Consider the following 55941-nt stretch of genomic DNA (forward strand, 5'->3'; position numbering starts at 1 on the left):
GCCCGGGTCGACAGGCGCGCTCGACCGATGCCCGGCACTGGCGGCAGCACGACGCACGCCCGGCCAAAGAACAGTCACTCCTCCCCGGACATCGTCGCGAACAGGTGCCGCACCTTCTCCGCCGCGCCGTCCGACAGGAACAGTTCCAGGTTGTCGGCCGACATCTGCGCCGCCGGTTCAGCGCGCTCGAACATCGCCTGCTCGAACTTCCGCACGTCGCCGCCTTCAGCGAGGACCAGGGCGAGGTCCGCGCCGTCGCGCATCGCGAGGTTCGCGCCCTGTCCGGCGAACGGCGACATCAGATGCGCCGCGTCCCCGATCAACGTCACGCCCGGCGTCGGGTCCCAGCGCAACCCGATCGGCAACGCGGTCAACGGGTACACCGAGATCGGCCCAGACGTGGCGTCCAGCAACGCCAGGAACTCCGCCGGCCACCCGGCGTACAGCTCCTTCAGGGCGGCACGGGCACGGTCCGGGTCGTCGAACGGAATCCCCGACGTCTCCGGCCAGTCTTCGCCGCACCGCAGTGCCAGGTGGACCCGGATCGTGCCGTCTCCGTTGCGCTGCGCGGAAAGCGTGCGCTGCTCCCCGAGCGCGGAGAAGCTGCCTCGGCCGACGAGCGCCGACGCCGCCGGGTGCGCCCGGTCCGCGTCGTGGATGACCAGGCCCATTCCGTGCACGCCGCAGTACGCCGGTTCCGCGTCGGTGAGCAACGGGCGGATCCTCGACCGGGCACCGTCCGCGCCGATCAGGAAGTCGCACTCCAGGATGTCGCCGCCGGACAGGTGAACGCGGTGGCGTCCGTCGCCGAGCGGCTCCGCGCGAGTCACCGTGCGTCCCCAATGGACAGTGTCCTCGGGGAGCGCGTCGAGCAGCAGTTTCCGCAGCGCCGGCCGGTCCGCCTCGGGACGGCCCCAGCGTGCTTCGCCCTCCTCCGGAGCGATTTCCCGCCGCAGCAGGGTTCCCGCGGAGTCGTAGAGGACCATGTCCTGGCCTTCGGGACGGGCGATCGCGCGGTAACCGGCCTCCAGACCGGCCTCGCGCAGCGCCCACTGCCCCTGGTCGACCGTCAGGTCCAGCGTGCCGCCCTGGACTCGCGCGTCCTGGCTGGCGTCGCGTTCGCAGACCACGGCGTCGATGCCGTGCGCCTTCAGCACCCGCGCACAGGTCAGCCCGCCGAGCCCGCCCCCGGCGATCACGATTCGCATGATGACATCCCCTCGATACACTGTATTGGCAAAATACACCGTATCGGAGGCGTCCCGGTACTGTCACCCGAAAAAGGAGCGAGCATGGACGAAGTGGTGTGGGAGCGGCCCGAACCGCTGGCGCGCGCGGCGCCGACGCCGTTGAGCCGCGCCCGCATCGTGGAGACCGCCTGCGCGCTCGCCGACGAAGGCGGTCTCGAAGCGGTGTCGCTGCGCAAAGTCGCGGCCGCCCTCGGCGCCGGGCCGATGCGGCTGTACGGCTACCTCGACACCAAAGAAGAACTGCTCGACCTGATGACCGACGCCGTCTACGGCGAGATCCCGCTGCCGGATCCGGACACCGAAGGCGTGGCCGCCCTCCGCGCGCTCGCCCACGGCTGCCGCGCGGCCGTCCAACGGCACGAATGGTTCGCGGACCTGATCGGCGGACGCCCCGGGCTCGGCCCGAACGCGCTCGCGTACCTGGAGGCGTCGCTGGCCGCCGCGGCCGGCCCGGGCCCGATCGAGGACGCCATGATCACGGTGTTCACCGTGCACTCCTACGTGACCGGCGCCGTGCGCAGCGAAATCCGCGAGCGCCGGCTCATCAGCGACACCGGCCTCGACGAGGAGGGCTGGCAGCGCGCCGCCGGGCCCTACCTGCAACGGATGTTCGACACCGGCCGCTACCCCACCCTCCTGCGTACCGCCCGCGACGCCGTGCACCCCGACGGCGACGCCGTCTTCGCCGCCGGCCTCGAACGAGTGCTCTCCGGACTCTCCCTCAGCTAGTTACCGCTTAAGCGGCAAGATGGGCCCATGGAGACCGCCGCGCTGGGTCCGACCACCCGCGTCATGCACGCGATGGAACAGCTCTGGGCCGAAATCCGGCGGCGGCACGCGGACGTCCCCGACGCGATCCTCGTGCTCGCCTCCGGAACGATGGGCACCACCACCGAGATCCACGGCCACTTCGCGCGGTCCCGCTGGCACGTCGGCGAAGGCGTCGAACCGCGCGCCGAGTTCTTCCTCGGCGCCGAAGGCCTGCGGCGCAGTGCGGCCGAGATCCTCTCCACCACCCTGCACGAGGCCGCGCACGGACTCGCCGCCACCCGCGACATCGTCGACGTCAGCGACGGCCGCTACCACAACAAACGCTTCGCCGCGCTCGCCGCCGAACTCGGCCTGCGCGCCGAACAGGCGGACCGGATCGGCTGGTCCTCGACCACCGCGCTCCCCGCGACCATTGAGGCGTACCAAGAAGAACTCTCCCGGCTCGAAGCCGCGCTGACCGTGTGGCGGCACACCGAACAGGAGGTCGCCCGACGCGCCGTCGCGGCCCCGCCGGACGACCCGGAAACGCCGGGCGAGGTGGCCGAACCGCTCGCCCCGCCGGTGGTGATCGCGCCGGTCGACGGCCGAGGCGCGCACCGCGGCGGGCCGAACTACGTCGCGGCGATCTGCCGGTGCGAACCCCCGCGCCGGATCCGCGCGGCCCGGTCGATCCTGGAGTTGGGGCCGATTACCTGCACGTTGTGCACGGAGCCGTTCATCGAGGCTTGACCGCTATTGCGGCAATCAGCGTGCCGAGCCAGCAAGCAGGTTCAGGATCCTGGCGATCGCTCATTCGGCCGCTACCGTCGCCTGCCATGCGCCCGGGGGCATGCCTGTCGCCTTGCGGAAGAACACCGAGAAGTTGGACGTGTCAGGGAAACCGAGCGCGGTGGCGCAGGCGGCCGCGGTGAGGCGGTCGTGGGCGAGGAGCCGTTTGGCCTCCAGGACGATCCGATCGACGAGGTACGCCTTCGCGCTGCGACCGGTGGCCCGCTGCACCGCTCGGGTGAGAGTGCGGGGCGCGTATCCCAGTGTCCGGGCGTAGTAGCCGGCGTCGTGATGTTCCCGGAAGTGCGCGTCGACGCTGGCCTGGAACAGCCGGAACACCGGATTGACCGACGGCGCTTCGGCGTGGCGGGGGCGAAGCCGGGCGATGAGCGCGGAGAGCAGGATCTCAGGCACCTCAGCCGAGACATCTCCGGGCGGAGCGGATGCTTCGAGGAGGAGATGGCTGCGCGCGGCGTCGACGAACGGCCAGTCGGCGTCGGGAATCCTCCAGCGCACTTCCCGGGCCGGGGACGCGACGAGCTCCCGGGTGGCGCTGGTGACCGGCGCGGTCGGCACGAACAACACGACCTGCCCGGCCACGTCGGCGATGTCCTCCCATCGGTGCACCGCTCCCGGAGCGATCCACACCGCAGACCGCTTCTGGAGCGGGTGTCGGAGGAAGTCCACGGTGACGGATCCGTGCCCGGCATCGACGACGGCGAGGACGTGGAAGTCGGCACGCTGCGTCCCGCCGTCGTTCAGCTCGCGAAGGCGGTCGAACGTCATGGTTTCGACAGCGGCGGCACCGCGCCCGACGGGCTCGTAAGTCATCTGCCGGATCACGGTCATCTGTCCATTTTTCACCATCAGCCGACCAGTCCTGCCGATGCCTCGGGATAGCGGAAGACATTGAATGAACACACAGAACAACGTCCCTCAGAACACCGATCGAGAGAGTCACGATGACGACGACGCAGCAGTCGCTCCTGCCCGTTTACGACCACCGGCCGGGAACCGGCCCGACCCTGGTGTTCCTGCACTACTGGGGCGGATCCGCCCGCACCTGGGACCTCGTCGTCGGCCGCCTCGCGGGACGCGACACGCTCACTGTCGACTTCCGCGGGTGGAGCCGTTCGAGCACCCTGGCGGGCCCCTACGCCCTCCGCCAATTCGCCGACGACACGCTCGCCATCATCGCCGACGCGGGCGTCGCCGACTACGTCCTCGTCGGACATTCCATGGGCGGCAAGGTCGCGCAGCTCGTCGCGGCGACCCGGCCCGCTGGCCTCCGCGGGATCGTCCTCGTCGGTTCCGCTCCGGCGAAGCCCGCCTCAGGGATCACGCCCGAGTACCGGGAGGGCCTTTCCCACGCCTACGACTCCGACGAGTCCGTTGCTGGCGCACGGGATCACATCCTCACCGCGACCGAACTGCCCGAGCAGATCAAGTCGCGGATCACGACCGATTCCCGCGCCTGCACCGACGCCGCCCGCACGGAGTGGCCGCTGCGCGGCATCGCGGAGGACATCCGCGAGCACACCCGGATGATCAGCGTCCCCGCGCTCGTCGTCGCCGGAGAGAACGACCAGGTCGAGCCCGCCGACGTACTCGTCGACCACCTCATGCCCTATCTCGCCGAAGCCGAGTTCACGGTGATTCCGAAGACAGGTCACCTGATCCCGCTGGAAGCTCCGGCCGCCCTTGCCGACGCGATCACGGCCTTCGCACCCGCTGCCTGAACGCGCTCGACCGCCTCGTCGCCAGAGGACGACATCGCGGAATGGCCACGTGACCTCTGCCCTGGTCGTCGCGACACCAGCCACGACCAGGGCGAGCAGTTCTCCTGTTCCTCGCAGCAGAGCCGTGACCAGCGACTGTCAGCCGAGCCAGCCGCGATGCAACGCCGGTGCCAGTTCGTGCGCGGCCGAGTCCCGGATGGCGTTCTCGTCGTGGAGATAGCCCTCGGTGGTCGACAGCGCGGCGTGCCCGAGGTCGCGCTGCACCTGCCGCGGCGGGACCCCTCGCTCGATCGCGTGCGTCGCGTAGGAGTGGCGCGCCGAGTGCGGGTGGATGGTGTCGCACAGCGGCTGCAGATGCGTAGCGACGAACCGGGCCTCGGCGGTGTCCAGCAATTCCCGCAGCCGCGCGGTTTTGGGTGGCTGGCAGAACGTCGCGCACAACCTGCGCAGCAACGCAGTCACGTGCGAAACGTGCACGCGCGCGCCGGTGCTGGTGACGAACAACGGCTCGGCCCGATTCGCACCGACCTGTCCGCGCAGTGCCGGGACCTGCGGCGTCGCCCGGTCCGCGAGGTAAGCGTCGAGAGCGTCCGCCACCGGGGCGGCCAGCGCGACCTCGCGGTCCTTGGATCCCTTGCCGTGCACCCGAAGCACGCCGAAGCCGCCCGCGGTCGGCCGCCGGTAGTCGCCCAGGTCCACGCCCACGAGTTCCTCCGCGCGCACGCCGGTGCCGATCAGGATCTCGACCATCGCCCGGTCGCGCAGGCCGTTCCGGCTGTGGTCGACCAGCAGCCACGCCGCGAGCAGCAACGCCCGGCACGCGTCGAACGACCAGCGCGCGGTCTGCGACGGGACGCCGGAAGGCCGGTTGAGATGCTGCGCGCGCCGGTCCACCAGCGCCGCGGGATTGTGCCCGGCCAAACCTTCCCGCAACAGGTACTTGCGGTAGAAAGCGGACACCGCCGACAGCATCCGGCCGCGCGTCGCGTCGCGGTACCCGGCCTGCGCCAGTTCGTCCAGCCACTGTTCGACGTGCTCCACCCGGACGTCGGCGAACGACGTGAACCCGTTGCGCAGACACCAAGGCAGCCACGCCAGCGCGTCCGGATCGGTCCGCCGCGCACGGCCGCGGCGGCGTCCCGGGTCAGGTGGCTGATAGCCGGGCACCCAGTCGAGCGGGATGCCGAGATCGGTCGCGTACGCGATGCGGGTGTTGAGCGACGCGTACACGCGCAGGAATTCTCCGAACCGTTCCCGCGCGTCCTTGCCCGCTCCCCCGGCATCGGTGAGCGCGAGGGTCATGCGCGCCCGCCCGGATACAGCGCGGCGACGCCGGCGAGCACGAGATCGATCCCGGCGAGGAACTGCTCGCGGTCGTTGTGCTCGCGCATCTGGCTCGCCATCAAGCGGGTCGTCTCGTATTCCTCGGGATCGAGCGCTTCCCACGCTTGCGCCGTGGCGGCGAGGAATTCGGCCCGGTCCGCGTCCGGTTCGGCGACCTGGCTGTTCGCCGCGTTCTGCCCGGCCGCGCCCAGCACGTAGTGCATCAGCACCGACGTCGCGGTGAACCAGTGCTCCTCGGGCACGCCCAGCGCGCGGACCCGGCGGCCGAGGCTTTCGAGGATCCGCGGCGTCACCGGTCCGCCCGGGCTGCGGGACAGCTGGAGCAGCAGCTGCGCGGCGAGCCACGGATGCGCGTCGATCGCGGAGAACAGCCCGAGCGCCACTGCGTGCACTTCCTCTCGCGGCGAGCCGGTCGACCTCGCCGCCAGGGCGTCCGCCACCACCGCGTCGGTCGCGGCGACCAGCAGCTCGCGCTTGTTCGCGACATGCCAGTAGATCGCCCCGGGCCCCGTCGCGAGCCGCTCGGTGAGCACCCGGAACGTCAGGCCGCTCTCGCCGGCCGCGTCCAGCAGTTCCACCGCCGCCTCGACGATGCGCTCCCGAGAGAGTGCCTCCGTGCGCCGCTGTGCCCGGCGCGTCCCCGTAGCCATGCGCCCATCTTGACATATCTGGAGCGCCGTTCCAACATGGAATGACGTACCAGAACCTTTCGAAGGAGCCTTGTCATGACCACCTCCGTCACGATCGTCGGCGCCGGGCTCGGCGGACTCACGCTCGCCCGCGTCCTGCACGTCCACGGAATCCCGGCCGCCGTCTACGAGGCCGAGCCGTCCCCGGCCTCGCGCGCCCAGGGCGGCCTGCTCGACATCCACGACTACAACGGCCAGCTCGCCGTCGAAGCCGCCGGGCTGACAGCCGAATTCCGCAGCCTGGTCCTGGAAGGAAGACAAGAGCTGCGGCTGCTGGCCCGGGACGGCACAGTGCTGTTCAAACAACCGGATGACGGCAACGGCGGCCGTCCCGAAGTCCACCGCGGCGAGTTGCGGCAGATGCTGATCGACTCGCTGCCGGAGGGCACTGTCCACTGGGGACACAAGGTCAGCGGCGTGCGCGCCCTGGGCGGGGGCTACGAGGTCGCCTTCGCCAACGGAAGCAAGGTCACCGCGGACCTGCTGGTCGGCGCGGACGGTGCCTGGTCGAAGGTCCGGCCGCTGCTGTCCTCGGCGAAGCCGGAGTACACCGGCACCGGGTTTGTCGAGACCTTCCTTTACGACTCGGATCGCCGGTTCCCCGCCGCCGCCGAAGCAGTCGGCGGCGGAATGCTGCTGGCGCTCGCGCCCGGCCACGGCATCACGGCCCATCGCGAGCGGAATGGAACCCTGCACGCCTACGTCGGGCTGGTCCGGCCGCTGGAGTGGTTCGACAGCATCGATTTCGGCGATCCGGCCGCCGCGACCGCCCGGATCGCCGCGGAGTACGAGGGCTGGTCGACCGCATTGACCGCGTTGATCACCGAAAGCGACACCGCGCCGGTCTTCCGGCCGCACTACGGCTTGCCGATCGGACATCAGTGGGAGCGGGTGCCCGGCGTGACGCTGGTCGGCGACGCCGCGCACCTCGCCCCGCCGAACGGCGAAGGCGCGAACCTGGCCATGCTCGACGGGGCCGAACTCGGGAACGCGCTCGCCGCCCATCCGGACGACGTGGAGGCCGCGCTCGCCGAGTACGAGCAGGCGATGTTCCCGCGCGGCGCGGAAACCGCGGCCGAGGGCGCGCACCTGCAACAGCAGATGTTCGGCCCCGACGCACCGCAGGGCCTGGTCGCCGAGTTCGTCGCCGGGACGTAGGAACGCCCCGGGTGCGGGCGGGTCCCGCACCCGGGCCCCAGATCAGGCCACCGCCTCCCGCAGCGACGCGGACAGCGCGCGGGCCTCGTGCTCGGTCATCCGGCCGGTCTCGTACGGCACGCCGTTGACCCACCGCTGCGTCAGCCGGGCGATCCGCTCTCCGTAGCGCTGAGCGGTGACCCGGTCGCCGTGCGATCCGGCGTCTTCTGGGCCGAGGTCGGCGTGGCTCTGGCTCATCAGCCCGAGCCACGAGCCGAGCCGGTTGACGTCGTCGCGGGTCCCGCCGCTCCAGTTGTTGCCCGGCATGTCGCCCACGCCGATCCACTGCATGCCCAGCTGCGCCGCGAACACCGACAGCTGCTGCAGCACCGCGAGCTTGTCGCCGCTCTGCGACGCGGACATGGTGAACCCGCCCGCCAGTTTGTCCTTCCACGCCTGTGTCGTGAACGGCGTGAACGCGGCCTCCATGAACGCCTTGAACACTGCGGAGACGCTGCCCATCAGCGTCGGGCAGCCGAGAACGATCGCGTCGGAACGGTCCAGCAGCGCCATGACCTCGCTGTCGTGCCAGCGGCCCGCGGTGACGTGCTCGGCCCGGATGTCGACGAGGTGCACCTGCACGCCCGGCACCTGCCGCGCCCCTTCGGCGAGATGCTCGGCCAGCAGGCGGGTGTGCCCGTGCACCGAATGGCAGACCACGGTCACGGTGGCTTCGGGGGTGCGGTCAACGGCATTGGCTGTCATGCGAAAACTTCTTCCGGTCGTGGGGAAATCCCCTGCTTGCTCCCCTATCCCATCCCGATCGCCGGACGTCATCAACGCCGTTCTCGCGCACCCAGCGATCGGTGACACCGATCGATCCGGCTAGCCTGATCCGGTGGACAGGATCGAGCTGGAAGCGTTCGTCACGGTCGCGGAGGAACTGCACTTCGGCCGCGCCGCCGAACGCCTGCACCGCGGACAGGCGACCGTCAGCGACGCCGTCCGCCGCCTCGAGAAAACCTTGGGCGGCAAGCTTTTCCACCGCACCAGCCGCCGGGTCTCGCTGACCGACCTCGGCGAAGCCCTCCTGCCCGACGCCCACGCCGCCCTCGCCCAGCTGCGCCGCTTCCAGCACCGCGGCCGCGCCCTGGCCGGCGGAGACCGGACGCGCACCACGCTCGTCGTCGCCCACGCCGAGTACACCGCGCACCAGGTGCTGCTGCGCTGCCTGCCGCAGCTGCGCGAGCGGTTCCCGGACGTCACGATCGTGCCGGAGCCGATGCCGACCACCGCGCAGCTCGCCGCCCTGCGCGCGGAAACCGTCGGGCTCGGCATCGGATGGGCGACCGGCGGGATCAACGGCGTGCGGGCGCGAGTGCTGTCCGCCGAACGGTTCGTCGCCCTCGTGCCCGCGGCGCATTCCCTTGCCGGGCATACGGAACTGAGCGCGGCCGAACTGTCCTCGACCGCGCTGCTGACCTGGCCGCACCAGATCAACAGCGGGCTCTGCGACCGGCTGCTGTCCGCGTTCCAGATCAGCGGGGCGGACCTGCGGATCATCCGCACCGCCGACAGCGTGCAGGCCATCGCCGCCCACGTCGCCGCCGGAACGGGAATCGGGATCACCGTCGAGTCGGCACTGGACCACCAGCCGCCCGGGCTCCGGATCATCCCGCTGACTGGTCCTTCGACGACCGCTGACCAGGTGGTTCTCTTGCCGGAGAATCCGTCGGAGGTCGCGCTCGCGCTGCGGGATTTGCTGCTGAAGGCGGCTGTGCCGAGTTAAGAGAGGATGCGGCAGCGCGGTTCTGCCTGCCGTGCTCCAGTTCGCTGGCCAGTTCGTTGCGGAGACGACAGCTCAGCTCGTGCTGTGCCGACTGCGGTAGGCCGCGACGCTGGCCCGGTGCGCGCAGGTTCGGGTGCAGTACTGCTTCGAGCCGTTGCGCGAGAGGTCCACGTAGGTGGCCCGGCACCGGGGTCCGGCGCATACGCCGAGACGAGTCGGACCGAGCGTGGCGATCACACGAGCCAGCGCGCTGAGCGTGGTCGCGGCCAGGTGCGCCGCGCAGCGGTCGGTGTCGGAGGTGACCTCGGTCCACCAGCGGCCGTCCTCGTGGCGCAGCACCGGAGTGGCATGGCTGCGGCGCAGACCGTCGTTGATCAGGGCCGCAGCCGCGACCGCGTCGATACTGGATTCTTCGAGCACGCGGCGCACGGTCTCGCGCAGTGCGCGGACCTCCGTCAGGTCGGCGCGGGTGAGACGCCGCGAGGCACAGGTCCTCGAGCCCCCTCCGACAGACGGATGGTCGGCGAGGAACTCTTGGAGTTGTTCCACGGTCTCCAGCGTGTCCTCGCCCTTGACGGGTTTCCAGGTGTTGGCGAGATCGACGGCCGCCTCCACCCCGGATGAGATGTGACACGCTTCCAGCATTTGACGTATCTCCTCACGGGTTCGTCCGGTGACATCCGTACAGCCTTTTACGTGTCACAGCTTAGCTGGGTGCTCCGGCGGCGCAGCCGGAAGCTCACGCCACCTTTCACCGGCACGTCCTGCCAGAACGGGAGCCAGCTATGGCCGCCGAGCCCTTCAAGGTCAGCGTCAGCGAAGCCGAGATCGCGGATCTGCGCGACCGGTTGCGCCGGACGCGGTGGCCCGAGCCCGAGCCGGTGCCGGACTGGTCGCAGGGAGTGCCGCTCGCCTACGCGCAGGAGCTGTGCCGCAGCTGGGCCGAGGACTACGACTTCGGGTTCGCCGACCGCGTCAACGCCTTCCCCCAGTACCGCGACACGATCGACGGCCTCGGCATCCACTTCCTGCACATCCGCTCGCCCGAGCCAGACGCGTTCCCGCTCGTGCTCACCCACGGCTGGCCGGGCTCGGTACTCGAGTTCCTGCAGATCCTCGGTCCGCTCACCGACCCCCGCGCCCACGGCGGCGACCCCGCGGACGCCTTCCACATCGTCGCGCCGTCGCTGCCCGGCTACGGCTGGAGCGACAAGCCGACGACCACCGGATGGGGCGTCACCCGCACTGCCCGCGCCTGGGACACCCTCATGACCTCCCTCGGATACCAGCGATACGGCGCCCAAGGCGGAGACTGGGGCTCCGCGGTCTCCGGCGCACTCGGCGAAGTCGCACCCGAACGGGTCGCTGGCGTGCACCTGAACCTCGGATCCGTGGCGGCGGGCGCGTTCGACGACCCCACACCCGCCGAGCTGGCCAACCTCGAGGCCGAGAAAGAGATGCAGCGCACCGGCCGGGGATACTCGGCCATCCAGGCGACCCGGCCGCAGACCCTCGGCTACGGCCTCACCGACTCCCCGGCCGGGCAGGCCGCCTGGATCGCCGAGAAATTCTGGGCCTGGACCGACAACCACGGCCACCCCGAAGACGCCGTGCCACGCCAGGCGATCCTCGACGAGATCTCGGTCTACTGGTTCACCGCCTCGGCCACCTCGTCGGCACGCCTGTACTGGGAAAGCTTCGCCCACTTCCGGGACAAGGTGACGGCGCCGTCCGGACTGGCGGTCTACCCTCGCGACATCACTCGCCCCTCGCGGCGGGAGGCCGAACTGCGCTTCACCGACCTGCGCTGGTACCAGCAACTGCCCCGAGGCGGCCACTTCGCCGCACTGGAACAGCCCGAGTCGCTGGTCGAACAAGTACGTGGGTTCTTCCGCCTCGTCCGCTGACCAGGCATCGACCACGCGACGGCCGGTCCCCCGGCGTGCCAGCTCGCTCTCGATCGCGCCGAAGAGGCTGATGCTCACGCGGTGCGCGCAAGGGGCATGTCCGCCAGGCCCCTCGGAGCCGCCTGCGGCATGACTATATCAATAATCTCAGTTATCCATATAGTCGATTACCGGCAGATCTGGTCGACTGTTCGAGTTTTCTATCTGATACCTCGGGTTTAAGTATTGAAACTCTAACTGTAGAGTGTGCTCCACCAGCGGAAAGGGGTGCTGATGGAGACGGTGGGGCCGCCGATCCGGCGCGGGAGCCGGGAGGAGCGCCGGGAAGCGACCGTGCGCGCGTTGGCCGCCGGGGACGAGGCGGGGTGTGCGTACTGCGGCCAGCCGCTGCCGCCCATCCCCCGGCAGGGCGGGCGGCCGACTCCCTACTGCCCGGCCGATCCGGAGCGGTACGGGAGGTGGGGCGCGAAGGTCATCACGTGCGCGATGCTCGACGAGCAGCGCGAGATCTGGGTGACCGTCTACGGCCCCGACCAGCCGATGACCCAGCTCGACACCCGGGCGCTCGACGAGCAGCTCGGCTCGGCGCTGTCGGCGTTGGAACCGCTGCACGCGGAGCTGTCCGCGCTGCGCACGCACGTCGCCGACCAGACCGCAGCTGCCCTGAAAGCGCGGGAAGAGGCCGAGGCTGCTCGCGACGAGGCGCTGGAGCAGGCCCGGGCGGCGAATGCGGAACGCGCGCACGCCGTAGCCGCCGCGGAGGAGGCTCGCGCGGCCGAGGAGGCGGCCAAGCACCAGTCCGAAGTGGACCGAGCCGAGCGTGACGCTGCGCTCGAGAACGCTTCTGCGGCAAGGAAAGCGCAGGAAGCCGCATTGGCGGTCCGTGATGAAGCCGAGAACAACCGGCAGCGTGCGCTTGAGCAGGCGGCGTCCGCGCACGACCGGGTCACGGCGTTGCAGCGCGAGATTTCCGCATTGCGCGCGACGGCGGTCGAGGACCTCGAACAGGCCCGCCGCACGGCAGCGGAAGCCCAGCAGGAACTTCGCGCGTCGTTGACCGCCGAGCACGAAAGCCGGATGCGCGAGCAACAACAGCGGTTGCGTGAGCAGGCGGCGGAGGCGGACGACCGGGTGCGCAGCGTCCAGGTGGCGGCCGATCAGCGGGTCGCGGAGGCCGCAGCGCAGTTGAGCCAGGCGACCAAGACGTATGCCGAAACGCTGGCTCCGTTGCACGCTGAGCTGGGAGAACTGCGTGCTCGCGTCAGTGCACAGGAGGCGGAGCTTGAGGAGTTGCACCGGCTTCGCGAGGCTGAGAAGGCGGAGAAGGCGGAACAACCGGAAGAAGCCGAGTGACCGGGCGTGGTGGCTGCAGATGCGAGCAGCCACCACGCCCGGCAGGGTTGTGGTTCAATACCTTCAGTCGCCGGGTTTCCCGGCGGACAGTCATCGCCCGCGGTGCTTTTCCTGGCCCGCGTAGGCGCGCTCCCCACGGTGAGCACTTCAGAGATCCCGGCCTCGTCAGGCCCTCCCCGTCGTGCGGACGACCCGTCCGCGAACCAGTCCTGCCCGAGAACGGAGTGGAACCATGCCCACCGAACGCCTCACCAACGGCACCGAACGAGAGCTTCTCGAGAACACGCTCGACCGCAACCGCGAAGCCCTGGCCGAGACCCTCCGCGGCCTGTCCGAGGCTGACGCCCGACGGCGGCTCGTCGCGTCGCTGTCGACGCCGATTTCCGTGGTCAAGCACGCCGCCGCCGCGGAACGGATCTGGTTCCAACGGTTCTGGGCGGGTCTCGACGAGTCCGAATGCGACGGATACTCGAAGCGGGACGTCGGCACCTTCGCCGTCTCCGACGACGAGACCGTGGCCGACGTGATCGCCGAGTACGAGCGCGCCAGTCAGCGGTCGCGGGAGATCGCGGCGCGCTTCGAACTCGACGACACCAAGGAGTTCCCCGGCGAGGGAACCGTCAGCATGCGCTGGACTTTGCTCGCGATGATCCAGGAATTCGCCCGGCACGCGGGCCACGGCGACATCCTGCGCGAGCAGATCGACCAGCCCCTGTCCTGACCCCCTGGCCTCGGCGGCCTACTGGTGCTTGGCGAGGAACGGCAGGACCGCGTCGGCCATTTCGTCGGGCACTTCCTCGGCGAGGTCGTGCCCGGCGTCGAAAACGAGTCCGGTGACGTCGTGGGCCATGATCCGCATCTGGGATTCGGCGCGTTCGCCGATGAACGCCGACCCGCCGAGCGCCAGGACAGGCAGGTCCAGTTTCCGTTGCGCCGCTTGCCGATTCTGTTCGGCGTCGACGAGCATCGCCCGGTAGATCGCGAGCATCGCGCGGATGCCGCCGGGCATCGAGTAGCAGCGCACGTACTCCTCGATCGCGTCCGGCGTCGCGCTGTCCGGGCGGCTGCGCTCGAACTTGATCAGGTACGTGATGAGCTCGCGTTCGTGGCCGGCGATCAGCATCTCGGGAACGTCCGGCTGGAAGTAGAAGCCCAGATGCCACAGATGCATGCCGCTGGCGACGTTCTCGGCGGTGAGCGCGGTGTGGTCCTCGAAGCCGAAGCCGGGGAACAACGCCTCGGCGAACACCAAGGACGTCACTCGGTCGCGATGCCGGGCGGCGAGCTGGTAGCCGATCACCGCTCCCCAGTCCTCGCCCACGACGGCGTAAGTCTCGTGGCCGAGGCCGGCCATCAGTTCGGCGACGTCCTCGCTCATCGTCGCGGAGTCGTAGCCGTCCGTGGGGCGGGCGGAATCGCCGAGACCGCGCAGGTCCGGGACGACGACCGTGTACTGCGGTGTGAGCTTCGGGACGAGGTGCCGCCAGTGGTAACCGGTCTTCGGCACACCGTGGAGCAGCACCACGGCGGGGCCGGATCCGGCGGTCCGGTAGTGCAGGCTCGTTCCGTTGACCGCGGCACGGCCGGTGCGGACTGGAGTTTCGTCGTGGTCGAACATCGTTCCCTTTCTTGATCGGACGTTCCAGTTTGAGGGCACCACGAATCAGTCGAGGGCAGCCAGGGCTACCTCCACGAGGGGTTCGAGGGCGCGGGCGTCCGGGGTGATCTTCGCGGAGACCAGCAGCCCGTTGAGGAAGGTGACCAGGAAGGCGGCCAGCGTAGGCGGATCGTGCCGCGCCGCGATCTCGCCGCGCTCCGCCGCGACGCACAGCACCTCGGCGATCGCTTCCTGGCTGGCGTCTTGCATGTCCCGCACCGTGCGCCGGGTCGCGGCGTCCCCCGGCAGGCGTTCGCAGACGGCGTTGACCGCCAGGCAGCCTCGGCCGTCGTCGGCCGCGGCGATCCGGACCCGCTCGACCAGGAGCGTCCGGATCGCCGAGCGGGCGTCGGCGCCGTTTTTCAGGCTCTCGAGCGCGGTCGCCGCGAGCGTCGCGCGGTAGTGCTCGAGCGCGGCGCGGTACAGGCCGTCCTTGTCGCCGAAGGCGGCATACAGCGAGCCCTGCCCGAGACCCAGGTGCTGGGTCAGATCGCGCACCGAGGTCGCCTCGTAGCCGCGCGACCAGAACAGTTCCATCGCACGGCTCACGGCCGCTTCGGTGTCGAACTCGCGGGTGCGGACCATGGCCGCCACCCTACGCCATTATGGATCGTTCGATAAAGAAAGGGAGCTGCAGCCATCCAGGCTGACGGGTCGGTGCTCGATCGGCACCGTCCCCGTTGGTACCGCTGACTTCCCGGGCGTCGTGGTCGTCGCGGGCAGGTGAGCGGCGACTACGCTGGACCGGTTCGCCCGCCTTCGCTGGAGAGACCTTGCCCGACCGCCGCACCCTGACCGCCGACTGCACGAGCTGTTTCGCGCTTTGCTGCGTGGCGCTCACCTTCACCAAGTCAGCCGACTTCGCCATCGACAAGCGGGCCGGCGACCCGTGCCCGAATCTGCGGCCCGATTACCGCTGCGGCATCCACGATCGGTTGCGCCCCAAGGGTTTCTCGGGCTGCACCGCGTACGACTGCTTCGGTGCCGGACAGCAAGTGTCGCAGGTGACCTTCGGTGGCCGGAGCTGGCGCGAGGCTCCGGAAACCCGCGACCGTATGTTCGCCGCGCTCCCGGTGATGCGGCACCTGCACGAACTGCTCTGGTATCTCACCGAGGCGCGCTCGCTCGCCGTGACCCACGAGATCCATGCGGATCTGGACGCCGAGATCGCCGACATCGAACAGGCGACTGCCGGAGACGCGGACGCAGTGCTGGCGATCGACGTCGACGCTCGTCGCGCCCAGGTCAACCCGTTGCTGGTGCGCACCAGCGAGCTGGTCCGTGCCGGGGCCGGGCGCAAGAAGGACCGTCGCGGTGCCGACCTGATCGGCGCGAAACTCGCCGGCGCGGACCTGCGCAGCACGAACCTCCGCGGCGCCTACCTGATCGCGGCGAACCTTCGAGGCGCGGACCTGCGCCGCGCTGACCTGATCGGCGCGGATCTGCGCGACGCCGACATCCGCGGCGCCGACTTCACCGACAGCATTTTCCTTACCCAGTCCCAGGTGAACGCCGCCCGCGGCGACGCGGAGACCAAGCTGCCTCCTCGGCTGGCCCGCCCCGAACAGTGGTAGTCAGCGCGGCCGGGTGGACCCCACTACGACCCCGCCGAGCCGGGCGATCCAGCTGCCGCACACACAGCGCACGTACTCGGTCCGACTGCTCGCCGACGCGGGAACGACGGCGGAGGCAGGCAGTTCGGCCAGAGGCCAGCCACAGCGGGGGCAACGGTTTTCTTCCATGACCGCCATCGTGGAGTAATGGTTCAGTGCAGTTCAACCCTTACTGATTTCTGCACAGCGGAGCGTCGCGGAGACCCGCCCGGGAGTCGAACCCGGAAGCCCACGGCTTTGCGGGCCGTGCCACGACCGTCGTGAAACGGGCCAGTCGCGCGCCGTGGTGCCGATCCACGTTGGCGGGGCTTATGAGGCTCCGCTGGTTGCCGAACCGCGCGCGGGTGCTGCTGACGCAGCGGGACCGTCCGATGAGGACGGAAGTCAGGTCGTGCTGAGTTCGTCCGGGGGTCTGCCTCTCGCATAGCAGCGCGACACGAGTCGCTGGCCAGTTGTTCGACCAGCGATGATCGAGCTGCCCGGCGGCAGCTGACGACGATCGTGCCCCCGGCAGGAGTCGAACCTGCGTTCCCGGCTTCGGAGGCCGGCGTCGTGTCCGCTGGACCACGGGGGCGGAGTGGGCCGCCAGGGACTCGAACCCTGAACCCGCCGGGTAAAAGCCGGCTGCTCTGCGCGATTGAGCTAACGGCCCGCGTCAGTGCGGGATGGTGCTGCCCGTCGAGGGTTCGAACCTCGGTTTCCGCGTCCGGAGCGCGACGTCCTGCCAGGTGGACGAACGAGCATCGGCCTCGGATTCGGACCTGGGCCAGCGGATCCAAAATCCGCGCTGCTGCCGGTTACCCCAACCGGGAACGCGAGACGGGAAGTCGGATGCCCGCGGGTCGAACGCGGTGTCTCCTGGTCCCGAACCAGGCGGGGTCGCCAATGCCCCTCGCATCCGGACAAGGCGCCGGCGCCCCCTCGGCGCCGGGCCCCGTACCCCTGCCAGGACTCGAACCTGGCACCTCCGCATTCGTAGTGCGGCGCTCTTTCCCGCTGAGCTACAGGGGTGTGCGTCCGGCTCCCCGACGGCGCCGGACCGCGAACGGCCGGAGGGCATCGAACCCTCTTCTTCGGTTTGGAAGACCGACGTGTCCGCCGAGTTCACCACGACCGCAGGACGCGCCCTGACCAGGGCGCAGTGGTGAAGGAGGGAGTCGAACCCTCACTGCCCTCGAACGGGCTCCCGGTTTACCGCCGGGTGGGACCGCCGCCGTCCCGTCTCCACCGTGCGGGTCCGGCGGCGCGTGGCTGCCGGACCCCGCGCTCGTCCTGGCCGCGGGTGAGGCGACGGGGACGAGTCTCGGAAATGTCTTTTTGCTCCGCTGTGCAGTTGTCAAAGAACCGCGCTCATCGCGAAAATGGGCAGCAGGGAAATACCGTCGCGAAGAAAACGCGGCGGCGGGAATGAATTGCGTTCGGACGCCCTGACGAGAGAAGCCGCCCGGATCGGTTTCCCGACGGGCGGCTCCCTGTGCGCAACTGCTGCTGCGTCAGGTCAGGGAGCGGATACCGCCCGGGAGACCGCCTTTTCGGCCCATGCGGCACTGGTAGGCAAGCGAACGCCGGGCAGCGCGGAGGGCGGCCGGATACCGGCCTCGCATCTCCCGCTTCCGCATGTTCGTCATGACCGCTCCTTCATCCGCTGTAGTGCATTCATCTTCACCTACGGCGAAGCGATGCGTCAATCTTATTTTCCGGAGAACTGTTTTCGGCCGGGCTTTCGCCGGAAGACGGATCGTGTTGTAATGGTCGAGTGCACTTCAATCCTTACGGTGGCGCGGGCGCGCAAGTAGCCGCCGACCTGGCGACCCTTGCCCAGCGCGACGACGTCACGGCCGCCGAGGTGCGGGCCGTGGGGCAAGCGCACGACATGGTGCTGCCGCGCATCGCTGCGGACGAGGCGGCGCGGATCCTGGCGTGGGGGCGGCGGCTGCACCGGGTGTTCGTCGCGGAAACGACGGCGGAGCGGGTCGATCTCGTCAACGAGCTGCTCGCCGTTGCCGCGTGCCGGCCGAACATCGCCAGCCACGACGGGAAAGCGCCGCATCTGCACTACTCCAGCGAAGGCGCGGACGTAGTCGAGCGGTTCCACGCCTACACCGCCGGCGGGCTCGCGCATCTGGTGTGCGAGGAGCCGCACCGTCTCGGCGTCTGTGCGCGCGAGGGGTGCGGCGTCGCGTTCGTGGACACGTCGCGCAACGGACGGCGGCGGTTCTGTTCCACTCGCTGCGGCACGCGGGTCAATGTCGCCGACCATCGCGCGCGGCAGCTCGCGGGCTAGGCCGTCAGTCGAGAGCTTTGACGGCTTCGGCGAACGACTCCAGCTCCGGATACTTCGGGGCGATCGTGTCGCCGGAGGATTCGCCGCGCAGGCGCCGGCCGATCCACGGCAGCGCGTGTTCCCGTCCCCAGCGGAGGTTCGCCGTGCGCTGTTCCCGCGCGGACAGGCGGGGCCGCGGTCCCAGCGCGACGTGCGTGAGGCTGTGCTGCACGCCCAGCGCGTCGAGGACGGCGATGGCGATTTCGGTGTGCCCGGCGGCGTTGAGGTGCAGCCGGTCCGGGGACCACATTCGACGGTCGCGCAGCTGGCGCATCGACCACATGTCCACCAGCAGCGTCTCGTGCCGCGCCGCGATGCCGCGCACGTGCTCGTTGTAGATCGCGACCCGGCCGCGGATCTGCCGGAACAGCGCGTCTTCCACGCCGTCGACGCCGGTGAACAGCAGCACCTGCGCACCGGCCGCGCGGAACCGGGCCACGGCGCGCTCGTAGGAGTCGGCGAGGCTGTCGATGTCGACGCGCGGCCGCATCAGGTCGTTGCCGCCCGCGTAGAGCGTGACGAGGTCCGGCTTCATCGCCAATGCCGGTTCGACCTGTTCGTTCAGCACCTGGGGAAGGAGCTTCCCGCGCACCGCCAGATTGGCGTACCGGAACCCCGGCTCCCCGGCCGCGAGGACCTCGGCGACCCGGTCGGCCCAGCCGCGCACCCCGTTGCGCGCGGACGGATCGTCGTCCCCGACGCCTTCGGTGAACGAATCGCCAATACAGACTAAGCGGTTGGTCATTGCCTCAGTTTAGGCCCGGCTCCCCCGCGCTGGTCACGGCGCCCGGCCGCGGATGCTTCGCCGGTTCAGGGGCGGAGGCCGTCGAACAGGATCGCGATCGTGCGGTCCCGCAGTGCGCGATCGGAGCCGACGTGCTCGGCTGCCTTCGCGGTGCCGATGATCACCGGGATCAGCTCGGTCGTGGTGACGTCGCGCCGCACCGCGCCGCTGTCCTGGGCGCGGCGCAGCAGCACGCCGAGGGATTCGCGCAGCCGCTCCCCGATCACCGAACCCGTGCTGGGCACGCACACGCCGGCGGAGGTGAGCGCTTCGAAGTAGGCGTTTTTGGCGCTGGACATCTCGATCCAGCTGGTGAGGAAGGTGAAGAACGCGGCCCCGGCGTCCTCGGCGTTCTGCGCGACGACGGCGTCCGCCTCGTCGACGAACCGGTGCAGCCGCGCGTAGAGAACGGCTTCCAGCAACGCTTCTTTCGTGGGGAAGTGCCGGAACACCGTGCCGATGCCGACGCCGGCCTCGCGCGCGACCTCCTCGGTCGGCGCACCGGTGCCCTTGGCCGCGAACACCGTCTCGGCGGCATCGAGCACCTTCGCGCGGTTTCGCCGCGCGTCGGCGCGCAGCGGTTTGTCCTCCGTCACGGCTGCGATGGTAGTCGCGCGCCCTGGTCGCGCGGCGCCCGATCCAGGTCCGTGCGGCGTGCCGAAAGGGCGGAAACAACCCGTCCGGAGCAAGCGCCAGGAATCGTCAAACCTGGTCCGCTCGTCCACACTATAGTGTGACGACCGTCACGAGAGGTGCACGACCATGACTCTAGGCGACAACGAGGTCACCCAGTCAGTCCAAGCTTCCTCCGGCGACCGCCGGGTGCAGGTACGCCGGGCGGCTCTGGCCGGTTCGATCGGCACCACCATCGAGTGGTACGACTTCTTCCTTTACAACACCGCCGCGGCGTTGGTCTTTCCCCATCTGTTCTTCCCCGCGTCGTCCTCCTACGCCGGGGTCATGCAGTCGTTCGCCACCTACGCGGTCGGGTTCGCGGCCCGCCCGATCGGCGCGGCGATCTTCGGCCATTGGGGCGACCGGCTCGGGCGCAAGGCGACGCTGATCGTCACGCTCCTGCTGATGGGCTTGCCCTCGGCAGTGGTCGGCCTGCTGCCCGGTGCGGCGACCATCGGCGTCGCCGCACCGCTGATCCTCGTCCTGCTGCGCCTGGTGCAAGGCATCGCGATCGGCGGCGAGTGGAGCGGATCGGTGCTGCTGGCCATGGAATGGGGCGACCAGCGGCGGCGCGGCCTGCTGGCGAGTTTCGCGCAGGTCGGCGTCCCGGTCGGGCTCGTCCTCGGCACCGGCGGCATGACCTTGCTGTCCGCGACGCTGTCTCCGGACGCCTTTGCCTCGTGGGGCTGGCGAATCCCGTTCCTGCTGAGCCTGGTCCTGGTGGCGATCGGCCTCGTGATCCGGCTGCGGATCCTGGAAACTCCGATGTTCGCCGCCGCGGTGGCGGCCAAGCGCACCTCGAAAGCGCCGGTGAAAGACGTGGTCCGGCACCACTGGCGGGAGATCCTGCTGTCGGCCGGGTTGCGGTTCAGCGAGCAGATGCCGTTCTACCTGTTCACCAGCTACGTCCTGGTCTATGTCGTGCACCGGCCGGAATTCAGCAAGACGTTCGTGCTCAACGCGGTCCTCGTCGGGGCGGCCGCGGAACTGCTGCTGATTCCGCTGTTTTCCCAGCTGTCCGACCGGATCGGCCGCAAGCAGGTGTACCTGACCGGCGCGGTGCTGACCGGGATCATCGCGTTCCCGTACTTCACCGTGCTCACCCACAGCGGCCACGCGATGATCTTCCTCGCCGTCATCGTGTCGCTGGTCGCGCACTCGATGCAGTACGGCCCGCAGGCGGCGCTGATCGGCGAGAGTTTCCCGACGCATCTGCGCTACGGCGGCGCGGGCTTGGGATATCAACTGGCTTCGGTGTTCGCGGGCGGCCCCGCTCCCCTGCTGGCGACCTGGCTGCTGCACATCACCGGAACGCCGTACTCGATTTCGATCTACATCGTCGCCTCGGTCGTCGTGACCGTGCTGTGCGTGATCGCGCTGCCTGATCGCTCGAAAGCCAACATCGACGACGTCGGCGTATACGCCCGCTGACCGCACGAAAAAGGGGGCTGCCGCACCGAAAACCGGTGCGGCAGCCCCTGTCGGGAACGAATCAGCGCTGCGGCGGAGGCCCGCCCTGCGGCCCGCCGAACGGACCCTGCTGCGGGAACGGCCCGCTGCCCGGACCCTGCGGTCCGCCGAACTGCTGCGGCGGCGGCCCCTGGTACGGCCCGCCCTGCGGTCCGGCCGGAGGCTGCGGCTGCGGTAACGACTGCTGCTGCTGTGCGGGCGGCGGAGCGCTGGGCTGCGGCGGCTCCGGCGGCGCGGGCGGTTCCTCTTCCCGGACCGGCTCGGGGGCCTTCGGCTTGGCCGGGACCCCGCCGATCGCCCGCCGGGCGCCCTCGCTCGAAGCCCCCAGCGGGCCTTCGACCTCCTTGCGCGCCACGGCTTCCGCGGCCGCGACCGCTTCGGCGACCTTCGGGTCGCTGCTCGTGTCGAACCACCCGGCGACCTCTTCGTCGTCGAGGTCCGGCTTGGCCGGGGTGTCGTCCTTCGGCGGCTCGTACCGGAACACGCCGTCGTCGCCGGGAGCGCCCAGCGCGCGGGCGAAGCCTTCGAGGGCCTTGCCGTAGTCGCTCGGGATCATCCAGACCTTGTTCGCGTCGCCCTGCGCCATCTGCGGCAGCGTCTGCAGGTACTGGTAGGCGAGGACTTCCGGCGTCGGGCGGCCGGCCTTGATCGCCGCGAACACCTTCTCGATCGCCTTCGCCTGGCCCTGCGCCTGCAGGTAGCGGGCGGCTCGTTCACCCTGTGCGCGCAGGATCCGCGACTGCCGTTCCGCCTCCGCGGCGAGGATCGCGGCCTGCTTCTGGCCTTCGGCCGCGAGGATCTGGCTCTGCTTCTGGCCTTCCGCCGTCTTGATCGACGATTCCCGCTGGCCTTCGGCGGTGAGGATCATCGCGCGCTTCTCCCGGTCGGCGCGCATCTGCTTCTCCATCGAGTCCTGGATGGAGGCCGGCGGCTCGATCGCCTTCAGCTCGACGCGGGCGACGCGGATGCCCCAGCGGCCGGTCGCTTCGTCGAGCACGCCGCGCAGCTGGGTGTTGATCGAGTCGCGCGAGGTCAGCGTCTCCTCCAGGCTCATGCCGCCGACCACGTTGCGGAGCGTGGTGGTGGTGAGCTGCTCGACGCCGATGATGTAGTTCGAGATCTCGTAGACCGCCGCGCGCGAGTCGGTGACCTGGAAGTACACGACGGTGTCGATGTTCACCGTCAGGTTGTCCTCGGTGATCACCGGCTGCGGCGGGAACGAGACGACCTGCTCGCGCAGGTCGATCCGCGCGCGCACCTTGTCCAGGAACGGGACGAGGAAGGTCAGGCCGGGCGAAGCGACCGTGCGGAACCGGCCGAGCCGCTCGATCACCGCCGACTGGGCCTGTGGCACCACCATGATCGCCTTGACCACTGTGATGATGACGAACAGAGCCAGCAGTGCGACCACGACGATCGCTATTGTCGACAAGAGCGTTTCCCCTTACCTAGTACCGTTTTTCTCGGACGGCGCCTCACGCGACGATGTCCACCACGGCCGTGGCGCCGGAGATCTCGACGACCGTGACGCTGGTGCCCGGGGCGATCGGCGGCTGCGATTCGTGCACGGCGCGCGCCGACCACACCTCGCCGCCGATTTTCACCTGGCCGGCATCGTAGTCCACAGTGGACACCACGACGGCCCGGGCTCCGACCAGCGCGTCGATGCCCGTGGGGATGGCCGAACCGGACAGGAAACGGCGCTTGAGCGCCGGACGCGCCAGCGCGAGCAGCCCGACCGAGCTGAGCGCGAACACGGCGACGTCGATGTAGATGTTGCCGGTGAGCGCTTCCGAGCCGGCTCCGAGCAGCGCGCCGATGCCGAGCATGATCAGCACGAAGTCCCCGGAGATCACCTCCGCGATCATCAGGACGATGCCGATGATCAGCCAGATCAGAGCCGCTGCCATGCCTTCATGCTCTCAGATCGCGTCGTTTCGCACCGGGCAAGCTACCCGACGTGACCGACGCGTGACCTTGGATCTTCCCGGCATATCGGGCATCACGGAGCGTCGTCGCCCGGTTCGGTCACGAAGTCGATGAGCCGCTCGACCGCGCCGATCAGCGGCGTTTCGAGATCGCGGAAGCTGCGCACCCCGGCGAGCACGCGCTGCCACCCCTCGTACGGTTCGCCCCAGCCGAGCGCGTCGCAGACGCCGGTCTTCCATTCGATGCCGCGCGGGATCTCCGGCCAGGCGCGGATGCCGACCGACGCGGGTTTCACCGCCTGCCAGACGTCGATGTACGGGTGGCCGGTGACCAGCACCTGCTCGTCGCGGATCTGCCCGACCAGCCGGGATTCCTTGCTGCCCGCCACGAGGTGGTCGACGAGGACGCCGAGCCTGCGGCCCGGGCCGGTGCCGAACTCGGCGATCCGGTCGGCCAGGACGTCGACGCCGTCGAGCGGTTCCACGACGACGCCTTCGACGCGCAGGTCGTGTCCCCAGACGCGTTCGACCAGTTCGGCGTCGTGCTTGCCCTCGACCCAGATCCGGGAGTCGCGCGCGACGCGGGCCTGCAGGCCCTGCACGCGGACCGAACCGGACGCCGACACCTGCCGCGCGGGGGCGGCGGCCTTCTTCGCCGGCACGAGCGTGACCGGCTTGCCTTCCAGCAGGAACGCGGCGGGCGCGAGCGGGAACACCCGGTGGCGGCCCTTGGCGTCCTCGAGGACGACGTTGCCGTACTCGATTTTCACCACCGCGCCGCAATAGCCGCTGGCCGGGTCTTCGACCACGAGCCCTGGTTCGGCGGGGACCTCCGGCACCTTCCGCTTGCGGGGCCCGGACAGCACGTCGTGATAGCGCACGGTCGGGCACGTTATCGGCGTGGCGGCGGGCCGTCCCGCCGCCACGCCGGGGACGGGCGGACCGGCGCGGCCGGTTCTCCGGCTTGCCCTGGAGCGCGCTCCAGGTCCTAGCGTCGGCGGCGTTCGCCAGCCGTCGAGGTGCCGCCTGGTCCGCCGGGCAGAAGGAGTATCCGCGCATGATCACTCGAACCGCGCTCGGCTCGTCCGGTCTCACCGTCAGCGCCATGGGCCTGGGGTGCATGGGGATGAGCGAGAGCTACGGCGCCGCCGACTGGGACGGCGGCATGGCGACCATCGACCGGGCCCTGGAGCTGGGCGCCACGTTCCTGGACACCGCCGACGCCTACGGTGCCGGGCACAACGAGGTGTTGGTGGGCCGGGCCGTCCACGGCCGCCGGGACCAGGTGCAGCTGGCCACGAAGTTCGGCCTCGACCGCAGCGCCGGCGACGGGGCACGCCGCATCCGGGGCGCCCGGAACTACGTGCTCCGGTCCTGCGACGCGTCGTTGCTGCGGCTGGGCGTCGAGGTGATCGACTTGTACTACGCCCACCGCCCGCCCCAGGACGTGGAGATCGAGGAGACCGTCGGGGCGATGGCCGAACTGGTCGAGGCGGGCAAGGTCCGTCATCTGGGTTTGTCTGAGGTCGACGGCGAGCTGTTGCGCCGGGCGCACGCGGTGCACCCGATCGCCGCGGTGCAGAGCGAGTACTCGCTGTGGACCCGCGACGTCGAGGCGGTCACCCCGGTGATGGCCGAACTGGGGGTCGGGCTGGTGCCGTATTCGCCGCTGGGGCGGGGGTTCCTGACCGGCGCGCTGGACCGCTCCGCGCTGGGCGAGAAGGACTTCCGGCGCAGCAACCCCCGCTTCGCCGGAGAGGCGGGCGAGGCCAACGAGAAGATCGCGCGGACCGTGCGCGAGGTGGCCGACCGGCTGGGCGCGACCCCGGCCCAGATAGCACTGGCCTGGGTGTACGCCCAGGCCGAGCGGCTCGGGGTGGCAGTGGCGGCGATTCCGGGCACCCGCAGCCCGGTCCGGCTGGAACAGAACGCGGCCGCGCTGGATCTCGTCCTTGACGCCGAGGCGCTGGCCGCGCTGGAGCCGCTGAGCGACCAGGTCATGGGCGAGCGCTACCTTCCCGCGCACACCGCGGAGGTCGCTCGAGGTTAGCCACGGGCTCGGCGTCCCCGTTCCGTGGCGCTCCCGACTGCGATCTTCGGGCTTGGCGCCGTTTTTCGTTCCCGCGTCTGGTCCTGGCCGGGTCAGCGCGCCAGACGCAGCACCGCGTCGGTGAACGGCGTCGGGCCGCCGCGGCCGAGCGGGCCCATCGCGACCAGCGGGGCGAGCGCGACGCACCATGCGCGCACGCGGTCGCCGTCCAGGTGCGGCAGTTGGGCGATCCCGTCCTCGACCGTTCCGCCGTGGGCCATCGGCAGCACGGCCCAGTCGACCGCGTCGAAGGCCGGGTCGCCGACGCACGGGCGCGGGTCGATCGCGACCGCGCCGCGTTCCGGTCCGGCGTCGAGGACGTTGCCCGGGTGCAGGTCGCCGTGCACGAGGGCGATCGGGCCGCTGGCCGCTAATTTCTCGGACCGGGCGAGGCCGGTGCGCAGGGCTTCCAGCGGCAGATGCGCTTCGGCCGGGGATCCGGCGAGCCGTTGCTCGGCGAGGCCGAACATGAACCGGACGCGTTCGAGCTGGGTCGGGAACGGCCCGGCGGCGGGGACGCCGTGCACGTCGGCGAGCAGTTCGCCGATCTGGTCCCAGGGAACGTCGCTGCCGCGTCCGGTGAACGTGTCCCCGGGCTCGAGTCCTTCGAGCAGCACGGCGCCGTGGTCGAGGTCGGCGTCGAGGATCTGCACGACGCGCGACAGTCCGGCCCACGAGCCGAGCGCGGTGGCCTCCGCGGTCGCGATCGCGCGGTCCGGGCAGAGCTTGAGCACCTTCAGCACGCCCTCGCGGTCGCGGCAGAGCAGGGTGCGGCCGGTGTTGCCGGGCCGGGCCTCGGAGACGGTGAGGCCCCACTGGCGGCAGAGCCGGTCGACGAGCGCGGGCAGCGCGTCGCACCATGCTTCGGCCGCGGAGCCGAAGCGGTTGACGAGGCGGGCGCGGGCGGCGCTGTCGATGAGGTCGTTGTCCATGACGCCCGCCATCAGAACAGCGGCCAGGGGATCGCGCGCCAGTCGTCGCCGGGCTCGGGGAACACCGCCTCGGCGAGCAGGTAGTCGGTGCGCTGCGAGAGCGCCCGGATCTCGAAGGCGGTCAGGTGTTCGCCGAGTTCCGCGCCGAGGCGGCCGTCGAGGTCCGCGCGGAGCTTCCGCAGCTTCTCGACGGCGTCCTCGGGCAGCTCCTCGCCGATCCAGCCCCACAGCACGGTGCGCAGCTTCGGGTCGGTGTGCAGGCAGATGCCGTGGTCCACGCCGTAGACGCGGCCGTCCGTGCCCGCGAGCAGGTGGCCGCCCTTGCGGTCGGTGTTGTTGACGACGATGTCGAGGACCGCGAGTTCGCGCAGGTCCGGGTGGTCGGCGTGGACGAGCACCGCCGGTTCGCCGAGCCGGTCGTGCGCGTGCAGGACGGTGCGCCAGCCCTCGGGGACCTCGTCGGGCGCGCAGACGTCGACCACTTCGGCTTCCTCGTCGGTCTCGACCCACAGCTGGACCATGCCGGGCCCGAACGGGCCGTCGCGCAGCACGGTCGGCGGGATCATGCCGAGGCCGCAGGCGTCGGAGATCATCGCGGTGGCCACCTCGCGGCCGGCGAGGGTGCCGTCCGGGAAGTCCCACAGCGGCCGCTCCCCCGACACCGGCTTGTACACGACGCGGCCGGTGACGCCGTCGAGTTCGATCGCGCAGAACAGCGTCACGTTCGAGGCGTCGACCAGCCTGCCCTCGACGTCGATGCGGCCGCGGGAGACGAAATCGCGGGCGGCCGGGTCGGCTGGCCCTGGCGCGGTGTTCGCCACGGCCGCCCTCAGTCCTCGGTCACGTCGACGTCGCGCCGGTACCCGTTCTGCCGCGGGCAGATGTGCCCGGCCGGGTCGAGCGGTTCGCCGCACAGCGGGCACGGCTTGCGGCCGGCGTTCACGACGCGGTCGGCGCGTTCGGCGAAGGCGCGGGCGGCGACCGGGGTGAGGAACACGCGGACCGCGTCCGGGCCCTCCTCGGTGTCGTCGAGCACGACGGTCTCGTCGATTTCGCCCTCGGTGATCGCGAGCAGTTCCACGACGACCGCGCCGGAGTCGGCGTCCCAGCCGAGCCCCATCGTGCCGACCCGGAACTCCTCCTCGACGGGCACCGAGAGCGGGTCCACGTCGACCTCGTCGTCGGGGGCGTGGGCGGGCACGTCGGCCCCGAACCGGCTGGCGACCTCCTCCAGGAGCGACCCCAGCCGCTCCGCGAGGACGACGACCTGCTGTTTTTCGATCGTGACGCTGATCGTCCGCACGTCCTCCGTCGCCTGGAGGTAGAAGGTGCGGTCGCCGGGCTCGCCGACCGTGCCGGCCACGAACCGGTCGGGCTTGCGGAAGACGTGGATTACGCGTGACATAGCATCTTCGACCCTAGGCCACGGCCGCATGATCGGCATCCGCCGCCCCGGGTTCAGGGGAGTTCGCGCGCGAATCCTGCGCGGTGCGTGCGGATCCGGACACGCAGCGGATCCTCGTTAGGCTTTCCGGGTGCCTCGCATCTCTCCTCATGGAACCTGGACCTCTCCCGTCACAGCGGCCGACGCCGCGGCTGCCGGCGGCGGCGCGCAATGGCTCGCGGCGGTCGACGGCGCGCTCTGGTGGGCGGAGGCGCGGCCGGCCGAAGGCGGCCGCGTCGCGCTCGTGCGCGCGCTTCCCGGCGGCGGCGCCGAGGACGTGCTGCCCGCGCCGTGGAACGTCCGGAACCGGGTGCACGAGTACGGCGGGCGGCCCTGGATCGCGGTCGACGGCGTCGTGGTGTTCACGCATTGGGCAGACCAGCGGGTGTACGCGCTGAAGAACGGCGAGGTCGCCGCGCTGACGCCGGAACCGGCCACGCCGCAAGGCGTCCGGTACGGCGACCTCCGGCCCGGACGCGAGGGCGAGGTGTGGGCGGTCCGCGAGCGCAGCACCGGGCCGCGGCGGACGGACATCTCCCGCGAGCTGGTCGCGATCCCGCTGAACGGTTCCGCCGAACGGGTGCTGGCCGAGGGACACCGGTTCTTCACCGCGCCGCAGCTGTCGCCGGACGGCGCGCACGCCGCGTGGCTCGCGTGGGACCACCCGGCGATGCCGTGGGACGGGACCGAGCTGTTCGTCGCGCCGGTGGCGGCCGACGGTTCGTTCGGCGAGGCACGTGTGCTGGCGGGCGGGCCGGAGGTCGCGGTGTGCCAGGTCGCGTGGGAGACCGCGGACCGGCTGCTCGTGCTCGCCGACCCGGACGGCTGGTGGAACCTGCACCGGATCGGGCTCGACGGTTCGGCGGTCAATCTCGCACCGGTCGAACGGGAACTGGGCGGGCCGATGTGGAAGCTCGGCACCAGCTGGTTCGCCCCGCTGGGCAGCGGGAAGCACGCGGTCCTCGACTCGGGCAAGCTGGCGATCCTCGACGAGAGCGACGGGTCGGTCACACGCGTCGAGACTGAGCTGACCGTGTGGTCGTCGAGCGGGCTGGTCGCGACGCCGGACGGGATCGCCGGGATCGCGGGCGGGCCCCGGCACGAGAGCGCGGTCGTGGTGCTGGACCCGGACACCGGGAAGTGGCGCGCCCTCACCCCTCAGCCCGCCTCGCTGCCGCCCGCGGAGTACCTGCCGGTGCCGCAGGAGCGCGTGTTCACCGGACCGGACGGCGCGGAAATCCCCGCGTACGTGTTCCCGCCGACGAACCCGGACTTCGTCGCACCGGAAGGCGAACTGCCGCCGTATGTGGTGCACGTCCACGGCGGGCCGACCGGGCACAGCGACGAATCGCTCGACCTGGACTTCGCGTACTTCACCAGCCGCGGCATCGGCGTCGTCGCGGTCAACTACGGCGGTTCGACTGGATACGGGAGGGCGTTCCGCGAGCGGCTGCGTGAGCAGTGGGGCGTGGTGGACGTGCGTGACTGTGCCGCGGTCGCCGAAGCGCTTGTCGCGGAAGGAATCGCCGACCGGGCCCGGCTGGGCATCCGGGGCGGCAGCGCGGGCGGGTTCACTTCGGCCGCGTCGATCACGATGACCCGGACTTACGCGGCGGCGACGGTGAAGTTCCCGATCCTCGACTTCACCGGCTGGACCGGCGAGGGCGGCGAAACGCACGACTTCGAGTCGCAGTACCTGGTCAGCATGGTCGGCCCGTATCCAGAGGCCGCGGAGCGGTACCGGGAGCGCTCGCCGATGACGCACGTGGGCTCGCTGGCCGGTCCGGTGCTGTTCCTGCAGGGCCTCGAGGACGAGATCTGCCCGCCGGAGCAGGCGGACCGGTTCGTCTCCGAGATCGACGGCAGCGGGATCCCGCACGCGTACCTGCGCTTCGAAGGCGAGCAACACGGGTTCCGGAAGGCGGAGACCATCGTCGCCGCGCTGGAGGCGGAGCTTTCCTTCTACGGCCAGGTGTTCGGCTTCGAGACGCCGGACGTGCCGCGGCTGGAGCTGTCCCGATGAGGCCCGCGAGACTCTCCGCCGGGGACACGGTCGCGCTCGTCGCGCCGTCCGGGCCGGTGCCGCAGGATCTGCTGGACACCGCGTTGCCGGTGCTGCGCGAGTGGGGCGTGAAGGTGCGGATCGGCGCGGGAGTGCGGGCTTCGGGTCCGTCCTACCTGTCCCAGCCGGACAAGGCGCGCGCCGCGGAGTTCACCGAGGCGTGGCTGGACCCGGAAGTCCGGTGCGTGCTCGCAGCGCGCGGCGGCTACGGCGCGCAGCGGATGATCGATCTGCTGGACTGGACCGCGTTGCGCGCTGCCGGTCCGAAGGTGCTGGCCGGGTCGAGCGATGTGACCGCCCTGCACCGGGCCGTGCACACGCATCTGGACCTCGCGACGCTGCTGTCGCCGATGCCGGCGAGCGTGCTGTTCGACGAAGCCGCGGCGGAGCACCTGCGGCGGACGTTGTTCGAGCCGGACCACACGCGGGTGCTGCGCGCCCGGGAGCCGGACGTGGTGGCGCCCGGACGAGCGCTGGGCGTGCTGGTGGGCGGGAATCTGTCGCTGCTCGCGTCCGGTGTCGGCACCGCTGAGCAGGGGTCCGCGCGCGGCGGGATCGTGCTGCTGGAGGACGTGACCGAGAGCGCGTACCGGATCGACCGGATGGTGACGCAACTGCTGCGTTCGGGCTGGTTCGACGGCGTGCGCGGGATCGTGCTGGGTTCGTGGGCCGCGTGCGGCGACCCGGCGGAGGTCCGCGAGCTCCTGGCGGAACGGTTGTCGCCGCTCGGTGTTCCGGTGCTGAGCGGGTTCGGCTTCGGGCACGTCGCCGGGTCGCCGACGCTGCCGCTCGGGGTTTCGGCCTCGCTCGACACCGAACTGGGCACGCTGACCCTCGACTCCCCCGTGCTGGCCTGATCCCGCATGCGACTGTCCACTGTGGAAACCCGAGCTCGGTTCGCGGCGGCCCGGGTGGCCCGGCTGGCCACAGTGGACAGTCGAGGAGTCCCGCACCTGGTGCCGGTGACGTTCGCGGTGCGCGACGACACGGTCGTCTTCGCGGTCGACCACAAACCGAAGACCACGACGTCGCTGCGGCGGCTGGCGAATATCGCGGAGAACCCGGCGGTGTCGTTCCTGGTCGACGAGTACGACGAAGACTGGTCGCGGCTGTGGTGGGCCCGCGCGGACGGGGTGGCACGGGTGGTCGCGGATGCCTCGCGGGACCGGTATGTCGGATGGCTGACGGCGAAGTACCCGCAGTACGCGGAGCGACCGCCGGAGCATGCGGTGGTGGTGACCGAGGTGCGGACCTGGCGAGGCTGGGCGGGTTCGTAACGCAGAGCCGGGGACCTGCTCGTGCGGCAGCTGGCGGCCGAGTGTGAAGGCTACCTCGATCGCCGACCAGGCGCTGAGCTGCGGTGAGGCGGCGCGTGCTCGCCTCCGTCGCGGCGTTCGATCGGGACTGACGCGGCGAAACGGTGATGCTGAGGTGCGGATCTTGCGGGATTCGTAACGCTGGACCGGAGTCTGGCGATCTTTCTCCCGAAATGGGGAGGATCATGCGTTTTTCGCTTGTGGTGACCGGTCTTGTCCTGCTGGTCGCGGGGTGTGCGGCCGAGACTCCGGCGGCTGCTCCGGCGCCGAGTTCCGCGCCGCCGTCGAGTTCGCCGTCGCCGCTGTCCTCGGCACCGGAGGCTCCGGTCGCGAAGGATCTCACCAAGTATTTGCCCAGCGAGGATCAGCTCGAGTCGGCCGGCGCGCGGCGTCAGCAGGATCGCCTGCCGTATGTCGTCGGCCCGAACACGCCCTTGCACCTCGTGCGGGCGTGCGGCGCCGACCAGCCTTGGGATGCCGCCGCGCAGAGCGGCGCGCAGGCGATCTCGGTGACGGATCAGGTCGAGGTCCGGCAGGTGCTTGCCGAGTACCGGGGTTACTCCGGCGAGCAGGTCGTCACCGGTCTCGGCCAGGCGCTCGGCTGCGGGAAAGCCGTGATCGAGGACGAGGAACTCGCCGTCAAGACGCGGTTTTCGGTCCCCGGCGTCGCCGATCCGCAGCTCGGGTTCTGCGGCCAGTTCCGGTCGGTCCGGGTGGCCGCTTGCGTGCTGGTGCTCGCTCACGGCTACCGCGCCCTCGCCGTCACCTCCAGCGGCTGGCGGGCGAACGCGGCGGAACAGCAGGCCGAGCTGAAGCGGCTCGCTCCGACATTCGCCACCGCGTTCGACAAGGACTGACGGCGGCGAAACGGCGGTACGTGGCCCGCGGCGTGCCCGGCGGGTACCAGATCCGGGACAACCGTTCCCGTCGCTGGTGGGGCGATCACTTCCAGCTCTGCCCGGACGACCTGGTCGCCGCGCTCAACAGCGGCGCGGACCACGCGACCGTCACCGCGCTGATCAACCGATACCGGGCGCTCAAGCGTTGATCACTCCGCAATGCGCGGGATTGGAATGGGGAGAATCATGCGTATCGCGCTGGTGGCGATCGGTCTTGTCCTGCTGGTCGCGGGGTGTGCGGCCGAGACTCCGGCGGCTGCTCCGGCGCCGAGTTCCGCGCCGCCGTCGAGTTCGCCGTCGCCGTCGCCGGTCGCGAAGGACCTCACGAAGTATCTGCCGAGCCAAGACGAGCTGACGAAAGCCGGTCTCACCGCGGGGCGGGACCGCTGCCGTACGTTGTCGGCCCGAACACGCCGTTGTACATCGTGCGGGCGTGCGGGACCAACCAGCCTTGGGACTCTGCCGCGCGGAACGGCGCACAGGCGTATTCCACGACCGACACGCTGTGGATCCGGCAACGGCTCGCCGAGTACGAGGGTTACACCGGCCAGCAGGTCGTCGCCGGGCTTGACAAGGCGCTCGCCTGCGGAAAAACGGTGTCCGCGGACCACAACCTCGCCTTCGTGACCCGCTTCTCCAAGCACGGGAAGGGGTTGCCCGAGAACTCCGAGCTGACGGTGAAGACCCGGTTCTCGGTCCCCGGCACCACCGACCCGCAACTCGGGTTCTGCGGGCAGTTCGCGGAGGCCCGCACGACCGGCTGTGTCCTGGTCCTCGCCCGGGGCAACCACGTTCTCGCGGTCGCGACCACCGACTACCAAGCGGGCCAGGTGAGCATGGCGGCGCAACAGGCCGAGCTGACGCGGCTCGCTCCGACCTTCATCGCCGCGTTCGACCAGGACTGAAAGCGCGGAGAGCTCAGCGGGTCTGCGCGAGATCCCCGAAGTACCCGGTCCGCCACAGGATCCGGGTGCGGACTTCGGGGATGCGCCACCCGTCCGCGGTCAGGCGCAGGTCCGCGGTGACGACGCCGCCCGCGGTGAACGCGCGGTCTTCCATCCGCACGGTGACCGGGCGGTCTTTCCACAGGTGGATCGCGACGAGGTTCGCCCGCACCGCCGCGGTGGCGCCGTCCAGGTCGACGTCGTGGCCGGTGAGCAGGTGCTGGCTTGCTTCGAAGCGGGCGAAGCTGCGGGCGTGGCTGGCCGCGATGTCGGCCGGTCCGCAGGTCTCGGCTCCGTTCGGGCGCACGATCTTCCCGTCTGGCGCGAAGACCCGCCGGAACCGCGGGGCGTCGAACTGCTGCTCGTCGACGGCGCGGTAGTAGCTGTTGAAGGTGCGGACGATCCGGGCCGTGGCGAGCAAAGCGTCGAGGTCGTGCTGATCCGTTTCCTGCACCGGCTTCTCCCCTCGGGGTTCGCTCGGTTCATCGTCGTGCGCGCGGGCGGCGTGACAGCACGCTGCACACGGCGGGGTATCCCAATCAGGGGCAGGCGGTGGGTTCGGCGGCGCGCCAGGATGGCCGGGTGAGCAACGGAAGCAACGAACTCGGCGGCTTCCTGCGAAGCCGTCGCGAGCGGTTGACGCCAGAGGCCGCGGGCATCGCGCCCGGCGGGACCCGGCGGGCGGTTCACGGGCTGCGCCGGGAGGAATTGGCCGAACTGGCCGGGGTCAGCGTCAGCTACTACACGCGGCTCGAGCAGGGCGCCAGCAGCAGCGCCTCGGACGCGGTGATCGACGCGCTGGCCGCGGCCTTGCGGCTGGATCCGGTCGAGCACGAGCACTTGCGGAATCTCGCCGCGCCTCGGCGGGCGGCTCGTCCGCGGTCCCGAAGGACCAAGTTGCGGCCCGCGGTGCGGGATTTGCTCGCGGCGATGTCCGCGATGCCCGGGGTGGTGATCGACCACCGAGCCGATGTCCTGGCGTGGAACCGGCTCGGGCACGCGCTGCTGGCCGGGCACGTCGCGTTCGAGGCCCCGGAGGAGCGGATCCGTCCGAACATCGCGCGGATGCTGTTCCTCGATCCGCATCATCGCGGGCTGTACCGGGATTGGGCGGACAAGGCGTCGGTCACTGTCGCGGCGCTGCATCAGGCGGTCGCGCGGCATCGGGATGACCCGGTGCTGGAGCAGCTCGTCGGCCGGCTGGCGGTGGAGAGCCCGGAATTCGCGCGGATGTGGGCGAAGCGTCCGGTCCGGACCTGTTCGTACTACGTGCGCGAGCTTGATCATCCAGTGGTCGGACGTCTGACGCTCGCGAACGAGACGGTCACGCTCCCTGACGACGATCAGCAGCTCGGGTTGTTCTACGCGCTGCCCGGCACTCCGGGCGCCGACGCGCTCGCCTTGCTTACCCGCAGCTGTGCGGAAACCCTGGCGAAGGAGAACATGCGATGAGAATTCTCGTGGTCGGCGGTGCCGGGACGATCGGACGGCGGCTGGTGCCGGAGCTGCGGTCGCGCGGTCATGACGTGATCATGGCCGGGCGGACGTCCGGCCAGCTGCGCGTCGATCTGGCTGAGCCGGAGACGATCGCGGCGATGTACCGCGAGGCCGGAGCGGTGGACGCGGTCGTGAGTGTCGCCGCGCACGGCGCGCTGGACGAGTTCGCGAAGCTGACGTCGGCGCAGCTGCACGAGAACATGCGCGCCAAGTTCTACGGGCAGGTCGAACTGGTCCTTCAGGGACAGCATTACGCGGCGGACGGCGCGTCGTTCACGCTGACGTCCGGGATTTTCGCCGACGAGGCCTGGCCGCACGTCACCGGCGGCGGGGTGATCAGCGGCGCGCTGCACAGTTTCGTCCTGTCGGCGGCGATCGAGCTGCCGCGCAGGATGCGGGTCAACGTGGTCAGCCCGACGCTGGTCGGCGATTCGGAGGCCGAGTTCGGCGATCATTTCCCGGGGATGCGCCCGGTCCCGATGGACGAATTGGTGCAGCAGTACCTGAACTGCGTCGAAAGCGACATCACGGGGACGGTCGTCCGAGCCTACGCTTGACCGCGTTCGGAAAGACTCTTACCTTTGAGCACCAGACATCGGATGTACTGCGCCGCCGGCCGATGTGCCCCTTTCGTTCCTGTTCGGAAAGGACACTTTGTGATGCCGGAGCTCCCTGGTTTTCCGCGCCGTGCGGCGCTGCGCACGCTCGCCGGTGCGGCGCTCGCCCTTCCGGCGCTGGCCGGTCCGCTCGGCCAGTACGCCACTGCCGCGAGTCCGTTGTGGCATCCCGACCCGGTGAAGGACGGGCTGAAGGCGTTCGAGGGCGTCGAGGCTGATCGCGGCGGTTTGCATCCGGACCGGAAGTACGTGGTGGTGGAAGGGAATCACTACCGGTACAACATCTGGCGCGACGACCGGGACACCACCGGCGGCGGGGACCGGCAGCGGACCGAGACCAAGGGCATGGTGCAGAACGGTGCCGTGCTGAAGATGCACGACGGCGAGACGTGGACCCTGTCCTACGAGATGTACATCCCGGCGAGCCTGCACGGGACGAGCCGGTTCACGCACATCTTCCAGACGAAGACCCCGGCGACGAACGCGGGTCCGTGGGTGACGCTCGATCTGGTCCGGGACGGCGGTGTGGAGATGATTTCCGCTCGCGCGTACGCGAATCCGGGCTCGCCGTCGATCGCCGCGGCGAAGCTGGCTCCGTTGCGGGACAAGTGGATCACGATCGAATGGACGCTCACTCCGGGCGACGCGGGCGCGGCGGCGTGCGTGATCCGCAGCGGCGCCGGGGCGGGGGCGCCGATCGCCGCGCAAGGCCGCCGGACCGGGGTGAAGCTGCCGGATCAGGGCGACTACGTGCGGCCGAAGTGGGGCATCTACCGTTCGGTCGAGAGCGATCCGGCGGACATTCTCGACACGTATCTGCTGTTCCGGAATTACCGCGCGGATCGCGAGTAGACCCGGCGGGCGGTGGTCCCGGCGCGGAACCGGGACCACCGCTTCACGCGGACTTGGCGGGGTTTTCCGGGAGGAATTCCTCGTCCTTCGGCTTCTTCCGCCACGCGGCGACGAGGCCGAGCGGGTCGGGACGCAGCAGCGACGCGGCGGCGTAGAGGCTGACCACGACGACGATCGCGATGAACCACCAGTCGTAGAGCGCCTGCTCCCCCGTCGGGTAGTACACAAGCGTCACGAACACCGAGATGGCCACGATCGCCGACAGGTTGCGCCGTTCCCACGGGAACGCGGAGATCAGCACGAAGCCCCAGGTGAGGTACCAGGGCAGGGTCGGCGGCATGAGGATCGCGACGGCCAGCAGCGTGATCGCGGCGCGGTAGACGGCTTCCTTGCCGCCGCCGCGGGCGAGCCACCATTGCCGGATGCCGAACACGCCGAGGCCGATCATCGCGATGGTGCGGGCGACGGTGACGAACGGCGAGGGCTGGACGTTGGCGATGATGTGGACGAGGTTGTAGACGGCCTCGCCGATGCCGCTGGGGAAGTTCAGCCAGTTGGTGATGAGCTGCGGGGCCTTGAGGCCGGACCACCAGCCGAGGTTGAGCGAGCCGAGCGACACCCAGGTGCCGACGACGAACACCGGCAGGAACAGCGCCACCGACGCGGCCCCGGCCTTGAAGAAGTTCTTCGTCTTCGACGGACCGGCCATGTCCGCGGCCCACATCCACACCATGAACGGCAGCGCGACGGCGGCGGTCGGTTTGATCAGCATCCCGACGGTGACGAGCACGACCGCGATAACGTGCTTGCGTTCGAGCGCGGCGAGCATGCCGATGGTGAGGAAGCCGAGCATCATCAGGTCGTTGTGCGGGCCGCCGAAGAGGTGGATGACCATCATCGGGCTGGCGACCGCGACCCACAGCGCGACCGGTAGCTTCCCGCCGAGGTGCTTGACGAGCCGGGGCAGCGCCCACAGCGTCATGCCGAGCCCGACGAGCAGCACGAGCCGGGTGAGGATGACGCCGGCGATCATGTGGTCCTGGGTGATCGCGACGATGCCCTTGGAGATCAGCAGGAACAGCGGCCCGTACGGGGCGGGCGTGGTCTGCCACAGCGGGTGCACGTTCTGCACGACGTTCGGCAGCACCGGCAGCTCGGCGGGGCCGTTGGCGTACGGGTCGAGCCCGTAGAGCAGCTGCGCGCCCTGGCCGAGGTAGGAGAAGACGTCGCGGGTGAACAGCGGCGGCGACACGATCAGCGGCGCCATCCAGCACAGCGCGGCGATCAGGATCGGCTTGCTGCCGATGCGGCCGGCCAGCGCGTAGCGGCCGAGCCGGACCCACGCCCACACGACCAGGCCGAAGCCGCTGTAGAGCAGCGCGTTGGCGAGCGCCCGGCCGTGGCCGTAGCGGACCCAGGACAGCGGGCCGTGGCCGAGGACGGGGTCGCGGATGAGGATGCCGCCGGCGCCGAGCGCCGCCAGCATCAGAAGGGCGCTTCCGACCGTGCCCATCGCGATGGTCCGGTACGGGAAGCGCGCGGGTGCCAGGAACGGCCGGTCGAGAGTGCCGGCGTTCGGCTGCGCGTTGTCGGTAGTGGTGGCCATTTCGATCCAGGAGATTACCGGGTGCAGTCGGCTGGCCCCCGCACGGGCTCCGGGCGCGCGGTGTTCGTCGCGCGCCCGGAACGGGCCGCGGTCAGCGGTCGGCCGCGGTCCGCTGCGCGGTGCCCCCGGGGAGCGCCGCGAGCAGCGACTTCGTGTACTCGTGCTGCGGGTCGAGCAGGACTTGTTCGACGGTACCGGTCTCCACGAGTTCGCCGCGGTACATCACCGCGACCCGGTCGGCGATGTTCCAGGCCAGGCCGAGGTCGTGGGTGATGACGAGCGCGGAAAGACCCAGCTGGCGGCGCAGCCGGAGCAGCAGCGCGAGGATCTCGCCGCGCACCGACGCGTCCAGCGACGCCACCGGTTCGTCGGCGAGCAGCAGCGACGGTTCGAGCGCGAGGGCTCCGGCGATGACGACGCGCTGGCGCTGGCCGCCGGACAGTTCGTGCGGCAGCCGGTCGAGGTACTTCTCCGGCGGGCGCAGTTCGGCGGATTCGAGCGCTTTGAGCACGACGTCGCGTTCGCCGCGCAGGCCGTGGATCCGCGGGCCTTCGGCGACCGCCTCGTACACCGTGTGGGCCGGGTTCAGCGCGCTCGTCGGGTCCTGGAGCACGAGCTGGACTTCCCGCCGGTACGCGCGCAGCCCGGCCCCGGACGACGGCATCGGCTTGCCCGCGTAGCGGACCGCGCCGGAGTCGGCTTTCTGCAGGCCGAGCAGCGTGCGGGCGAGGGTGGTCTTGCCGGAGCCGGACTGTCCGACCAGCGCGACGATCTCGTCCCGCCGGACCTCCAGGTTCACCCCGTTGACGGCGTGGATCCGCTTGCCTTTGCGGTCGCGGAACGCGACGTGCAGGTTCTCGGCGGCGAGCAGCGGGGATTCGCCGGCGCCGGTGCGTTCCTCCGGTTCCGGCGGCAGCGGGGTGGCGGTGGCCGGGGCGTAGCGCGAGACCGGGTCGCCGACCGTCGGGAACGCCGCGGCGAGCGCCTTGCTGTGTTCGTGCCGCGGCGAGGACATCAGCTCGGCGCTCGGGCGTTCCTCGACGAGTTCGCCGTCGTACATCACCGCGATGCGTTCGCACGTGGCGGCGAGCACGGACAGGTCGTGGCTGATCATGATCAGCCCGATGCCGCGTTCGGCGACCAGTTTCGACAGCACGGACAGCACCTGGGCCTGCACGACGACGTCGAGCGCGGTGGTCGGTTCGTCGGCGATCACCAGCCGCGGTTCGCAGGCCAGCGCCATCGCGATCATCACGCGCTGTTTCTGCCCGCCGGACAGTTCGTGCGGGTACGCGCCGGCCCGCGAGCGCGGCAGGTCGACCTGCTCGAGCAGTTCCGTCACCCGTGCCTGCACCTGTGCTTCGGACGGCGCTTTGCCCTCGGGTGCGTGCAGCCGGATCGGTTCGGCGATCTGCTCGCCGACGCGGCGGACCGGGTTGAGCGCGTGCATCGCGCCCTGGAACACCACCGACGCCTCGGCCCAGCGGACCGCGCGCAGCCGTCCCCAGCGCATGTCGTTGACGTCCTCGCCGTCGAGCAGGATCTCGCCGGTGATCTTCGCGCTGCGCGGGAGGAGCCGGAGCACGCTCATCGCGACGGTGGATTTGCCGGAGCCGGACTCCCCCGCGACGCCGAGCGTGCCGCCCGCGTCGAGGCTCAGGCCGACGCCGCGGACCGCGGGGACGTCGCCGCCGCCGGTGCGGTAGGTGACGCCGAGGTTTTTCAGTTCGAGCAGCGCGGTCACGAGTGCCGTCCTTTGAGCCGCGGGTTCAGCACGGTTTCGAGGCCGCGTCCGACGAGGGTGAACATCAGCACGACGAGCACGATCGCGATGCCCGGCGGCAGCAGGTTCCACCAGGCGCCGCGGGTGACCGCGCCGTTGTTGAGCGCGGTTTCCAGCATCGCGCCCCAGGAGATCGAGGTGGGGTCGCCGACGCCGAGGAACGAGAGGGTCGCGTCGGCGATGACCGCGTTGCCGACCACGAGGGTGGTGTTGGCGAGCACGAGCGGGGCGACGCCGGGCAGCACGTGTTTCGCGACCACGTGCAGATGGCCGCCGCCGAGCGCGCGGGCGCGTTCGATGTAGGGGCGGCTTTCGATGGTGAGCGTCTGGGCGCGGACCAGCCGGGCGGTGCTCGGCCAGGCGGTGACGCCGATGGCGAGCACGATGGTCCAGATCCCTTGCGGCAGCACGGCCGACAGCGCGATCGCCAGCACCAGCGAGGGCAGCACGAGGAAGAAGTCGGTGAACCGCAACAGGATCGCCGACACCCAGCCGCCGAAGTGCGCGGCGGTGATGCCGATCAGGGTGCCGATGAACACGCTGAGCGCGGTCGCGCAGAACCCGACGAGCAGCGAGATCCGGGTGCCCCACACCGTCATCAGGAGAACCGAGCGGCCGTCGATGTCGGTGCCGAGCCAGAACTGGCTGTCCGGCGGGCTGAGCGGTTTCCCGGTGACGCGGGTGACGTCCAGGCCGCTCTGGTCGCTGATCAGCGGCAGCAGCAGAGCGAGCAGCACGGTGAGCACGAGCAGGAAAAGCCCGGCGAGTGCGGCTTTCTGGGTCGCGAACTCGTGCCAGGTGCGGGCGATTCCGGCGCGGCGGCGGCGCCACGCGATCGCGCGCGCGCTTTCGGCGGCGGCGGCCACAGAGGTTGTCATGCGGAACGCACCCTCGGGTCGAGCACGCGGTAGAGCAGCTCCGCGAACAGGTTCATCAGGACGACGGCACTGGCGAGGACGAGGAAAACCCCTTGCAGCACCGGCAGATCCGGGCCGTGCAGCGCGTCGTAGGTGAGCTGGCCGAGCCCTGGCCAGCTGAACACCGCTTCGACGGTGACCGCGCCGGCGACCACCGTGCCGAACTGCATGAAGATCAGCGTCACCGTGGGCAGCAGCGCGTTCGGGACCGCGTGCCGTCGCCGGACGAGGTCGTCGCGCAGGCCTTTCGCGCGGGCGGTGGTGAGGTAGTCGGCGTTCATCTCGCCGAGCAGCGACGAGCGCATCACCAGCATGTACTGCGCGTAGAACACCGCGAGCAGCGTCAGACACGGCAGGATCAGGTGGTGCAGCACGTCGAGGCTCTGGGCGAGGAAGCCGGGCCCGGCGTCGGGCGAGTGCATGCCGCGGCTGGGGAAGAGCCCGTTGGTGGCCACGAGCAGCAGCAGGCCGAGCCAGAACTGCGGGACCGACCAGAAGGTCAGCGCGATCCCGGTCTGCGCGCGGTCGAAGAAGCTGTCGCGCTTCCACGCCGCGCGGATGCCGAGCCACAGCCCGAGCGCGACGGCCAGGACGGTCGCGCTGCCGACGAGCAGCACGGTCGGCCAGAGCCGTTCGCCGATCATGTCCAGCACGGGGCGGCGTTCGATGTAGGACTCGCCGAAGTCGCCTTGGAACAGGCCGACGAAGTAGTTCCCGAACTGCGCCAGAACGGGCTTGTCGATGCCGAGCCGTTCGCGCAGCTCGGCGATCTGGCCGGGGTCGGTGGGCCGTTCGCGGGCCATGAACGCGACCGGGTCGCCGGGCAGCAGGCGGAACAGGAAGAACCCGAGGACGATCACCAGGAACACGCTGGCGACCGCCTCGGCGATCTTCGTGAGGACGAACCGGAGGGTCCCGGTCCCGCCTCGGCGCTCGTCGGGATCGGCGAGCACCGAGGCCTGGTCGGGGGCTAAAGCTTGGCTCACCCGCGACTCCCCTTCCGCTGGACGGACTCGCGCGCCGTGAAGGACTCCTTGAGGGACTTAGATTCCCTCAAGGGGCCCTTCACGGACCGCCGGGCCGGAGCAGGCGACTGGCGGAACATCGGATTCACTCCCGGTCGTCGGCGGACTTGCCGCGGCGGGACAGCGCGACGCCGCCGCCCACGAGCACGACGAGCACCACCGCGCCGACGATGATCCACACGGTCGGGCCGGACCCGCTGTCCGAGGAAGCGGCCGAAGCGTCGGCCGGGACCGCGCCGTACACGCCCCAGTAGCCGGTCTGCTCGAGGATCGAGCCTTCGGGCTGCGGCTGCTTGCCGAACGAGGAGAACTTGTCGGAGCGGTAGGCCTCGAGCGCGTTGTCGTAGTCGTAGACGACGTTCACGGCCTGGCTGTACAGCCGCGCCTGCGCCTGCTTCACGTAGCCGGCGCGGACGGCCGGGTCGGTTTCCGCGAGCTGCTTGGCGTAGAGCGCGTCGTACTGCGGGTCGCAGAAGAACGTGTCGGTGGTGCCGCCCTTGCCCTGGGCGTTCGGCCGCGCGGCGCAGGTGTGCAGGGCCAGCGAGTAGTCCGGGTCCGGGTTGTTCGCGTAGCCGGAGATGGCGAGGTCGTAGTTGCCCGCGTTGGTGCGGTCGTTCAGCTCGTCGTCGGAGACGAGTTCCTGTTTGACCGAGATGCCGATGTCGTGCAGCCAGCCGGTGATGTACTGGGCGAGGCGCTGGTCGGGCGCGCGGTTCGCGTGTCCGGTGAGGCGCAGTTCGAGCCGTGCGCCGCCGGGCGCGGTGCGGATGCCGTCCTGGCCCTTCGGGTAACCGGCTGCGTCGAGCGCGGCGTTCGCGGCGGCGAGGTCGAACTTGCGCGCCTCCCCCGGCGCCGGATCCCAGTGGTAGGCGGAGTAGATCGGCGGGATCACGCCGCCGCCGGGCTGGGCGTAGCCGCCGGCGACCTTGTCCACGATCGTCTTCGTGTCGATCGACTGCGCGATCGCCTGGCGCACCCGGATGTCCTTGAGCACCGGGTTGCCGTTGCCGATCGGCTTGTTCTCGGAGTTCTCGACGCCGAAGTTGAGGTTGAGCGCGTTGTAGCGGCGGCCGGGAGCCTTGTTCAGCTCGATGTTCGGCTGGCCTTTGAGCGCGTCGAACTGGGTCGGGGTGAGCCGGTTGATCACGTCGACCTCGCCCTGTTTGAGGGCGTTCACCGCGGCCTCGACGTCCTTGAACACCAGCAGCTGCAGCTCGTCGACCTTCGGCGCGCCGCGCCAGTAGTTCTTGTTGGCCTTGAACTTGACGTACTCGTTCTGCTTGTACTCGGTGATCTGGTATGGCCCGTCGTCGACGCCGACGACGGGGATCGTGTCGGTCTTCGGGTCGCTCAGGTCCTTGATCCGCGACCACACGTGCTCGGGCACGATCGGGACGTCGAGCAGGGTCATCGTCGACTGGACGGTCTTGGTCTTGATCACCAGCGTGGTGTCGTCCGGCGCGGCGACCGACTCGAAGCTCGCGACGTAGTTGCCGTTCGCGGTGCGCGCGGTGGAGTCGGTGAGCATCCGGTTGAAGGTGAACGCGGCGTCCTTCGCGGTGACCGGCTGCCCGTCGGACCACTTCGCGCCCTGGCGGATCTTGAACGTCCAGGTCAGCTTGTCCGGCGACGTCGTCCACGATTCGGCGAGCGCGGGGGCGGCCTCGGCCTTGTCCTCCGACGGGATCGTCAGGAATTCGTAGATGAACCGGCCGACCTGGGTCGACGCGGCGAGCCCGGCGGTGAACGGATTCAAGTGGTCGATACCAGTGGTCAGGGCGACTCGCAGCACCTTCGGCGGGCTCTGCTGTTGTGCCCGCTGTTCCGCCACCGCGGTGCCTGCCAACGGCAGAATCGCCAACGTTCCTGCCATCGCGACACCGAAAACGCGGCGCAATGCGCGCTGCGTGCGCTTATTTCGCACTTGAGAACCACCCCATCGTCCATCCCCGACCCCAGAGACGAAAAGTAACCACATACCGCGGGAAGTGCGCAATATGTGACGGCGCCGGTGCGTGTCCGATCGTTATGGTCGCGGAGCCGATCACTAGAGTGCTGCCTAATGTTTATGTCAAGCAGCGGTAGCCGTGGTGTGTCGGTAGTCGGCCTGGTAAGGCTGGCGGGTGCGCAGGAGCGCGTAGAGGACGTTGATGCGTCGTCGGGCCAGCGCGATCAGTGCCTGGTGATGGCGCTTCCCTTCGGCGCGTTTGCGCTGGTAGAAAGCTTTGCTGAGTGGGTCGGTGCGGATCGCGCAGAACGCGGACTGGTAGAAGATGAACTTCAGGTGTTTGCTGCCGGCGGTGGCTCGCCGCAGGTAGTTCATCTTCCCGGACTGCTGCAGGACCGGCGCGAGGCCGGCGGCCGAAGCGAGCTGATCGGCGCTGGTGAAGCGGTCCAGGTTTCCTGCCTCCGCGAGGAATTCCGCGGTCAGGGTGGCCCCCATCCCCGGCAGGCTTCGGACGAGGGCCGCGTCAGGGTGGCGGTCGAGCCCGTCGGCGATCTGGTTCTCCAGTTCGCCGATGCGGTGCCGGGCCGCGATCGCGTCGGTGGCGAACTCGCGGGCGAACTCGGCCATGCGCTTCTGCCCGGGAACGATCACATGCTGGGCCTGAGCGGCCGCAATCGCCTTGCCTGCCAAGGGTTCGGCATAGCTGCGGCGGACGCCCGCGGCCAGCATGTGATCGATCAGGCCGTCGCGTCCGGCTTCGCGGACCTCTTCCGGTGTGACGAAGCGGACCAGAAGCCGCAGGTCGCTGAGGTTGGTCACGTCCACGACGCGTTCCAGGCCGGGGAAGAACCCAGCCAGGGTTTCGCGCAGCCGGTTGAGGCGGCGGGTCTGATCGATGACGAGTTCACGGCGTCGGGAGACCAGCATCCGCAGGTCGAGGGTGATGTCGTCCTCGGCGGTGACGATGCGCCAGTCGTCGCGCAGGCGCAGCTGGTCGGCGATGGTGGCCGCGTCGCGGGGATCGGATTTGGCTTCGCCGCCCTTGCTGGCGCGGCGGGCTCGGTTGACCACCAGGCCCGGGACGTGGACCAGGCGGACACCTGCCTCCAGCAGCATGGCGGTCAGCAAGCTGGCCACTCCGCCCATCAGGTCGATCGCGGCGGTGAGCTCGCCGTGCTCGGCTTCGGCCTGGCGCAGCTGGGCGATCAGGGCGTCGATGCTGTCCGGGTCGTTGTCGACGCGCCGGGAGAGCAGGACTTTCCCGGTCTCGGCGGCGACGATCGCGACCCAGTGGAACTCCTTGGCGACATCGATGCCTGCTTTTACTGCCATCGAACCTCCGGTCGATCACACGGTGTGGTGCGTCCCGATTCCGCCGTCAACGCCCTACATAGCGATGGTTCGCAGTGCCTAATCAGCGGTCAGAACCAGGTGGTGGAGCGGGCGGCACAGCACTCTGAACCATCACCGGCAGCAGGCATGAAAGCCATACCCGCTCCACCTGCATCCGCCGATCCTCGCGGACCGCGGACATCCCTGAAAGGTAGGGCGGGCATGCGGATCCTGATCTCGGCCGACATGGAAGGCGCCACGGGGGTCACCTGGACCGACGACGTCGTGCCCGGGAGCCCGCAGTGGCAGCGGTTCCGGCGCATGTTCACCGGCGACGTCAACGCGGTGCTGGCCGGCCTGTACGCGGGGGGCGCGAGCGACGTGCTCGTCAACGAGGCGCATTCGTCGCAGCGCAACCTGCTGCTGGAAGACCTCGACGAACGCGCGCGGATGCTGACCGGGCGGCACAAGCCGCTGTCGATGATGCAGGGCATCGATTCCGGTGTGGACGGTGTGGTGTTCCTCGGCTACCACGCCGGGGCGGGGTTCGACGGCGTCCTTTCGCACACGTACCTGGAGAACCAGATCACCGGCGTGTGGCTGGACGACGTGCCGGCGAGCGAGGGCAGGCTGAACGCGGCGATGGCCGGCGAGTACGGCGTGCCGGTGCTGCTGGTCAGCGGCGACGACCAGACCTGCGAGGACGCGCGCGACTACGCGCCGCACGCGGAACTGGTGCAGGTCAAGGAATGCGTGAGCCGGTACGCGGCGATCTGCCTGCCGCCGGCGCGCACGGCACGGCTGCTGGAAAGCGGCGCGCGCGAGGCGATGGCGCGCGCCGGACGCGTCGAGCGGACGCCGGGACGGCACCGGATCGAGGTCGAGTTCGACGCGAGCCATCTGGCGCAGGCGACCGCGGTGATCCCGACCGTGGAGCAGACCGGGACGCGCCGGGTCGCGTTCGAGGCGCCGAGCATGACCGAGGCGATGAAGGCGTTCAAGGTGGTCACGGCCATCGCGGCGGGGGCGGTGCAGGGCATTTATGGCTGAGATCGACGTTGTTTCGCTGTGCGCGGACCTGATCCGGTTCGACACCACCAACTACGGCGGAGGCGAGGCCGCGGGCGAACGCCTCGCCGCCGAGTACGTTGCCGAATTCCTCGGCCAGTACGGGGTTTCGGCGCGGATTCTGGAGCCCGAACTCCAGCGTTCGAACGTGGTCGCGCGGATCCCGGGCACCGATCCGACGCTGCCCGCGCTGCTCGTGCAGGGGCATCTGGACGTGGTGCCCGCGGCCGCGGCCGATTGGTCTGTACCGCCGTTTTCCGGCGAGGTGCGAGACGGGTTCCTGTGGGGCCGCGGCGCGGTCGACATGAAGGATTTCTGCGCGATGGTGCTGGCCGCCGTCGCGTCCGGGCTGCGGCCGCGGCGGGATCTCGTGCTGGCGTTCGTGGCCGACGAGGAGGACCGCGGCGACTACGGCGCGCACTGGCTGGTCAAGGAGCACGCGGACCTGTTCGAGGGCTGCGCGGCGGCGATCAGCGAATCCGGCGGGTACAGCTACCACGTGTCCGCCTCCGACGGCCGGAAAGTGCGGCTGTACCCGGTCGCCACGGCTGAGCGCGGCACCGCGCACCTGCGGCTGACCGCGCGCGGACGGGCCGGGCACGGGTCGCGGCCGAACTCGGAGAACGCGATCGTGCGGCTGGTCGGGGCGTTGCGGCGGATCGCCGAGCATCGCTGGCCGGTGCAGCTGACGCCGACCGTGCGCGCGTTCCTGGAACGCACTGGTGCGGCGTTGGGCGTGCCGGTGGATCTTTCGTCGGGTGACGCGGTGGACGAAACCGTGGCGCGGCTGGGGACGGCCGGGTCGCTGGTGGTGCCGACGGTGCGCAACAGCACCACGCCGACGATGCTCGACGCCGGATACAAGGTGAACGTGATCCCATCGACCGCGACCGCGCAGGTCGACGTCCGGGTGTTGCCGGGGACCGAGGACGAGCTGTTCGCGGTGCTGGATTCGTTGCTGGGCGAGGGTGTCACACGGGAATTCGTGGCGCATCAGCCACCGGTGCAGGCTCCGGTCGATTCGCCGTGGTTCGACGCGATGGCCGGCGCGCTGCGGGCGGAGGACCCGGAGGCGGTCGTGGTGCCGTACTGCATGGGCGGCGGGACGGACGCGAAAGCGTTCACGCAGCTGGGGATGGCGTGCTACGGCTTCGCTCCCCTGGCGCTGCCGGAAGGCTTCCCGTACCGGGCGATGGCGCACGGCGTGGACGAGCGGGTTCCGGTCGACGGGCTGCGGTTCGGCACGCGGGTGCTGACGCGGTTCCTGGAGTCCTGCTGAGCGGTCAGGCGCTGACGCGCCGGATCGTCGCGAGCCAGGCGGGAAGCCCGTCCGGCGCGAATCGCGCGAGGATCCGGCTGTCGCGCATTGTCTCGATCTGCCAACCGGTTTCGCGGGTGAACGGCGCTTCGAACTCCGCGCGGGTGACGGGATGCGGCCCGGAGCCGGCGCCCGCGTCGCGGAAGCACAGGACGTGCAGCCTCGCGCCCGGTTCGGTGACGGACGCGAGGCTGGCGACGTAGGTCTCGCGTTCCCGGGCGTCGAGGGTGTGGAACAGGCCGCAGTCGAGGACGGTGTCGAAGGTCCGGTTCAACGCGGACAGCCGGAACGCGTCGCCGACCGCGAACTCGGCCGCGAGACCGCGGTCGCGGGCCTTCTCTTTCGCTTGCGCGACAGCGGTTTCCGCCACGTCGATGCCCACAATGGACAGTCCGGCCGCGGCGAGGTGCAGCGCGTTCTCGCCGGTGCCGCATCCGGCGTCGAGAACCGTGCCGCGGAACGCGCCCTCCTCGGCGGCGAGTTCCGCGATCGCCGGTTGCGGGCGGCCGAGGTCCCACGGCGGGCGACCGTCCTGATAGGACTCGTCCCACGGACGGCCGGCGTGGCGTTCGTGGCTCGTGGCGGGACGGTCCTCGGACATCAGCGGGTGAACTCCGCCCACCAGCGGCTGTCGTCGCGGACGCGCTCCAGCGAGGTCAGGGTGACGCCGTCGCGGGCGAAGGACTCGACCTCGGCCTTGCTGAGCGGCCACGGCGGCCCGGACCAGGTGGCGAGGTCGATGTTTTCCTCGGCGACCGCGCCGACGACGAGCGTTCCGCCCGGGGCGACGAACCCGGACACCGAGGCGATGGCCGGGTCGTGGGCGTCCTTCGGCATCGACTGGACGGTCATGATCTCCACGACCAGGTCGAAGGCGTAGTGGAATTCCGCGGGCGGGGTGAGCAGGTCCGCGGTGCGGTAGGAGACGACGGTGTCCGGGAAGCGGTTGAGCACGGCTTTGATCGCGCTGGGCGACACGTCGAAGGCGGACGTCTCGTATCCGGCGGCGGCGAGGAGCTCGGCGTCGTCGGCCATCCCGCACCCGACGACGAGCGCGCGGCGTCCGTTGCCCGGCCGCTCGGCGACCCACGCGGCGAGTTCCGGCGAGGGCTCGCCGCGGTACCACGGCAGGACGGCCTCGCCCGCTTCCGCCGCGGCGTAGAGGGGCTCGAACCACCCGGTGGGGTCGCCGTTGGCGAGGGCGAGTCCGGCCCGGCGGCGGGCCTCCTCGTCGGGATCGATGGCGTCGTCTGGCATGACCACTGTTATACCCGCCGGACCCGGGCGCCGGTGCGCTCGACCGGCCGCGCGCGGGCCCTGGCGGCCGGCGCCGAAGTCCGTGACGGCGCCCCTGAGGAAAGCTGAGCCTCACCGACGGTCCGCGGGAGCCGGCGGGCGCGGGCGACACCCGGTTGCCGTAACGGCGACCCTCGGTGGTTGTCCGTTTCCGGTCAGGATTGCGGGGCGGCCTTGACATCGATGTCACCCGCGAGTTGAGCTTCCGGGGCCCCGGGATTTCCGAGTCCCGGGCCCCCGATCCCCTGACCAACTGGGAGCAATGATGCCCCGAAGCGCCAGACCGTTGCACGCCGTGCTCGCCGCGGCGGTGGCGGCGGCGGGCCTGGTCGTCCTGCCCGCCGCGGCCGGTGCCGCGCCGGGCGAGGCCGCCCCGCCGGACTTCGTTTCCTCGTTCGAGCCGAACGATCCGCAACCGATCCAGGACGCTGTCGACACCGATGCCGCCGGGAAGCCGCGCGCCTCGGGCGTCAACGGCGCGAACGGGACCACGATCCCCGGCGACATCCGGGGCAAGATCACCGACATCACCGCGACCAGCGAGAACACCGGCGGCGGCGAGGTCGCCGCGAACCTGGTCGACGGCAGCACCGCCACGAAGTGGCTGTCGTGGGACCCGACCGCGTCGGTCACGTTCACGCTGTCCGCGCCGACCGCGATCACGCACTACGCGGTCAGCTCGGCCAACGACTTCCCCGGCCGGGACCCGCGGGACTGGACGCTGCAGGGCTCGAACGACGCGCAGCAGTGGACGGATCTGGACACGCAGTCCGGGCAGTCGTTCGCCAATCGCTTCCAGCAGAACGACTACAAGCTGGCCGCGCCGAGCGCCGCCTACACCTACTACCGGCTGAATGTCACGCGCAACAACGGCGACGACATCATGCAGATGTCCGAGCTGCTGCTGGCCAACGACGATCCGGCCCCGCCGCCGTTGCCGAACATGCGCAGCGTCGTGGACTCGGGCCCGACGTCCGGCTACACGAACAAGAACCGGGTCGGGTTCACCGGCAAGAAGGCGTTCCGCTACTCCGGCAGCCAGCCCGCCGCCGGGCACGGCTACTCCTACAACAAGATCTACGACGTCGACATCCCGGTGACCGGGACGAGCGAGCTGTCCTACAAGGTGCAGCCGCAGTTCGTCGAGGGCGATCTGAAGTACCCGAGCACGAACGTCGCGGTCGACCTGGACTTCACCGACGGCACGCATCTGCGCGACCTCGGCGCGACCGACCAGTACGGGTTCCCGCTGACGCCGGAGGGCCAGGGCGCGAGCAAGGTGCTCTACGCGAACCAGTGGAACCTGGTGCGTTCGGCGATCGGGCGGGTCGCGGCGGGCAAGACGATCGACCGGATCGCGATCGGCTACGACAACCCGAACGGCCCGGCGCAGTTCGCGGGCTGGCTGGACGATCTGAAGATCTCCGCGACGCCGACGCCGCCGGCCAGCACCCGGCCCAGCGACAACGTGCTGACCACGCGCGGCACCATGGCGAACGGCACGTTCTCGCGGGGGAACAACTTCCCGGCGACCGCGGTGCCGCACGGGTTCAACTTCTGGACGCCGGTGACCGACGCGGGTTCGGCGAGCTGGCTGTACAACTACCACTCGCAGAACAACGCGGACAATCTCCCGCAGCTGCAGGCGTTCAGCGTGAGCCACGAGCCGAGCCCGTGGATGGGCGACCGGCAGAGCTTCCAGGTGATGCCGTCGGCTGCGAGCGGGGTGCCGGACGCGAACCGCGACAAGCGGGCGCTGCCGTTCACGCACGACAACGAGGTGGCGCGGGCGCATTACTACGGCGTCACGTTCCAGAACGGGATCAAGACCGAGATCGCGCCGACCGATCACGCGGCGATGATGCGGTTCTCCTTCCCGGGCACGGATTCCAGCCTGATCTTCGACAACGTCAACAACTCCGGCGGGCTCACGCTCGACCCGGCGCACGGCACGCTGAGCGGGTACTCCGACGCCAAGAGCGGCTTGTCCGCGGGCGCGGGGCGGATGTTCGTCTACGCGACGTTCGACAAGCCCGTCACGACCGGCGGCAAGCTCACCGGGCAGAACCGGGACAACGTGACCGGCTACCTGCGGTTCGACGCGGGCGCGGACAAGACCGTGACGATGCGGATCGCGACGTCGCTGATCAGCGTGGACCAGGCGAAGAAGAACCTGGAGCAGGAGATCGCCCCGAACGCCGGGTTCGACCAGGTGCGCGACGCGGCGCAGCAGGCGTGGGACAAGCAGCTCGGCGTGATCGAGGTGCAGGGCGCGTCGAAGGACCAGCTGGAGACGCTGTACTCCAACCTGTACCGGCTGTTCCTGTACCCGAACGAGGGCTTCGAGAACGTCGGCACGAAGGAGGCGCCGAAGTACCAGTACGCCAGCCCGGTTTCGCCGAAGACCGGCGCCGACACCGCGACGCAGACCGGTTCGAAGGTCGTGGACGGCCAGACCTATGTGAACAACGGGTTCTGGGACACCTACCGCACGACGTGGCCGGCGTATTCGCTGCTCACGCCGGACATGTCGGGCAAGATGGTGGACGGTTTCGTGCAGCAGTACCGCGACGGCGGCTGGATCGCGCGCTGGTCCTCCCCCGGGTACGCGGACCTGATGACCGGCACGAGCTCGGACGTCGCCTTCGCCGACGCCTACCAGAAGGGCGTGACGAACTTCGACGTCAAGTCGGCCTATGACGCGGCGCTGAAGAACGCCACGGTGACGCCGCCGAACTCGGCGGTCGGCCGCAAGGGTCTGGACCAGTCGGAGTTCCTGGGCTACACGCCGAACTCGACCGGCGAGGGCTTCTCGTGGGCGATCGAGGGCTACGTCAACGACTTCGGCATCGCGAACCTGTCGAAGAAGCTGTACGACGAGGCCGCGGCGAACGACCCGCGCAAGGCGGAGTACCTGGAGAACTACCAGTACTTCACCAGCCGGGCGCAGCAGTACGTGAACCTGTTCGACCCGAGCACCGGGTTCTTCCAGGGCAAGGACGCGAGCGGGAAGTTCACGAAGGACAAGGCGTCCTACGACCCGCGGGTGTGGGGCGGGGACTACACCGAGACCGACGGCTGGAACATGGCCTTCACCGTGCCGCAGGACGGGCAGGGGCTGGCGAATCTCTACGGCGGCAAGGACAAGCTGGGCGCGAAGCTCGACCAGTTCTTCGCCGACCAGGAGACCGCGAACTACCCGGGCAGCTACGGCGGCACGATCCACGAGATGCGGGAGGCGCGGGACGTGCGGATGGGCCAGTACGGCCACTCCAACCAGCCCTCGCACCACATCCTCTACATGTACGACTACGCGGGCCAGCCGGCGAAGACGCAGGCGAAGGTGCGCGAAGCGGTGTCGCGGCTGTACACCGGCAGCGAATTGGGCCAGGGCTACCCGGGCGACGAGGACAACGGCGAGATGTCCGCGTGGTACGTGTTCAGCTCGCTGGGCTTCTACCCGCTGCAGATGGGCAGCCCGAACTACGCGATCGGGTCGCCGCTGTTCACCAAGGCGACCGTGCACCTGCCCGGCGGGGACCTGGTGATCAACGCGCCGAAGAACTCGGCGAAGAACGTCTACGTCCAGGGCCTGAAGGTCAACGGGAAGAACTGGACGTCGACGTCGCTGCCGCACGACGTGCTCGCCCACGGCGCCACGCTCGACTTCGACATGGGCCCGAACCCGTCGACGTGGGGCACCGGGCCGGACGACGCGCCGAAGTCGATCACCACGGGCGACGCGGTGCCGACGCCGCTGCACGACGAGACCGGGCCGGGGCTGGGCACGCTGTCCACTTCGGACGGTTCGGACGCGTCGGCGTTGCTGGACAACACCTCGCGCACGCAGGCGAAGGTGACCGGTGCGGTGCAGTACCAGCTGAAGTCGACGGACGAGGCGGTCACGCACTACACGCTCACCTCCGGCACGGATCCGGGCGACGCCAAGAGCTGGACGCTGAAGGGTTCGTATGACGGGAAGAACTGGACGGTCGCCGATCAGCAGACCGGCCAGTCGTTCCCGTGGCGGCAGCAGACCCGGGCGTTCGCGGTGAAGAACCCGGCGCACTACGCCTACTACCGGCTGGAGATCACCGCGACCACCGGCGGTCCGGCGACGCTGTCGGAGCTCGAGCTGCTGGGCCGTCCGGACGCGTCGTGCACGAAGACGCTGACCGGCGTGCAGAACGGTCCGCTGACGGTGTCGAGCGGCGTGGTGTGCCTGAACGGTGCGACGCTGTCGGGTCCGGTGAACGTGGAGCGCGGCGCTTCGCTGATCGTGCGCGGCGGCCAGATCACCGGCCCGGTCACGGCGGCCGGCGCGGCGCAGGTGGTGCTGAACCGGACGAAGGTGGCCGGTCCGGTGTCGATCACCGGCAGCACCGGTCCGGTGTCGATCGAGCTGACCGACATCTCCGGCCCGGTGAACCTGACCGGCAACCAGGGGCCGCTGATCACGAGCAGCACCGTGGGCGGGCCGCTGGCCTGCACGGGCAACGCCCCCGCCCCGACCGATCACGACCTCGCCAACACCGTCCGCGGCCCGTCCGCGGGGCAGTGCGCGCAGTTCTGATCGATTGTCCGTGAAGGGCTCCTTGAAGGAATCTGATTCCTTCAAGGAGCCCTTCACGGCGTTATTGGGTCGCTCCCCGATCCGGCGGCATGGGAGCGTCGAACACATGAAGATCACCTACGCCTGGCGCGCCGACCTGACCGACGCGCAGCTCGTCGCGCTCACCGAAGCGCACGGCGGAAACGCGGAGCCCGGCTGGTGGGATCGGGCGAGGCGGCACAGTCTCGGCTGGGTCAGCGCGCACGACGGCGACGACCTGGTGGGGTTCGCGAACCTGGCCTGGGACGGCGCGGACCACGCGTTCCTCCTCGATCCGAAGGTGCACGCGGACTGGCAGCACCGCGGCATCGGCACTGAACTCGTCGGCCGGGCGCGGGACGCCGCTCGGGACGCGGGCTGTGAGTGGCTGCACGTGGACTTCGAACCGCACCTGCGGCCGTTCTACTTCGGCTCCTGCGGGTTCGTCCCGACCGACGCGGGGTTGATCCGGCTCACCGCGAGCTGATCCGGCACAGCCGGTGCGGGAGCGATTACCGTGGGGGCCGTGACCACGGCTGCGTTCTTCTCCTCGTTCGAAGCGGGCGATCCGCAGCCGGTCGCTTCCGGGGCGCGCGTGGACCGCGGGCCGCGGCGGTCGCCGACGGCGAAGACCGGCGTCGGGTTCACCGGGGCGAAAGCGTTGCGCTACCAGGCCGGGCCGACTCTCGTGCTGTTCGAGGTGGACATTCCGGTCACTGACCACAGTGCACTGTCGTATGTGGTCTTCCCGGCGTCCGACGGTCCGGTGCCGAGCTACCGCAGCACCGACGTCACGCTCGACGTCGAGTTCGACGACGGCAGCCGCGCCGGGTTCTCCCCGGAGCCGAAGAAACTCTACGTGGACCAGTGGAACCTGGTGCGCCGTCCGCTGGGGGCGTTCGCGGGACGGCGGGTGCGGCGGATCCTGCTGGAGACCGGGTTCGACGGCGACGCCACCGGCTGGCTGGACGACGTCCGGATCGCCGAGCGTCCGCCGCGGCACGACGACCCGGTCGACTGGGTCCGCACGACTCGCGGCACGCATTCCAGCGGCGAGTTCTCGCGCGGCAACACCTTCCCGGCCACCGCGGTGCCGCACGGCTTCAACTTCTGGACCCCGGTCACCGACGCGCGGGCGCTGAACTGGTTCTACTCCTACCACCGGCACAACGACGAGCGGAACGAGCCGCGGCTGCAGGCGTTCGGGCTCAGCCACCAGCCGAGTCCGTGGATGGGCGACCGGCACACCTTCCACCTCATTCCCGGGACCGGCCCAGTCGAACCGGACCGCGTGCGGCGTTCGCTGTCATTCAGCCACGACGACGAGACCGACCGGCCGCACCACTACGGCGTCCGGTTCCGCGGCGGCCTCACCGCCGAGGTCGCGCCGTCCGAGCACGCGGCGATGTTCCGGTTCGCGTTTCCCGAAGGCCGCGGCTGGGTGCTCTTCGACAACGCCCGCAACCGCGGCGGTATCCGGATCGACGCCGAACGCGGGAGCGTCACCGGGCACACGTGGGTGCGCAGCGGGCTGTCGACCGGCGCGCGGCGGATGTTCGTCTACGCGGAGGCTGATCAGCGGCCGTCCGGCGGCGGGCGGATCCGGCGGCCATTCTGGCGGACGGTGACCGGGAGCCTGGAGTTCGCCGCGCCCGAGGTGACCCTGCGGATCGCGACGTCGCTGATCAGCCTCGCGCAGGCGAAACGCAACCTGACGCTGGAAATCCCGGCGGGCACGACGTTCGACGAGGTGCGGGACCGGGCCCGGGAACGCTGGCAGGAGGTGCTCGGCCGCGTCGAGCTGGAGGGTGCGTCCGAGGACGAGCTGACCACGTTCTACTCATGCCTGTACCGGCTGTTCCTGTATCCGAACGTCGCGCACGAGAACACGCCGCGCGGCATCCGGCACGCGAGCCCGGTCGTGCGGAGTTTCCGGCCGAGCACGCGACGGCGCACCGGCGCGAAGGTCGTGGACGGCGAGTTGTACGTCAACAACGGCTTCTGGGACACCTACCGCACCGCCTGGCCCGCGTACGCGCTGCTCGCGCCGCGCCAGTGCGGCCGGATGATCGACGGTTTCGTGCAGCAGTACCGCGAGGGAGGCTGGATCGCCCGCTGGTCCTCCCCCGGCTACGCCGACCTGATGACCGGCACCAGCTCCGATGTCGCGTTCGCCGACGCCTATCTGAAGGGCGTCACGAACTTCGACGTCGAGGCCGCCTACGACGCGGCCCTCAAGAACGCCACGGTCACGCCGCCGCGCGCGGGTGTCGGCCGCAAAGGACTCGACCGCTCCGCCTTCCTCGGCTACACCCCGGCCTCGACGCGCGGCGGCCTGTCCTGGGCGCTCGAAGGCTGCCTCAACGACTACGGCCTCGCCAACCTGTCCGACGCGCTCGCCCGGGAAAGCAGTGGCGCGCGGGCGCGCCGGTTCGCCGACAACGCCGTCTACTTCCGGCAGCGCGCCCAGCACTACGCCAACCACTTCGACCCGCGGATCGGCTTCTTCCAGGGCCGCACCCTCGACGGCGGCTGGCGGCACCCGGCCGCCGGGTTCGATCCCGCGGCCTGGGGTCCGGACTACGTCGAGACCAACGCCTGGAACACCGCGTTCTCCACGGCGCACGACGGTCCCGGCCTCGCCGCGCTCCACGGCGGGCCGTCGGGTCTCGAGGCGAAACTCGACGAGTTCTTCCGCCTCCCGGAGACCGGCCAGAACGGCCGGATCCACGAGATGACCGAGGCCCGGGACGTGCGGATGGGCCAATACGGGCATTCCAACCAGCCGTCGCACCACATCCCGTTCGTGTACGGCTTCGCCGGGGCGCAGGCGAAACTGCAGCGGACCGTCCGCGAGGTGCTGCGCCGGCTGTATCTCGGCGGCGAACTCGGCCAGGGCTATCCCGGGGACGAGGACAACGGGGAAATGTCGGCCTGGTATGTCTTCACCGCCCTCGGTCTCTACCCGTTGACCGTCGGCAGCCCGCGGTACGCGGTCTGCGCGCCGTTGTTCCGCTCCGCCACCGTGCACCTCGAGAACGGAAAGGACCTGGTGATCCGAGCACCCCGCGCCGCGACCGCCGACAGCGCGGCCGACACGCCGTACGTGCACGGCCTGACTGTCGACGGCGAACCGCATTCTTCGGCGACTCTCGCGCACGCGGTCCTCGCCTGCGGCGCGGTGCTGGAGTTCGACGTCCGCGCCGAG

The 55941-nt window shown here is 70.2% G+C and carries 51 protein-coding genes and 6 tRNA genes (1 of these 57 cut by a window edge); 26 read left to right on the forward strand and 31 right to left on the reverse strand.

Translation table 11 applies throughout. The features are described 5' to 3' along the window. Positions 1–74: 74 nt before the first annotated feature. Entirely contained in the window at positions 75–1208 is a 1134-nt protein-coding gene (locus tag ATK30_RS41045) for an FAD-dependent oxidoreductase (protein WP_101440066.1), read from the reverse strand. Positions 1209–1292: 84 nt separating this feature from the next. On the opposite strand from ATK30_RS41045, the gene ATK30_RS41050 reads away from it, so the two are divergent. Both ATK30_RS41050 and ATK30_RS41055 read left to right on the forward strand, forming a co-directional pair. Beyond that, positions 1293–1979 (forward strand): TetR/AcrR family transcriptional regulator, encoded by a 687-nt coding sequence (locus ATK30_RS41050; RefSeq protein WP_101440067.1) that lies wholly within the window; start codon positions 1293–1295, stop codon positions 1977–1979. A 27-nt stretch (positions 1980–2006) separates the two neighbouring features. Continuing rightward, positions 2007–2750: a hypothetical protein gene (locus ATK30_RS41055; protein WP_101440068.1), complete on the forward strand. Its 744-nt coding sequence runs from the start codon at positions 2007–2009 to the stop codon at positions 2748–2750. A gap of 60 nt (positions 2751–2810) precedes the next feature. Here ATK30_RS41055 and ATK30_RS41060 read toward each other — a convergent pair whose 3' ends face one another. Next, positions 2811–3638: a helix-turn-helix domain-containing protein gene (locus ATK30_RS41060; RefSeq protein ID WP_208637560.1), complete on the reverse strand. Its 828-nt coding sequence runs from the start codon at positions 3636–3638 to the stop codon at positions 2811–2813. 113 nt (positions 3639–3751) lie between these two features. On the opposite strand from ATK30_RS41060, the gene ATK30_RS41065 reads away from it, so the two are divergent. Further along, the gene (locus tag ATK30_RS41065) at positions 3752–4528 is read left to right on the forward strand and encodes an alpha/beta fold hydrolase (protein WP_101440070.1); all 777 of its coding nucleotides are present in this window, start codon (positions 3752–3754) and stop codon (positions 4526–4528) included. A gap of 138 nt (positions 4529–4666) precedes the next feature. Here ATK30_RS41065 and ATK30_RS41070 read toward each other — a convergent pair whose 3' ends face one another. Together ATK30_RS41070 and ATK30_RS41075 are read right to left on the reverse strand one after the other, a co-directional pair. Next, positions 4667–5830, reverse strand: a complete 1164-nt coding sequence (locus tag ATK30_RS41070) for a tyrosine-type recombinase/integrase (RefSeq protein ID WP_101440071.1) — start codon at positions 5828–5830, stop codon at positions 4667–4669. Continuing rightward, complete coding sequence (locus ATK30_RS41075) at positions 5827–6522, reverse strand: TetR/AcrR family transcriptional regulator (protein WP_101440072.1); 696 nt, start codon at positions 6520–6522, stop codon at positions 5827–5829. The genes ATK30_RS41070 and ATK30_RS41075 overlap by 4 nt, the downstream gene beginning before the upstream one ends. Before the next feature lie 75 nt (positions 6523–6597). Between ATK30_RS41075 and ATK30_RS41080 the strand changes: the two genes are divergently transcribed. Continuing rightward, a complete protein-coding gene (locus ATK30_RS41080; RefSeq protein ID WP_101440073.1) occupies positions 6598–7719 on the forward strand; it encodes an FAD-dependent oxidoreductase in 1122 nt (373 codons plus the stop codon). A 42-nt stretch (positions 7720–7761) separates the two neighbouring features. Here ATK30_RS41080 and ATK30_RS41085 read toward each other — a convergent pair whose 3' ends face one another. Next, complete coding sequence (locus tag ATK30_RS41085) at positions 7762–8463, reverse strand: flavodoxin family protein (RefSeq protein WP_101440074.1); 702 nt, start codon at positions 8461–8463, stop codon at positions 7762–7764. A gap of 133 nt (positions 8464–8596) precedes the next feature. Between ATK30_RS41085 and ATK30_RS47025 the strand changes: the two genes are divergently transcribed. Beyond that, entirely contained in the window at positions 8597–9487 is an 891-nt protein-coding gene (locus ATK30_RS47025) for a LysR family transcriptional regulator (protein WP_101440075.1), read from the forward strand. Positions 9488–9559: 72 nt separating this feature from the next. On the opposite strand, the gene ATK30_RS41095 is transcribed toward ATK30_RS47025, so the two are convergent. Further along, a complete protein-coding gene (locus ATK30_RS41095) occupies positions 9560–10132 on the reverse strand; it encodes a CGNR zinc finger domain-containing protein (RefSeq protein ID WP_101440076.1) in 573 nt (190 codons plus the stop codon). Between the two features lie 140 nt (positions 10133–10272). On the opposite strand from ATK30_RS41095, the gene ATK30_RS41100 reads away from it, so the two are divergent. The 3 genes from ATK30_RS41100 to ATK30_RS41110 all read left to right on the forward strand — a co-directional run bounded on the left by ATK30_RS41100 (position 10273) and on the right by ATK30_RS41110 (position 13468). After that, complete coding sequence (locus tag ATK30_RS41100; RefSeq protein ID WP_101440077.1) at positions 10273–11394, forward strand: epoxide hydrolase family protein; 1122 nt, start codon at positions 10273–10275, stop codon at positions 11392–11394. 273 nt (positions 11395–11667) lie between these two features. Next, complete coding sequence (locus tag ATK30_RS41105; RefSeq protein WP_220817286.1) at positions 11668–12747, forward strand: coiled-coil domain-containing protein; 1080 nt, start codon at positions 11668–11670, stop codon at positions 12745–12747. A gap of 232 nt (positions 12748–12979) precedes the next feature. Further along, positions 12980–13468 (forward strand): DinB family protein, encoded by a 489-nt coding sequence (locus tag ATK30_RS41110; protein WP_101440079.1) that lies wholly within the window; start codon positions 12980–12982, stop codon positions 13466–13468. An 18-nt stretch (positions 13469–13486) separates the two neighbouring features. On the opposite strand, the gene ATK30_RS41115 is transcribed toward ATK30_RS41110, so the two are convergent. Further along, entirely contained in the window at positions 13487–14365 is an 879-nt protein-coding gene (locus tag ATK30_RS41115) for an alpha/beta fold hydrolase (protein ID WP_101440080.1), read from the reverse strand. Positions 14366–14410: 45 nt separating this feature from the next. Beyond that, complete coding sequence (locus ATK30_RS41120) at positions 14411–14989, reverse strand: TetR/AcrR family transcriptional regulator (protein ID WP_101440081.1); 579 nt, start codon at positions 14987–14989, stop codon at positions 14411–14413. A gap of 188 nt (positions 14990–15177) precedes the next feature. Here ATK30_RS41120 and ATK30_RS41125 point away from each other — a divergent pair, with 188 nt between their 5' ends. Continuing rightward, positions 15178–15978: a pentapeptide repeat-containing protein gene (locus tag ATK30_RS41125; protein ID WP_101440082.1), complete on the forward strand. Its 801-nt coding sequence runs from the start codon at positions 15178–15180 to the stop codon at positions 15976–15978. 541 nt (positions 15979–16519) lie between these two features. On the opposite strand, the gene ATK30_RS41130 is transcribed toward ATK30_RS41125, so the two are convergent. The 6 genes from ATK30_RS41130 to ATK30_RS45235 form a co-directional block, all read right to left on the reverse strand. Next, positions 16520–16591, reverse strand: a tRNA-Arg gene (locus ATK30_RS41130). Positions 16592–16595: 4 nt separating this feature from the next. Continuing rightward, positions 16596–16669, reverse strand: a tRNA-Lys gene (locus ATK30_RS41135). A gap of 19 nt (positions 16670–16688) precedes the next feature. Then, positions 16689–16760, reverse strand: a tRNA-Arg gene (locus tag ATK30_RS41140). Positions 16761–16954: 194 nt separating this feature from the next. Then, positions 16955–17028: transfer RNA gene (locus ATK30_RS41145), tRNA-Arg, on the reverse strand. 33 nt (positions 17029–17061) lie between these two features. Beyond that, positions 17062–17134, reverse strand: a tRNA-Gly gene (locus tag ATK30_RS41150). A gap of 25 nt (positions 17135–17159) precedes the next feature. After that, positions 17160–17246 (reverse strand) — tRNA-Tyr (locus ATK30_RS45235). A 527-nt stretch (positions 17247–17773) separates the two neighbouring features. Here ATK30_RS45235 and ATK30_RS41155 point away from each other — a divergent pair. Beyond that, the gene (locus ATK30_RS41155; protein WP_101440083.1) at positions 17774–18301 is read left to right on the forward strand and encodes a CGNR zinc finger domain-containing protein; all 528 of its coding nucleotides are present in this window, start codon (positions 17774–17776) and stop codon (positions 18299–18301) included. A gap of 4 nt (positions 18302–18305) precedes the next feature. Here the strand turns inward: ATK30_RS41155 and ATK30_RS41160 are convergent, their stop codons facing one another. Both ATK30_RS41160 and ATK30_RS41165 read right to left on the reverse strand, forming a co-directional pair. Further along, positions 18306–19085, reverse strand: a complete 780-nt coding sequence (locus tag ATK30_RS41160) for an SGNH/GDSL hydrolase family protein (protein ID WP_101440084.1) — start codon at positions 19083–19085, stop codon at positions 18306–18308. Between the two features lie 65 nt (positions 19086–19150). Then, a complete protein-coding gene (locus ATK30_RS41165; RefSeq protein ID WP_101440085.1) occupies positions 19151–19720 on the reverse strand; it encodes a TetR/AcrR family transcriptional regulator in 570 nt (189 codons plus the stop codon). 166 nt (positions 19721–19886) lie between these two features. Here ATK30_RS41165 and ATK30_RS41170 point away from each other — a divergent pair, with 166 nt between their 5' ends. Beyond that, positions 19887–21230, forward strand: coding sequence for an MFS transporter (locus tag ATK30_RS41170; protein ID WP_101440086.1), 1344 nt, complete (start codon positions 19887–19889; stop codon positions 21228–21230). 61 nt (positions 21231–21291) lie between these two features. Here the strand turns inward: ATK30_RS41170 and ATK30_RS41175 are convergent, their stop codons facing one another. The 3 genes from ATK30_RS41175 to ATK30_RS41185 all read right to left on the reverse strand — a co-directional run bounded on the left by ATK30_RS41175 (position 21292) and on the right by ATK30_RS41185 (position 24078). Beyond that, positions 21292–22629, reverse strand: coding sequence for an SPFH domain-containing protein (locus ATK30_RS41175; protein ID WP_246369125.1), 1338 nt, complete (start codon positions 22627–22629; stop codon positions 21292–21294). 115 nt (positions 22630–22744) lie between these two features. Then, positions 22745–23179, reverse strand: a complete 435-nt coding sequence (locus ATK30_RS41180; RefSeq protein ID WP_101440087.1) for an NfeD family protein — start codon at positions 23177–23179, stop codon at positions 22745–22747. A 92-nt stretch (positions 23180–23271) separates the two neighbouring features. Further along, positions 23272–24078, reverse strand: coding sequence for a DUF3097 domain-containing protein (locus tag ATK30_RS41185; RefSeq protein WP_101440088.1), 807 nt, complete (start codon positions 24076–24078; stop codon positions 23272–23274). Positions 24079–24254: 176 nt separating this feature from the next. Between ATK30_RS41185 and ATK30_RS41190 the strand changes: the two genes are divergently transcribed. After that, entirely contained in the window at positions 24255–25247 is a 993-nt protein-coding gene (locus ATK30_RS41190) for an aldo/keto reductase (protein WP_101440089.1), read from the forward strand. A gap of 92 nt (positions 25248–25339) precedes the next feature. Here ATK30_RS41190 and ATK30_RS41195 read toward each other — a convergent pair whose 3' ends face one another. Genes ATK30_RS41195 through ATK30_RS41205 form a run of 3 tightly spaced genes read right to left on the reverse strand, consistent with a single transcriptional unit; the run spans position 25340 to position 27623 of the window. Beyond that, positions 25340–26218 carry a phosphotransferase gene (locus ATK30_RS41195; protein WP_101441342.1) on the reverse strand — a complete coding sequence of 293 codons (879 nt, stop codon included), beginning with the start codon at positions 26216–26218 and terminating at the stop codon, positions 25340–25342. 11 nt (positions 26219–26229) lie between these two features. Next, complete coding sequence (locus tag ATK30_RS41200) at positions 26230–27039, reverse strand: SCO1664 family protein (RefSeq protein ID WP_101440090.1); 810 nt, start codon at positions 27037–27039, stop codon at positions 26230–26232. 8 nt (positions 27040–27047) lie between these two features. After that, positions 27048–27623, reverse strand: coding sequence for a DUF3090 domain-containing protein (locus tag ATK30_RS41205; protein WP_101440091.1), 576 nt, complete (start codon positions 27621–27623; stop codon positions 27048–27050). A gap of 130 nt (positions 27624–27753) precedes the next feature. On the opposite strand from ATK30_RS41205, the gene ATK30_RS41210 reads away from it, so the two are divergent. From ATK30_RS41210 to ATK30_RS41230, 6 genes are all read left to right on the forward strand, one after another. Continuing rightward, positions 27754–29685, forward strand: a complete 1932-nt coding sequence (locus tag ATK30_RS41210) for a S9 family peptidase (RefSeq protein WP_101440092.1) — start codon at positions 27754–27756, stop codon at positions 29683–29685. Continuing rightward, complete coding sequence (locus ATK30_RS41215) at positions 29682–30581, forward strand: S66 peptidase family protein (RefSeq protein ID WP_101440093.1); 900 nt, start codon at positions 29682–29684, stop codon at positions 30579–30581. The genes ATK30_RS41210 and ATK30_RS41215 overlap by 4 nt, the downstream gene beginning before the upstream one ends. Before the next feature lie 6 nt (positions 30582–30587). Further along, entirely contained in the window at positions 30588–31001 is a 414-nt protein-coding gene (locus ATK30_RS41220; protein WP_101440094.1) for a TIGR03668 family PPOX class F420-dependent oxidoreductase, read from the forward strand. A gap of 224 nt (positions 31002–31225) precedes the next feature. Beyond that, positions 31226–31897, forward strand: a complete 672-nt coding sequence (locus ATK30_RS41225; protein WP_143271485.1) for a hypothetical protein — start codon at positions 31226–31228, stop codon at positions 31895–31897. 20 nt (positions 31898–31917) lie between these two features. Then, complete coding sequence (locus ATK30_RS45480; RefSeq protein ID WP_208637561.1) at positions 31918–32088, forward strand: hypothetical protein; 171 nt, start codon at positions 31918–31920, stop codon at positions 32086–32088. Between the two features lie 267 nt (positions 32089–32355). Continuing rightward, the gene (locus tag ATK30_RS41230) at positions 32356–32844 is read left to right on the forward strand and encodes a hypothetical protein (RefSeq protein WP_101440096.1); all 489 of its coding nucleotides are present in this window, start codon (positions 32356–32358) and stop codon (positions 32842–32844) included. 13 nt (positions 32845–32857) lie between these two features. Here ATK30_RS41230 and ATK30_RS41235 read toward each other — a convergent pair whose 3' ends face one another. Continuing rightward, positions 32858–33337: a nuclear transport factor 2 family protein gene (locus tag ATK30_RS41235; protein WP_158242576.1), complete on the reverse strand. Its 480-nt coding sequence runs from the start codon at positions 33335–33337 to the stop codon at positions 32858–32860. 128 nt (positions 33338–33465) lie between these two features. On the opposite strand from ATK30_RS41235, the gene ATK30_RS41240 reads away from it, so the two are divergent. The 3 genes from ATK30_RS41240 to ATK30_RS41250 all read left to right on the forward strand — a co-directional run bounded on the left by ATK30_RS41240 (position 33466) and on the right by ATK30_RS41250 (position 35849). After that, positions 33466–34335, forward strand: a complete 870-nt coding sequence (locus tag ATK30_RS41240; RefSeq protein WP_101440098.1) for a helix-turn-helix transcriptional regulator — start codon at positions 33466–33468, stop codon at positions 34333–34335. Continuing rightward, complete coding sequence (locus ATK30_RS41245; RefSeq protein ID WP_101440099.1) at positions 34332–34937, forward strand: short chain dehydrogenase; 606 nt, start codon at positions 34332–34334, stop codon at positions 34935–34937. The genes ATK30_RS41240 and ATK30_RS41245 overlap by 4 nt, the downstream gene beginning before the upstream one ends. Positions 34938–35039: 102 nt before the next feature. Then, positions 35040–35849 (forward strand): hypothetical protein, encoded by an 810-nt coding sequence (locus tag ATK30_RS41250; RefSeq protein WP_101440100.1) that lies wholly within the window; start codon positions 35040–35042, stop codon positions 35847–35849. A gap of 43 nt (positions 35850–35892) precedes the next feature. Here the strand turns inward: ATK30_RS41250 and mptB are convergent, their stop codons facing one another. The 6 genes from mptB to ATK30_RS41280 all read right to left on the reverse strand — a co-directional run bounded on the left by mptB (position 35893) and on the right by ATK30_RS41280 (position 44460). Continuing rightward, positions 35893–37455, reverse strand: coding sequence for a polyprenol phosphomannose-dependent alpha 1,6 mannosyltransferase MptB (mptB, locus tag ATK30_RS41255; RefSeq protein ID WP_101440101.1), 1563 nt, complete (start codon positions 37453–37455; stop codon positions 35893–35895). A gap of 91 nt (positions 37456–37546) precedes the next feature. Further along, positions 37547–39199 carry a nickel ABC transporter ATP-binding protein NikE gene (nikE, locus tag ATK30_RS41260; RefSeq protein ID WP_101440102.1) on the reverse strand — a complete coding sequence of 551 codons (1653 nt, stop codon included), beginning with the start codon at positions 39197–39199 and terminating at the stop codon, positions 37547–37549. After that, complete coding sequence (locus tag ATK30_RS41265; RefSeq protein WP_101440103.1) at positions 39196–40116, reverse strand: ABC transporter permease; 921 nt, start codon at positions 40114–40116, stop codon at positions 39196–39198. Before ATK30_RS41265 ends, nikE begins: the two co-directional genes overlap by 4 nt. Beyond that, positions 40113–41141: an ABC transporter permease gene (locus ATK30_RS41270; protein WP_101440104.1), complete on the reverse strand. Its 1029-nt coding sequence runs from the start codon at positions 41139–41141 to the stop codon at positions 40113–40115. The genes ATK30_RS41265 and ATK30_RS41270 overlap by 4 nt, the downstream gene beginning before the upstream one ends. A 124-nt stretch (positions 41142–41265) precedes the next feature. After that, positions 41266–43053 carry an ABC transporter substrate-binding protein gene (locus ATK30_RS41275; RefSeq protein WP_167442083.1) on the reverse strand — a complete coding sequence of 596 codons (1788 nt, stop codon included), beginning with the start codon at positions 43051–43053 and terminating at the stop codon, positions 41266–41268. A 198-nt stretch (positions 43054–43251) separates the two neighbouring features. Then, positions 43252–44460 (reverse strand): IS110 family RNA-guided transposase, encoded by a 1209-nt coding sequence (locus tag ATK30_RS41280; protein WP_091517282.1) that lies wholly within the window; start codon positions 44458–44460, stop codon positions 43252–43254. A gap of 222 nt (positions 44461–44682) precedes the next feature. On the opposite strand from ATK30_RS41280, the gene ATK30_RS41285 reads away from it, so the two are divergent. Together ATK30_RS41285 and ATK30_RS41290 are read left to right on the forward strand one after the other, a co-directional pair. Further along, on the forward strand, positions 44683–45510 hold the full coding sequence (locus ATK30_RS41285; RefSeq protein ID WP_101440106.1) for a M55 family metallopeptidase: 828 nt from the start codon (positions 44683–44685) through the stop codon (positions 45508–45510). Next, entirely contained in the window at positions 45503–46807 is a 1305-nt protein-coding gene (locus tag ATK30_RS41290) for a M20/M25/M40 family metallo-hydrolase (protein WP_101440107.1), read from the forward strand. The genes ATK30_RS41285 and ATK30_RS41290 overlap by 8 nt, the downstream gene beginning before the upstream one ends. Before the next feature lie 4 nt (positions 46808–46811). On the opposite strand, the gene ATK30_RS41295 is transcribed toward ATK30_RS41290, so the two are convergent. Beyond that, complete coding sequence (locus ATK30_RS41295; RefSeq protein ID WP_101440108.1) at positions 46812–47447, reverse strand: class I SAM-dependent methyltransferase; 636 nt, start codon at positions 47445–47447, stop codon at positions 46812–46814. Next, the gene (locus tag ATK30_RS41300; protein WP_101441343.1) at positions 47447–48103 is read right to left on the reverse strand and encodes a class I SAM-dependent methyltransferase; all 657 of its coding nucleotides are present in this window, start codon (positions 48101–48103) and stop codon (positions 47447–47449) included. Before ATK30_RS41300 ends, ATK30_RS41295 begins: the two co-directional genes overlap by 1 nt. Positions 48104–48407: 304 nt before the next feature. On the opposite strand from ATK30_RS41300, the gene ATK30_RS41305 reads away from it, so the two are divergent. The 3 genes from ATK30_RS41305 to ATK30_RS41315 all read left to right on the forward strand — a co-directional run. Next, a complete protein-coding gene (locus ATK30_RS41305) occupies positions 48408–52715 on the forward strand; it encodes a GH92 family glycosyl hydrolase (RefSeq protein ID WP_101441344.1) in 4308 nt (1435 codons plus the stop codon). Positions 52716–52821: 106 nt separating this feature from the next. Further along, the gene (locus tag ATK30_RS41310) at positions 52822–53220 is read left to right on the forward strand and encodes a GNAT family N-acetyltransferase (protein WP_101440109.1); all 399 of its coding nucleotides are present in this window, start codon (positions 52822–52824) and stop codon (positions 53218–53220) included. A 39-nt stretch (positions 53221–53259) separates the two neighbouring features. Then, positions 53260–55941, forward strand: partial view of a GH92 family glycosyl hydrolase gene (locus tag ATK30_RS41315; RefSeq protein ID WP_101440110.1) — the 5' portion only. Its footprint extends 417 nt past the window's final position; 2682 of the gene's 3099 nt are visible here — the first part of the coding sequence; it begins with the start codon at positions 53260–53262; its stop codon lies off the right edge, out of view.

Source organism: Amycolatopsis echigonensis, from assembly GCF_002846615.1.
In the GTDB taxonomy this organism is placed as follows: Bacteria; Actinomycetota; Actinomycetes; order Mycobacteriales; family Pseudonocardiaceae; genus Amycolatopsis; species Amycolatopsis echigonensis.

Bases quoted from the DNA above. Each gene is read 5' to 3' on its own strand.
- ATK30_RS41285 (WP_101440106.1), top strand. From the start codon at position 44,683: ATGCGGATCCTGATCTCGGCCGACATGGAAGGCGCCACGGGGGTCACC.
- ATK30_RS41060 (WP_208637560.1), bottom strand. From the start codon at position 3,638: ATGACCGTGATCCGGCAGATGACTTACGAGCCCGTCGGGCGCGGTGCC.
- ATK30_RS41175 (WP_246369125.1), bottom strand. From the start codon at position 22,629: ATGGTGGTGCCACAGGCCCAGTCGGCGGTGATCGAGCGGCTCGGCCGG.
- ATK30_RS41110 (WP_101440079.1), top strand. From the start codon at position 12,980: ATGCCCACCGAACGCCTCACCAACGGCACCGAACGAGAGCTTCTCGAG.
- ATK30_RS41300 (WP_101441343.1), bottom strand. From the start codon at position 48,103: ATGCCAGACGACGCCATCGATCCCGACGAGGAGGCCCGCCGCCGGGCC.
- ATK30_RS41220 (WP_101440094.1), top strand. From the start codon at position 30,588: ATGCGACTGTCCACTGTGGAAACCCGAGCTCGGTTCGCGGCGGCCCGG.
- ATK30_RS41275 (WP_167442083.1), bottom strand. From the start codon at position 43,053: ATGGCAGGAACGTTGGCGATTCTGCCGTTGGCAGGCACCGCGGTGGCG.
- ATK30_RS41280 (WP_091517282.1), bottom strand. From the start codon at position 44,460: ATGGCAGTAAAAGCAGGCATCGATGTCGCCAAGGAGTTCCACTGGGTC.
- ATK30_RS41160 (WP_101440084.1), bottom strand. From the start codon at position 19,085: ATGACCAACCGCTTAGTCTGTATTGGCGATTCGTTCACCGAAGGCGTC.
- ATK30_RS41070 (WP_101440071.1), bottom strand. From the start codon at position 5,830: ATGACCCTCGCGCTCACCGATGCCGGGGGAGCGGGCAAGGACGCGCGG.
- ATK30_RS41225 (WP_143271485.1), top strand. From the start codon at position 31,226: ATGCGTTTTTCGCTTGTGGTGACCGGTCTTGTCCTGCTGGTCGCGGGG.
- ATK30_RS41100 (WP_101440077.1), top strand. From the start codon at position 10,273: ATGGCCGCCGAGCCCTTCAAGGTCAGCGTCAGCGAAGCCGAGATCGCG.
- ATK30_RS41205 (WP_101440091.1), bottom strand. From the start codon at position 27,623: ATGTCACGCGTAATCCACGTCTTCCGCAAGCCCGACCGGTTCGTGGCC.
- ATK30_RS41295 (WP_101440108.1), bottom strand. From the start codon at position 47,447: ATGTCCGAGGACCGTCCCGCCACGAGCCACGAACGCCACGCCGGCCGT.
- ATK30_RS41055 (WP_101440068.1), top strand. From the start codon at position 2,007: ATGGAGACCGCCGCGCTGGGTCCGACCACCCGCGTCATGCACGCGATG.
- ATK30_RS41190 (WP_101440089.1), top strand. From the start codon at position 24,255: ATGATCACTCGAACCGCGCTCGGCTCGTCCGGTCTCACCGTCAGCGCC.
- ATK30_RS41245 (WP_101440099.1), top strand. From the start codon at position 34,332: ATGAGAATTCTCGTGGTCGGCGGTGCCGGGACGATCGGACGGCGGCTG.
- mptB (WP_101440101.1), bottom strand. From the start codon at position 37,455: ATGGCCACCACTACCGACAACGCGCAGCCGAACGCCGGCACTCTCGAC.
- ATK30_RS41170 (WP_101440086.1), top strand. From the start codon at position 19,887: ATGACTCTAGGCGACAACGAGGTCACCCAGTCAGTCCAAGCTTCCTCC.
- ATK30_RS41105 (WP_220817286.1), top strand. From the start codon at position 11,668: ATGGAGACGGTGGGGCCGCCGATCCGGCGCGGGAGCCGGGAGGAGCGC.
- ATK30_RS41085 (WP_101440074.1), bottom strand. From the start codon at position 8,463: ATGACAGCCAATGCCGTTGACCGCACCCCCGAAGCCACCGTGACCGTG.
- ATK30_RS41215 (WP_101440093.1), top strand. From the start codon at position 29,682: ATGAGGCCCGCGAGACTCTCCGCCGGGGACACGGTCGCGCTCGTCGCG.
- ATK30_RS41180 (WP_101440087.1), bottom strand. From the start codon at position 23,179: ATGGCAGCGGCTCTGATCTGGCTGATCATCGGCATCGTCCTGATGATC.
- ATK30_RS41120 (WP_101440081.1), bottom strand. From the start codon at position 14,989: ATGGTCCGCACCCGCGAGTTCGACACCGAAGCGGCCGTGAGCCGTGCG.
- ATK30_RS41310 (WP_101440109.1), top strand. From the start codon at position 52,822: ATGAAGATCACCTACGCCTGGCGCGCCGACCTGACCGACGCGCAGCTC.
- ATK30_RS41065 (WP_101440070.1), top strand. From the start codon at position 3,752: ATGACGACGACGCAGCAGTCGCTCCTGCCCGTTTACGACCACCGGCCG.
- ATK30_RS41050 (WP_101440067.1), top strand. From the start codon at position 1,293: ATGGACGAAGTGGTGTGGGAGCGGCCCGAACCGCTGGCGCGCGCGGCG.
- ATK30_RS41195 (WP_101441342.1), bottom strand. From the start codon at position 26,218: ATGGACAACGACCTCATCGACAGCGCCGCCCGCGCCCGCCTCGTCAAC.
- ATK30_RS41265 (WP_101440103.1), bottom strand. From the start codon at position 40,116: ATGACAACCTCTGTGGCCGCCGCCGCCGAAAGCGCGCGCGCGATCGCG.
- ATK30_RS41115 (WP_101440080.1), bottom strand. From the start codon at position 14,365: ATGTTCGACCACGACGAAACTCCAGTCCGCACCGGCCGTGCCGCGGTC.
- ATK30_RS41045 (WP_101440066.1), bottom strand. From the start codon at position 1,208: ATGCGAATCGTGATCGCCGGGGGCGGGCTCGGCGGGCTGACCTGTGCG.
- ATK30_RS41080 (WP_101440073.1), top strand. From the start codon at position 6,598: ATGACCACCTCCGTCACGATCGTCGGCGCCGGGCTCGGCGGACTCACG.
- ATK30_RS41250 (WP_101440100.1), top strand. From the start codon at position 35,040: ATGCCGGAGCTCCCTGGTTTTCCGCGCCGTGCGGCGCTGCGCACGCTC.
- ATK30_RS41305 (WP_101441344.1), top strand. From the start codon at position 48,408: ATGCCCCGAAGCGCCAGACCGTTGCACGCCGTGCTCGCCGCGGCGGTG.
- ATK30_RS41095 (WP_101440076.1), bottom strand. From the start codon at position 10,132: ATGCTGGAAGCGTGTCACATCTCATCCGGGGTGGAGGCGGCCGTCGAT.
- ATK30_RS41075 (WP_101440072.1), bottom strand. From the start codon at position 6,522: ATGGCTACGGGGACGCGCCGGGCACAGCGGCGCACGGAGGCACTCTCT.
- ATK30_RS41290 (WP_101440107.1), top strand. From the start codon at position 45,503: ATGGCTGAGATCGACGTTGTTTCGCTGTGCGCGGACCTGATCCGGTTC.